The organism is Pseudomonas reactans (assembly GCF_013385825.1).
GTDB lineage: Bacteria > Pseudomonadota > Gammaproteobacteria > Pseudomonadales > Pseudomonadaceae > Aquipseudomonas > Aquipseudomonas reactans.
Genome location: NZ_JACAPG010000003.1, coordinates 79,481 through 135,988, shown reverse-complemented (window position 1 = coordinate 135,988; position 56,508 = coordinate 79,481). Strand labels below are relative to the sequence as shown.

Sequence of the window (56,508 nt, the reverse complement as noted above, 5' to 3'; positions counted from 1 at the left end):
AGATCTTGTCCTGACCTTCCTTGGCGCGTGCCAGGTATTCGGCCAGGGACACCACTTGCTCGCCGCCTTCTTCGTGAGTCGAAGCAAAACGCAGCAGGCCGGCGATTTTTTCCTTGTTGGCGAAATCTTCCGCCGGGCCTTCTTTCATGACCTGGCCGAAGTTTTTCCAGAAGCCTTTGTATTGCTCAGGCTCGTTCTTCGCCAGTTTTTCCAGCATGTCGAGCACGCGCTTGGTCAGCGCCGACTTCATGGAGTCGATGATCGGGTCTTTCTGCAGGATTTCCCGCGACACGTTCAGCGACAAATCGTTGGAGTCGACCACACCTTTGATAAAGCGCAGGTACAACGGCAGGAAGGACTCCGCCTGGTCCATCACGAACACGCGCTGCACGTAGAGCTTCAGGCCTTTCGGCGCTTCACGCTGGTACAGGTCGAACGGAGCACGGGCCGGTACGTAGAGCAGCGAGCTGTATTCCAGCTTGCCTTCGACCTTGTTGTGGCTCCAGCTCAGCGGGTTTTCGTAATCGTGACCGATGTGCTTGTAGAACTCCTGGTATTCCTCGTCCTTGATCTCGGTACGCGGACGGGTCCACAGCGCGCTGGCGCGGTTGACCACTTCCCATTCCTGGGCGGGAGCCTCTTCGCCTTCGGCAGCCGCTTGTTCTTTCGGCAACTCGATTGGCAGGGCGATGTGATCGGAGTACTTCTTGACGATGTTGCGCAGACGCCAGCCATCGGCAAATTCATCTTCACCGTCTTTGAGGTGCAGGACGATTCGGGTACCACGATCTGCCTTGTCGACAGTGGCGATTTCAAATTCGCCTTCGCCTTTGGACGACCAGTGCACACCTTCGCTGGCGTCGAGGCCGGCACGACGGCTGAACACTTCCACTTGGTCAGCCACGATGAAGGCAGAATAGAAGCCCACGCCGAACTGGCCGATCAGGTGCGAATCTTTCTTCTGGTCGCCCGACAGGTTTTTCATGAAATCAGCGGTGCCGGATTTGGCGATGGTGCCCAGATGGGTAATCGCGTCTTCACGACTCATGCCGATGCCGTTGTCTTCGAGGGTGACGGTCTTGGCGTCTTTGTCGAAGCTCACACGGATTTTCAGTTCGGCGCCACCTTCCAGCAACTCAGGCTTGGACAGGGCTTCGAAACGTAATTTGTCGACAGCGTCAGAGGCGTTCGAGATCAATTCGCGAAGGAAAATTTCCTTGTTGGAATAAAGCGAATGGATCATGAGGTGCAGCAGTTGCTTCACCTCGGTCTGGAAGCCCAGGGTTTCCTTTTGAGTTTCCACACTCATGGTCATCAAACTCCAATTGGATGGCAGTGGCCGCGCCCTTGAGGGTTGGCGGCGGGTTGTCATCAAAGTTGGGGGCTAAGACGGGGATTTCAAGGGCGGCGTGGTTCCTCGATCTTGAAATGCGCGCGAGCGGTGGCGATGGGCTCGGCCGCCGTGCTTTGCCAGGCGGTGATCGCCACGTTTGCCACCCGTCGGCCCTGGCGCCACACCTGGCATTTGGCGTAGGTGTCGCGGAACTGCCCGGCGCGCAGGTAATCCAGGGAAAAATCGATGATTTTCGGGATGCCCGGCGCGCCCGTGAACACCAGCAGATGCAGCGCCGCCGACAGCTCCATAAAGCCCGCAATCACCCCGCCGTGCAGCGCCGGCAATATGGGGTTACCAATATTGTCCTTGTTGGCCGGCAGGCGGAACAACAGCTCATCCCCCAGCCGCGTGCATTCAATGCCGATGAGCTTGGCGTAGGGAATCAGATTGAGCAGCGCCTCGTAATCGCCACGCTCATGGGCCTGCTCCAAGCGGGTCTTGAATCGATGCGTCATGCCTGCTCTCCCTTGATCGTACTGCCCAATCCTTGGGTGCCCTTGAGGCGTTTGCCCATGCGCATGAACGTGCCCACCACATGGGCAATGGGTTGCTGGGGGTCGTCCTGATAGGCAAAGCCACGGGTGAAGATCACGTCGGTGGTCACCCGATAGCATTGGGCGAAGCCATACACGGGTTTGTGGGGCGCCGCGGGATGCATGTAGTCAACGCGCAGGTCGAGGGTCGGGCACACTTCGAATTCCGGCAGCACACACAGGGTGGCCATGCCGCAGGCGGTGTCCATCAGGGAGGTCAGCGCGCCGCCGTGGATCACGCCTGACTGGGGATCACCCACTAAATGCGGGGCGTAGGGCATGATCAAGGTGATGCCCTCCTCGCTGGCCTGATGAGCGGTAATGCCCAGCACCTGGCAATGGCGCAAGGCCGAAACAAAGCGCGTCGCGCGCTCTAACAGGGGATTTTCGGTCATTCGTTCCAGACTCTTATTAGTGTTGATCCGCGGAAGGGGTGGGCGGGCAAAAGTTCCGGTTAGTCAGCGATTTATATATCTATGGAATAAAAGGAACTAATGCCGAACCGCCATGCTCGAAAGGCCAGTAGATATCTTCAATAAGGAGAAACACCCATGCGCAAGACTTTAGCTATTTCCATGATGCTCGCCGCTGCCCTCGGTCTCGCTGCTTGCGACAAGAAATCCGAAGACAAAGCCCAAGACGCCGCCGCGCACTCTGAGCAAGCTCAGAAAGATATGGCGAAGGCTCAGGATAAAGTGAACGACGCTGCGAAAGAAAACGCCGATGCTGCCAAAGCTCAGGCTGAATCGAACGCAGCCGCCGCAAAAGAAGCAGCACCTGCTACCCCAGCCACCGGTTCTTGAGACCGCGGCTTGAAATAGCCTGGCTGCAAAAAGAAAGCCCGCTTAGATAGCGGGCTTTACTTTGTCTGGGTTTTCTATTTGGAGGCCTTAGTTAGCCCCCTTCTTTAGCCGGTTCCGGCGGCGGCGTGTCCGTTTGCGTATACACCATCACTTGCAGCACGTCGGAGTGAAACTCCCGACGGTACAGCACCAGTACCACCCCGCTGCTCATCAACATGAACAACCAGGGGCTGACAAACCACGCCAGCATCGTCATGCCGAAGTAATAAGCGCGCAGACCGAAGTTGAACTGGTTAGCGGCCATGGAGATCACCCGCGCCGCGCGCAGGGCAAACGCTTTGCGCTCCTGTTCCGACACATGCCGCTCACCAATCATCGGCGCCGAACCCACCAGCACCGCCGCGAAGTTGTACTGGCGCATGCACCAGCTGAATGTGAAGAACGCGTAGACGAACACCAGCGCCAGGCACAGCAGCTTGATCTCCGACATACCCTGGGACGCCTGCTGCACCATGGGGATATCCGCCAGCAACGACACCGCGCGCTCGGAGGCGCCGAGCACGGTGAGAATGCCAGCGAGGATGATCAAGGTGCTGGAGGCGAAGAACGAGGCATTGCGTTCCAGGTTGCCGATCACACTGGCGTCGGCGATGCGGTTGTCGCGCAGCAGCATGCGCCGCATCCAGTCTTCGCGATACAGATGCAGGACACTGGCCAGGCAGGCCGTGTCGCGGGCTTTCCAGGTGGCATAACGCGTGTAGCCGCCCCAGCACAGGACGAACCAGAGGGCGGCAAGCAGGTGGATCTGATTGGTCTCGACGAACGACATGCGGGTCCTATTCAACGGTGGTTGGGTGAACACAATCTATTGTAGGAGCTGGCTTGCCAGCGATGGCGGTGTGTCAGCCAATCCAGTTCGTGACTGATGGATCCCCATCGCCGGCAAGCCGGCTCCTACGGGATCGTGTTCTATAAGCATAAAAAATGCCCCGTATCGATTGATACGAGGCATTTCCTTGTAACGTAAACCCGGTTGTTTAAGCGATCGCTTCGCTGCGCTTGCCGAGCAGAAGATCAACTCCAAACGCCACCACCAGGGTCAATACCGACGGCACCAGCCACGCCAGGCCCTGCTCGCTCAGCGGCAGGTGTGCCAATTGCGACGGCATCCAGTCGGCCAGACCAGCGCCCTTGAGTGCGTCGATGCAGCCAAAGATGAACGACACCAGCATCACCGGGCCAACAATGCGGCCCTGTTCATGCCAGAAGTCTTTGCAGAAGCTCAAGGCCACCAGCACTATGCACGGTGGGTAGATCGCAGTGAGTACCGGGATCGAGAAGGCAATCAGCTTGGTCAGGCCCAAGTTGGACACGAACAGCGAGAACAGCGCCAGGATCACCACCAGGGCCTTGTAGGACAGCGGCAGGATACGGCTGAAGTACTCGGCGCAGGCGCAGGTCAGACCCACAGCAGTGACCAGGCACGCCAGGGAGATCAGCACGGCCAGGAAGCCGCTACCCAGGGAGCCGAAGGTGTGTTGCACGTAAGCATGCAGCACCGCTGCGCCGTTGCTCGCGCCCGCGGCAACGGCATGGCTGCCCGAACCCAGGCGGAAAAGGCTGAAGTACACCAGGGCCAGGCCCACGCCAGCAATCAAGCCCGCAATGATGGCGTAACGGGTGATGAGCTTCGGCGATTCGACGCCACGGGAGCGGATGGCATTGACGATCACGATACCAAACACCAGGGCGCCCAGGGTATCCATGGTCAGGTAGCCCTGGATAAAGCCTTGGGAAAACGGTGCGGCCACATATTCCGGAGTAGCGACGCCCACTTCACCGGCCGGCAAGGCAAAGGCGGCGATTCCGAGGATTGCCAGCGCGATGATCTTCAGCGGTGCGAGGAAGCGCCCCACGGTGTCCAGCAGTCGCCCTGGGTACAGGGAGACAAAGAACACCACCAGGAAATACACCGAACTGTAGAGGAACAGCGCCAGTGGGCTTTCGCCCGTCAGCGGCGCCAGGCCCACTTCAAAGGATACGGTGGCCGTACGCGGGGTGGCGAACAGCGGCCCTACCGCCAGATACGCCGCCGCCGCCAGCAGCCCACCGGCGATCTTGCCGATTGGGCTGCTCAGCGCGTCCATACCGCCACCGACCTTGGCCAGGGCGATCACGGTGACCACCGGCAGGCCGACGGCCGTGATCAGAAAGCCCAGCGCTGCCATCCAGACGTGAGGTCCGGACTGCAAACCAACGATAGGCGGGAAGATGATGTTGCCGGCGCCCACGAACAGGGCAAACGTCATAAAGCCCAACGCCAGGACATCCTGGCTTTTCAACACTTTCATTTCGGGAAATACCACACTACTGAATCGGAATTTAGAGAGGGATTCCCTATGGATGAGGGAAATACTGCCGGCCCTTATGGGAGCCGACCGGTCTAGCGCGGGGCTTCCTTTTGGGATGCGCACGCATAAAGAGGCGGCTAGGTTACAGAATTGGGCTGACAAACGCACTGTTGCGGGGCGGACTGTCCGATAAGCGACATCTTAATGTCGCGTTTTCATACTTAATTTGGCAAGGAAGACAGTTTACTTAATGTGGCAATACACAAAACTGTAGGAGCCGGCTTGCCGGCGATGGCGGTGCATCAGTGGACTATTCTGCCGCTGAACCACCGCGATCGCCGGCAAGCCGGCTCCTACAAGGGGTTCACGCGCCACGCAGGGATAAACCCAGAAAGCACAAAGGCCACCCGAAGGTGGCCTTTGTGTGGGTGAAGCGTCAGCTAAGCGCGAGGCTTACTTGACAGCCCAACCGGTCAGCTCGGACAAAGCCTTGCCGATGTCTGCCAGCGAACGCACGGTTTTAACGCCTGCGTCTTCCAGGGCAGCAAACTTCTCGTCTGCAGTGCCCTTGCCGCCAGAGATGATTGCGCCAGCATGGCCCATGCGCTTGCCCGCAGGGGCGGTCACACCAGCGATGTAGGAAACAACCGGCTTGGTCACGTGTGCCTTGATGTAGGCAGCCGCTTCTTCTTCAGCCGAACCGCCGATCTCACCGATCATTACGATCGCTTCGGTCTTCGGGTCTTCCTGGAACAGTTTCAGGATGTCGATGAAGTTCGAGCCTGGGATCGGGTCACCGCCGATGCCTACGCAAGTCGACTGACCGAAACCGGCGTCAGTGGTCTGCTTCACAGCTTCGTAGGTCAGGGTGCCGGAACGGGAAACGATACCGACTTTGCCTGGCAAGTGAATGTGACCTGGCATGATGCCGATCTTGCATTCGCCTGGAGTGATCACGCCTGGGCAGTTAGGGCCGATCAGGGTAACACCCAGCTCGTCGCACTTAACTTTAGCGTCCAGCATGTCCAGGGTAGGAATGCCTTCGGTGATGCAAACGATCAGCTTGATGCCGCCGAAGGCTGCTTCCAGGATCGAGTCCTTGCAGAAAGGAGCTGGAACGTAGATCACGCTGGCGGTAGCGCCAGTTTGAGCAACAGCATCTTTCACGGTGTTGAACACTGGCAGGCCCAGGTGCTCGGTGCCGCCTTTGCCTGGCGTTACGCCGCCAACCATCTTGGTGCCGTATTCGATGGCTTGCTGGGTGTGGAAACTACCTTGCGAACCGGTAATACCCTGGCAGATAACTTTGGTGTCTTTATTGATCAGGACGCTCATTATTTGCCCTCCGCAGCTTTGACAACTTGTTGAGCAGCGTCGGTCAGGCTGGTAGCCGCGATGATGTTCAAACCGCTTTCTGCCAGTACTTTAGCGCCCAGTTCAGCGTTGTTACCTTCGAGGCGAACAACAACCGGGATTTTAACGCCAACTTCTTTCACTGCACCGATGATGCCTTCGGCAATCATGTCGCAACGAACGATGCCGCCGAAGATGTTGACCAGTACTGCAGCGACGTTGGAGTCGGACAGGATGATCTTGAAAGCTTCGGTAACGCGTTCTTTGGTAGCACCACCGCCCACGTCGAGGAAGTTGGCTGGTTTGCCGCCATGCAGGTTGACGATGTCCATGGTACCCATGGCCAGGCCAGCACCGTTGACCATGCAACCGATGTTGCCTTCCAGGGCTACGTAGTTCAGCTCGAACTTGGCAGCGTGCGCTTCGCGCGGATCGTCTTGCGACGGATCGTGGAAAGTCTTCAGCTTAGGCTGACGGTACATGGCGTTGGCGTCGATGTTGATCTTGGCGTCCAGGCAGTGCAGATCGCCGTCAGCCTTGATCACCAGCGGGTTCACTTCCAGCAGGGCCAGATCGTGATCCTGGAACAGTTTGGCCAGACCGACGAAGATCTTGGCGAACTGGGCAACTTGCTTGCCCTCCAGGCCCAGCTGGAAAGCCAGCTCGCGACCCTGGAATGGCTGAGCGCCAACCAGTGGATCGATAGTGGCTTTCAGAATTTTTTCTGGGGTTTCTTCGGCGATCTTCTCAATGTCCACGCCACCTTCGGTGGAAGCCATGAACACGATGCGACGGCTCGAACGGTCAACGACAGCGCCCAGGTACAGCTCTTTAGCGATATCAGTGCACGATTCAACCAGGATCTTGGTGACTGGCTGGCCATTGGCATCAGTCTGGTAAGTCACCAGACGCTTGCCCAGCCACTGCTGTGCGAAGGCCTTGGCGTCTTCTTTGCTGCGAACCAGCTTAACGCCGCCCGCTTTACCGCGACCACCAGCGTGGACCTGGGCTTTGACAACCCACTCGCTGCCGCCGATTTTGTCGCAAGCTTCTGCTGCTGCTTCCGGGGTGTCTACTGCGTAGCCCTTGGAAACTGGCAGGCCGTATTCAGCGAACAGCTGCTTACCCTGATACTCGTGAAGATTCATGCTTTTTACCGTCTTCGTTAGGTACTGCGCATTCGGCGCTGCGCTCATTATGAGTGCCGCGCCACCTGTGACTGCTGCTTGCGCAACTTGCGGGGCTCAAGGCCCGTAAAGCTGCGCAAGACTGCGTCCAGCGGATATTCCGCGGTGAGTCTTGCGCGCAAGGCTCACGACGGGCAACTCCGCCGTGGTTTCTTATTATCTCGCTTAGCGCTTCTTGCGGTTGGCGATGTGGATGGCGCCGCCATTCACAGCCAACGCTGCTTCATGCAACGCTTCGGACAGGGTCGGATGGGAGAAGACCATCATGCCCAGGTCTTCGGCACTGGTGCCGAATTCCATACCGATCGCGCCTTGCTGAACCAGTTCTGCAGCGCTCGGGCCAATCACGTGGACGCCCAATACGCGGTCAGTCTTGGCATCAGCGATGACTTTGACAAAACCACCGGTGTCGTTGGCTGCCATGGCACGGCCAGAAGCGGCAAACGGGAAGGTGCCGACGTTAACTTCAACGCCTTCAGCTTTCAACTGCTGTTCGTTCTTGCCGACCCATGCAATTTCCGGGTGGGTGTAGATAACCGATGGGATCAGGTCGTAGTTCATCTGGGTTTTGTGGCCCTTGATGCGCTCGACAACCATGATGCCTTCTTCGGAAGCCTTGTGCGCCAGCATCATGCCACGCACCACGTCGCCGATGGCGTAGACGCCAGGCACGGTGGTCGCGCAGTGATCGTCAACGTGCACGTAGCCGCGCTCATCGAGGGTCACGCCGCTGTCGGCTGCCAGCAGGTCGGTGGTCACTGGACGGCGACCCACGGCTACGATCAGCTTGTCGAAAGTGATGGTTTTTTCGCCATCCTTGTCGGTGTAGTTGACGACAACTTCTTCACCGTTGACTTTCGAACCGGTCACGCGAGCGCCCAGCTTGATGTCCAGACCTTGTTTGGTCAGGGTTTTCAGCGCTTCTTTGGATACTGCGGTGTCGGCAGCCAGCAGGAACGTGTCCAGGGCTTCCAGCACGGTGACTTCGGAACCCAGGCGGGACCATACCGAACCCAGTTCCAGGCCGATCACGCCAGCGCCGATCACGCCCAGGCGCTTAGGCACTGCCTGAAATTCCAGGGCGCCAGTCGAATCAACAATCACGTTCTGGTCAACGGGAGCAGGCGGGATGTCGATTGGACGCGAACCTGGGGCCAGGATCACGTTCTCGGCTTCGATGATTTCGGTCGAGCCGTCTGGCTTGGTGATTTCAACTTTCTTGCCAGCCAGCAGCTTGCCGTGGCCTTGCAGGGAAGTCACGCCGTTGGCCTTGAACAAGGTGGCAACGCCGGAAGTCAGGCCTTTAACGATGTTGGCTTTACGGCCGACCATTGCTGGCACGTCCATAGTCACGCCAGCATGGTTGATGCCGTGGATCGCGAAACCGTCTTGGGCTTCGTGGAATTTCCAGGAGCTGTCCAGCAGCGCCTTGGAAGGAATGCAACCGACGTTCAGGCAAGTACCGCCCAGCGCCAGTTTGCCTTCCTTGTCGGTGTATTTTTCGATGCAAGCAGTCGAGAGGCCCAGTTGTGCGGCCTTGATGGCGGCAACATAGCCGCCAGGACCTGCACCAATCACTACGACGTCAAATTTCTGTGTCATGAAAATAGATCCTCTATTTGCGACAAGCTTTTAGCCGCAAGCTGCAAGCCAAGCTGCTTTTTCTTACAGCTTGTAGCTCGCAACTTGCAGCTGCTTCAATCAGATATCCAGCAACAGACGAGCCGGGTCTTCCAGCAGGTTCTTGATGGTCACCAGGAAAGTCACGGCTTCTTTACCATCGATCAGGCGGTGATCGTACGACAGCGCCAGATACATCATTGGGCGGATCACGACTTGGCCGTTGATGGCCATCGGACGCTGGATGATGTTGTGCATGCCCAGGATTGCCGCTTGTGGTGGGTTGACGATCGGCGTCGACATCATCGAACCGAAGGTACCACCGTTGGTGATGGTGAAGGTACCGCCGGTCATCTCGTCGATGGTCAGCTTGCCGTCACGGGCTTTCTTGCCGAAGCCGGCGATGCCGCCCTCGATTTCAGCCAGGCTCATCAGTTCGGCGTTACGCAGTACCGGCACCACCAGGCCACGGTCGCTGGACACGGCAACGCCGACGTCTGCGTAGCCATGGTAAACGATGTCGCCACCGTCGATGGAAGCGTTGACAGCCGGGAAGCGTTTCAGCGCTTCGGTGGCCGCTTTCACGAAGAAGGACATGAAGCCCAGGCGCACGCCGTTGTGGGACTTCTCGAACAGATCCTTGTACTTCGAACGCAGGGCCATGACTTCGGTCATGTCGACTTCGTTGAAGGTGGTCAGCATCGCCATGTTCGACTGTGCTTCAACCAGACGCTTGGCCACGGTGGCACGTACGCGAGTCATCGGAACGCGCTTCTCGGTGCGGTCGCCAGCGGCGAACACAGGAGCAGCGGCAGCCGGGGCAGCAGCCTTGGCAGGTGCGGCAGCTGGAGCGTTTTTCTTGGCTTCAACAGCAGCAACCACATCTTCCTTGGTGATGCGACCGTCTTTGCCAGTGCCTTTGACGGACGCCAGGTTGATGCCGTTCTCTTCAGCCAACTGACGGGCAGCCGGTGCAGCGATCGGGTCTTCAGCGCCAGCAGCCGGAGCGGCGGCAGGGGCAGCGGCGGCTGCCGGTGCAGCAGCAGGAGCAGGAGCAGCGGCAGCAGCGCTGCCCTCTTCGATCGAGCCCAGTACCTGGTTCGACAGAACGGTAGCGCCTTCTTCAGCAACGATTGCGCCCAGCACGCCGTCAGCTTCGGCCAACACTTCCAGAACGACTTTGTCGGTCTCGATGTCAACGATCAGGTCATCACGCTTTACAGCGTCGCCTGGTTTCTTGTGCCAAGTGGCAACGGTGCCATCGGCAACCGATTCCGGGAATGACGGGGCTTTGATTTCGATAGCCATTATCTGTGTGTCCTTAAAATTCGGTTTCAGTCAGCGCGAAGGCGTTAAACAGTGAAAGCATCTTGCAGCAGTTTTTCCTGCTGCTCGGCGTGCATCGACGCATAACCACATGCAGGTGCAGCAGAAGCATCGCGACCGGCGTACTCCAGGTTCAGCGCCTTGTTGTGGTTACCCATGCTGCGACGCAGGTGATGCTGGCTGCTGTACCACGCGCCCTGGTTCATCGGTTCTTCCTGGCACCACACCACGTTGGTGAGGTTGGTGTAAGGCGCGATGGCCTCCATCAGGTCGTCTTCCGGGAACGGGTAAAGCTGCTCGATACGCACGATGGCGATGTCTTCGCGGCCTTCGGCACGACGTTTTTCCAGCAGGTCGTAGTAGACCTTGCCGCTGCACAGGACCAGGCGAGTAACCTTGGCCGCATCCAGTGTGTCGATTTCCGGGATCACGGTCTGGAACGAACCATCCGCCAGATCTTCCAGGGTCGAGATGGCCAATTTATGACGCAACAGCGACTTCGGTGTCAGCACTACCAGCGGCTTGCGCAACGGGCGGATCACCTGGCGACGCAGCAAGTGGTAGATCTGGGCCGGAGTAGTCGGCACGCACACCTGGATGTTGTGCTCGGCGCACAGCTGCAGGTAACGCTCCAGACGGGCCGAGGAGTGCTCAGGACCCTGACCTTCATAACCGTGTGGCAGCAGCATGGTCAGACCGCACAGGCGGCCCCACTTGTGCTCGCCGCTGGTGATGAACTGGTCGATGACCACTTGGGCGCCGTTGGCGAAGTCGCCGAACTGGGCTTCCCAGATCACCAGCGCGTTTGGCGTGGTGGTCGAGTAACCGTATTCGAACGCCAGAACCGCTTCCTCGGACAGGAACGAATCGTACAGGTCGAAACGTGGCTGGCCTTCGTACAGGTTCTGCAACGGGATGTAGGTGCCCGCGTCTTTCTGGTTGTGCAATACCGCGTGACGGTGCGAGAACGTACCACGGCCGATGTCCTGGCCGGTCATGCGGATCGGGTGACCTTCGAACGCCAGGGTCGCGTACGCCATGGTTTCGGCGTAACCCCAGTTGATCGGCAGGCCGCCGGCTTGCATCTTCTGACGGTCTTCGTAAATCTTCGCAACCTGGCGCTGAACCACGAAGCCTTCCGGGATTTCCAGCAGCTTGGCGGACAATTCCTGCAGGGTTTTCAGATCGAACGAAGTGTCGTGACGCGCAGTCCAGGCATGGCCCAGGTAAGGACGCCAGTCCACGAACAGCTCTTTGTTCGGCTCTTTAACCAGGCTTTTTACAACGTGCAGACCATTGTCCAGCGCGTTGCGGTATTCATCGACCTTGGCCTGAACACGCGCATCGTCAACCACACCGGCCTTGGTCAGGCTTTCGGCGTACAACTCACGGGTGGTGCGCTGCTTGGTGATTTGCTGGTACATCAACGGCTGGGTGCCGCTAGGCTCATCCGCTTCGTTGTGACCGCGACGACGGTAGCAGACCAGGTCGATCACCACGTCACGCTTGAACTGCATGCGGTAGTCAATGGCCAACTGGGTCACGAACAACACAGCTTCCGGATCATCGCCATTCACATGGAGGATCGGCGCCTGGATCATCTTGGCAACGTCGGTCGCGTACTCAGTGGAGCGCGCATCCAGCGGGTTGCTAATGGTGAAGCCAACCTGGTTGTTGATGACGATGTGAACGGTACCGCCCGTCTTGAAGCCGCGGGTCTGCGACATCTGGAACGTTTCCAGGACCACGCCCTGACCGGCGAATGCCGCGTCACCGTGGATGGAAATTGGCAGGACTTTTTCACCGGTGGTGTCGTTACGACGATCCTGGCGAGCACGGACCGAACCCTCGACCACTGGAGAAACGATTTCCAGGTGGGATGGGTTGAAGGCCATGGCCAGGTGAACTTCACCGCCGGTGGTCATCACGTTGGACGAGAAGCCCTGGTGGTATTTAACGTCACCGGAACCCAGCTCGACCTTCTTCTTGCCTTCGAACTCGTCGAACAGCTCACGCGGGTTCTTGCCGAAGGTGTTGACCAACACGTTCAGGCGACCACGGTGGGCCATGCCGATCACGATTTCCTTGGTGCCGTAGGAACCGGAACGCTGGATCAGCTCGTCGAGCATCGGGATCAGGCTTTCGCCGCCTTCCAGGCCGAAACGCTTGGTGCCCGGGTATTTGGTACCCAGGTATTTTTCCAGGCCTTCGGCAGCGGTTACGCGCTCAAGCAGGTGGCTGCGTACGTCAGCGGACAATACCGGACGACCACGCACACCTTCCAGGCGATGCTGGAACCAGTGGCGTTGCTCGGAATCGGTGATGTGCGTGAACTCAGCGCCGATGGTGCGGCAATATGTCTGCTGCAACGCTTCGTGAATTTCGCGTAGGCTCGCTTCCTCTTTGCCGATGAACAGGTCGCCGGCACGGAAGGTCGTATCAAGATCGGCATTGGTCAAGCCGTAATGATTGATCGACAGGTCAGCAGGTGCAGGACGCTGCCAGAGCCCCAGCGGGTCAAGCTGGGCCGCCTGGTGGCCGCGCATCCGGTAGGCCTGGATCAGTCGCAATACTTCAACTTGCTTCTTCTCGTGCTCACTGCTCACGCTGCCGGCGGAAACCGGTTGGGCGCGGCGCTGGTTCTTTGCCAGCAGCACAAACTGATCGCGAATTGTGGCGTGCGATACATCGGTGGCAGCGTTGCCGTCTGAAGACAACGTCTGAAATTTGGTGCGCCATTCTTCTGGCACAGCGTTAGGGTCGTGCAGGTAGAGCTCATAAAGCTCTTCCACATAGGCAGCGTTACCACCTGAAAGATAGCCGCTGTTCCACATGCGCTGCATCACGCTTTCTTGCATGCTTGGTCACCCTCGATTTGGGGACACCACCGGCGAAAACACCGAGTTTGCTTGCAAAAGGCCAAGTGCAGCGACCAAAACAAGCCACTTAGGATCACGCTGATAGTTCGGGTACCAACCCGAATGCCCCTGCTTGTCTCATTTCTTCAAAATAAGAGCCGCGGCTTTGTAAGTCGCTGCTCAAGTTAAAACTACGGCGCCGGTTGAAGCCTGCGCCGTAGCATTTACGGGCACAACGGTCCTGCCTTTACTACAACGTCGGTTACACGCCGCTCTGCAGCAGCATGTTACGGATGTGACCAATGGCCTTAGTCGGGTTCAGGCCTTTGGGACATACGTTGACGCAGTTCATGATCCCGCGGCAGCGGAATACGCTGAACGGGTCATCCAGCGAAGCCAGACGCTCGGACGTCTTGGTGTCACGGCTGTCTGCCAGGAAGCGGTACGCTTGCAGCAGGGCAGCTGGACCCAGGAACTTGTCCGGGTTCCACCAGAAGGACGGGCAAGAGGTCGAGCAGCAAGCGCACAGGATGCACTCGTACAGACCGTCGAGCTTCTCGCGCTCTTCCGGGGACTGCAGACGCTCGATGGCCGGAGCCGGCGTGTCGTTCTGCAGGAACGGCTTAACTTTCTCGTATTGCTTGTAGAAGATGCTCATATCGACGACCAGGTCACGGATAACCGGCAAACCTGGCAGAGGACGAACGATCAGCTTGTTGCCTTTGACCACGGCGGACAGCGGCGTGATGCACGCTAGGCCGTTTTTGCCGTTGATGTTCATGCCGTCGGAACCGCACACACCTTCACGGCAAGAGCGACGATAGGAGAAACCTTCGTCCTGCTCTTTGATCAGTGCCAATACATCCAGCACCATCAGGTCTTTACCACCGGTATCGACCTGGAATTCCTGCATGAACGGCGCAGCGTCCTGATCAGGGTTGTAACGATAAACACTGACTTTCAACATGGCAGCCACCCTTAGTAAGTCCGAATCTTCGGTTCAAACGTCGGAACCGTCTTCGGCGAGAAGTTCACGGCACGCTTGGTTACGCGCTTGTCACCCGGGAAGTACAGGGTGTGGCACAACCAGTTTTCGTCGTCGCGGTCTTCAAAGTCTTCACGGGCGTGGGCACCACGGGATTCTTTACGAACCTCGGCAGCGATTGCAGTCGCTTCAGCCACTTCCAGCAGGTTTTGCAGTTCAAGGGCTTCGATACGAGCGGTGTTGAACGCCTGGCTCTTATCGTTGATCTTGACGTTGGCGATGCGCTTGCGCAGGTCAGCCAGCTGGGCGATGCCCTTCTGCATGTATTCGCCGGTACGGAATACACCGAAGTAGTTCTGCATGCAGCTTTGCAGCTCGCGACGCAGGGTCGCCACGTCTTCGCCATCAGTGCGCTCGTTCAGAGCGTTCAGGCGAGCCAGGGCAGCTTCGATGTTGGCGTCGGTGGCGTCATCGTATTCGATGCCGTCGGTCAGCGCTTTTTCCAGGTGCAGGCCAGCAGCACGACCGAATACCACCAGGTCGAGCAGCGAGTTGCCACCCAGACGGTTGGCACCGTGTACCGATACGCAAGCCACTTCGCCTACGGCGAACAGACCATGGATGATTTCGTCCTGGCCTTCGGCGTTCTGGGTGATCGCCTGACCATGGATGTTGGTCGGCACGCCGCCCATCATGTAGTGGCAAGTCGGAACAACCGGCACCGGAGCAACCACCGGGTCAACGTGAGCAAAGGTCTTGGACAGCTCACAGATACCTGGCAGACGGCTGTGCAGTACTTCTTCGCCGAGGTGATCGAGCTTGAGCAGCACGTGGTCGCCATTCGGGCCACAGCCGTTGCCGGCAATGATCTCTTTAACCATCGAACGAGCCACAACGTCACGACCCGCCAGGTCTTTCGCGTTCGGAGCGTAACGCTCCATGAAACGCTCGCCGTGCTTGTTGATCAGGTAACCACCTTCACCACGGCAACCTTCTGTAACCAGTACACCAGCGCCGGCGATACCGGTCGGGTGGAACTGCCACATTTCGATGTCTTGCACCGGTACGCCAGCACGCAGTGCCATGCCGACACCGTCACCGGTGTTGATCAGGGCATTGGTGGTCGACGCGTAGATACGGCCTGCACCGCCCGTCGCCAGCACGGTAGCCTTGGCGCGGATATAGGTGGTTTCACCGGTTTCGATGCAGATAGCGATCACACCGACGAATTCGCCCTGGGCGTTTTTCACCAGGTCGACCGCATAGTACTCGTTCAGGAACGTGGTACCGGCTTTCAGGTTGCCCTGATAAAGGGTGTGCAGCAGCGCGTGACCGGTACGGTCGGAAGCGGCGCAGGTACGGGCAGCCTGCCCGCCTTTACCGTAATCCTTCGACTGACCGCCGAACGGGCGCTGGTAGATGCGACCTTGCTCGGTACGCGAGAACGGCAGACCCATGTGGTCCAGCTCGAACACCGCGGCAGGGCCTTCCTGACACATGTATTCGATAGCGTCCTGGTCACCGATGTAGTCGGAACCCTTGACGGTATCGTACATGTGCCAGCGCCAGTCATCGTTCGGGTCGGCGGAGGCGATGGCGCAGGTGATGCCACCCTGGGCCGATACGGTGTGGGAACGGGTCGGGAATACCTTGGTGATCACGGCAGTCTTGTGACCGCCCTGGGCCAGCTGCAGCGCAGCGCGCATGCCAGCGCCGCCGCCACCAATGATGATGGCGTCGAATGAAATAGTTGGAATGTTAGCCATGAATCAGATACCCCAAAGAATCTGCACACCCCAGACGAAGTAAGCGAACATCGCGACGCCGCAGACTGCCTGGAAGAGGAAACGTACTGCTGTCGCGGACTTGCCCAGCGCCATCGGCGTCAGGTAGTCGGTCGCGATGGTCCACATGCCAACCCAGGCGTGTGCGCCCAGGGCTACAAGGGCCAGCAGACTGAAGATTCGCATCGCATTGTGGGAAAACAGGCCATGCCATTGCTCATAGCTGATGCCTGGATTTGCGACGAGGTATCCGATCAGGAAAATGAAATAAGCCGCGAGAACGACCGCCGACACACGCTGTGCCATCCAGTCATAGAGGCCCGAACGCGAAAGGTTCGTAACGCTGGTTACCATATCCAAACTCCTGCCAGAACGATCAGCACCACGGAAATGGCGATGATGATTTTCGAGCCTAGGCGGCCGCCTTCCAGCGTCTCACCGATACCCGCATCCATGATCAAGTGGCGCACACCGGCAACCAGGTGATACAGCAGAGCGGACAGGAGGCCCCATGCTACGAACTTGGCCAGCGGGCTGGTCAAGCATGCCTTCACCTCGGCGTATCCTTCCTCGGAACCCAGGGATTTGCTCAATGCATAAAGCATGATGCCCAAGCCCAGGAACAGGATGATGCCGGAAACACGGTGCAGGAACGACGTAACGCCGGTGATGGGGAGTTTGATGGTCCTTAGGTCTAGGTTTACAGGTCGTTGGCTATTCACGGCTTTTTTTCACACTGAAGAGCCCCTAACAATCAGGGCAAAGTTGTTGGGGAGTGCACTGGTCAGGTAAGCACCACCCAGGGAGTGCGACCCCCAATGAAAGCAAGCCCAAAAGCCCTTGGCGGTCGGTGGCCGAGTATAGACAGTTAGGTTACTAATGACAACGCGCACTCCTCACCCTAATAGCGGATTGCGCTGGGGGAATAAAAGGCGTAAATGGCAGGCAATTTCGAGGAAAAAGTACGGTTAAAGCCTTCTGCTGCAAGACTTTAGGCAAATTGACATCTGGATTTATATCAATATAGTGGTGCGGGCCCTGCGTGGGGGGTCTGTCTGATGATTTGAAGCATAAATAGGAGGCCACATGGCTGACAAAAAAGCGCAGTTGATCATCGAGGGCGCAGCCCCCGTCGAGCTGCCCATTTTAACCGGCACCGTTGGTCCCGATGTTATCGACGTACGGGGCCTGACGGCCACGGGCCGTTTCACATTCGACCCAGGCTTCATGTCGACCGCCTCTTGCGAGTCGAAGATCACCTACATCGACGGTGATAATGGCATTTTGCTGCATCGCGGCTACCCGATCGAGCAACTGGCTGAGAAATCGGACTACCTGGAAACCTGCTACCTGCTGCTAAATGGCGAATTGCCAACAGCCGAGCAGAAAGCCCAGTTCGTCAGCACCGTGAAGAACCACACCATGGTTCACGAGCAGTTGAAGACCTTCTTCAACGGCTTCCGTCGCGACGCCCACCCGATGGCCGTCATGTGCGGTGTGGTTGGCGCCCTGTCGGCCTTCTATCACGACTCCCTCGACATCAATAACCCGCAGCATCGCGAAATCTCCGCGATCCGTCTGGTTGCCAAGATGCCGACCCTGGCCGCAATGGTTTATAAGTACTCCATGGGTCAACCCATGATGTACCCGCGCAACGACCTGACGTACGCGGAAAACTTCCTGCACATGATGTTCAACACGCCGTGCGAGATCAAACCGATCAGCCCGACGCTTGCCAAGGCGATGGACCGGATCTTCATCCTCCACGCTGACCACGAACAGAACGCCTCGACCTCTACCGTGCGCCTGGCCGGCTCGTCGGGTGCCAACCCGTTCGCCTGCATCGCAGCCGGTATCGCCGCACTGTGGGGCCCTGCCCACGGCGGTGCGAACGAAGCCGTATTGACCATGCTCGATGAAATCGGCGATGTCTCGAACATCGACAAGTTCATCGCCAAGGCCAAGGACAAGAACGATCCGTTCAAGTTGATGGGCTTCGGTCACCGGGTCTACAAGAACCGCGACCCGCGCGCCACCGTGATGAAGCAGACCTGCGACGAAGTGTTGAAGGAACTGGGCATCAAGAACGATCCGCAACTCGAACTGGCCATGCGCCTGGAAGAGATCGCCCTGACCGACCCGTACTTCATCGAACGCTCGCTGTACCCGAACGTCGACTTCTACTCGGGGATCATCCTCAAGGCGATCGGCATTCCAACCAGCATGTTCACCGTGATCTTCGCCCTGGCGCGGACCGTGGGCTGGATCTCCCACTGGAAAGAAATGCTCTCCAGCCCGTACAAGATTGGCCGCCCACGCCAGCTGTACACCGGCTACGAGTCGCGTGACATCACCCAGCTGGAAGATCGCAAGTAAGCCTCGCTTAGTTGCACTGAAAACGGCCTCCCTTAGTGGAGGCCGTTTTTATTTGTGCAGGATTTGAGAAACAGTTTTGTCAGATCAACTCCTAATTTATAGACAAAAAAAATACCCCGGCCTTTCGACCGGGGTATTTTCCTATCCAGCTACAACCTTAGTGAGAAACCGCCCCACTCGAACCCAGGCCAGTCTGCGAACGCACAAACTGCGGGAAGTACAGCGCACGCTCTTTCTCTGCCGCCGCCGACTTGTCGGTGATGGAGAAGAACCAGATGCCGACGAACGCAATGATCATCGAGAACAGCGCCGGGTACTCATAAGGGAAGATGGCTTTTTCATGGTGCAGGATGGAGACCCAGATGGTCGGGCCGAGCACCATCAGGCCAACGGCACTGATCAAGCCCAACCAGCCACCAATCATCGCGCCACGGGTGGTGAGGTTTTTCCAGTACATGGAAAGCAGCAGCACCGGGAAGTTACAGCTGGCGGCAATGGAGAACGCCAGGCCAACCATGAACGCGATGTTCTGGCTTTCGAACAGGATACCCAGGCCAATCGCCAACACGCCCAACGCAACAGTGGTGATCTTCGAAACGCGAATTTCATCCTTGTCGTTGGCCTTGCCTTTCTTGATCACGCTGGCGTACAGGTCATGGGACACCGCCGAAGCGCCGGCCAGGGTCAAGCCGGCAACCACCGCGAGGATGGTGGCGAAGGCCACGGCCGAGATGAAGCCCAGGAAGATACTGCCACCCACCGCGTTCGCCAGGTGCACCGCAGCCATGTTGTTGCCGCCCAGCAGGGCGCCTGCTGCGTCCTTGAACGCCGGGTTGGTGCTGACTAGCAGGATCGCGCCAAAGCCGATGATAAAGGTCAGGATGTAGAAGTAACCGATGAAACCGGTGGCGTAGAACACGCTCTTGCGGGCTTCCTTCGCGTCGCTGACGGTGAAGAAGCGCATCAGGATGTGTGGCAGGCCAGCGGTACCGAACATCAGCGCAAGCCCGAGGGAGAAGGCTGAAATCGGGTCTTTCACCAAGCCGCCGGGGCTCATGATCGCCTCACCTTTAGGGTGAACCTTGATCGCCTCGGAGAACAGGGCATTGAAGTCGAAGTTGACGTGCTTCATCACCATCAGTGCCATGAACGAGGCACCGGACAGCAGCAATACAGCCTTGATGATCTGTACCCAAGTGGTCGCCAGCATGCCGCCGAACAGTACATACATCACCATCAAGATACCGACCAGGATCACCGCAACGTGGTAGTCCAGGCCAAACAGAAGCTGAATCAGCTTGCCCGCACCGACCATCTGCGCGATCAGGTAGAACGCCACCACCACCAGCGAGCCACAGGCCGACAGGCTGCGAATCTGGGTCTGGCCCAGGCGATAGGACGCCACGTCGGCAAAGGTGTACTTGCCCAGGTTACGCAGGCGCTCGGCGATCAGGAACAGAATGATCGGCCAGCCCACCAGGAAGCCGATCGAGTAGATCAGGCCGTCATAACCAGAGGTGTAGACCAGCGCGGAAATCCCCAGGAAGGACGCCGCCGACATGTAGTCACCGGCAATCGCCAGGCCGTTCTGGAAACCGGTGATCTTGCCGCCGGCCGCATAGTAGTCGGCAGCCGATTTGTTGCGCTTGGAGGCCCAGTAGGTGATGCACAGGGTGGCGCCGACGAACGCGACGAACATCACGATGGCCGAAACGTTCAGGGGTTGCTTGTGCACTTCACCGGTCAATGCATCAGCCGCCCAAACGGCCGGAGCAAAGAGCGAAGCGCCGAATATTGCCAGTAGACGCCGGATCATTGCGCAGCCTCCTTGAGAATCGCATTGTTCAGGTCGTCAAACTCGCCGTTGGCCCGGCGCACATAGATGCCGGTCAGGATGAAGGCGGACACAATCAGCCCGACGCCCAGGGGAATGCCCCAGGTAATCGACGAACCGGGGCTGAGCTTGGCCCCCAGTACTTGTGGCCCGTAGGCGATCAACAGGATGAAAGCGGAGTAAAGCCCTAGCATGATCGCCGAGAGAATCCAGGCGAACCTTTCCCTTTTTCTCACCAGCTCCTTGAAACGCGGGCTGTTTTGAATCGAGAGGTAAATGCTGTCGTTCATTGTTTTTATCCTCGCAGCACAGCTTTTTTATTATTGGAACGTATCCACTGTATGCGGCTGCACAAAGGGTTCCAGACGACCTTAGTATTAGAACGACATAGGCGTTGTCGCCAGTTTTGAACTGATCGAATTGACAGCCTTTGGCACAAAAACGACAAAGCCCGCCTGGCGAAATCGCCAGGCGGGCTTGCAAGGTGCTAACTAGACGCTTCGGGTCTTATTTACCGGTCCACTCGGCGACGCGCTCAGGGTGCTTGGCGACCCAATCCTTGGCGGCGGCATCAGGCTTGGCGCCTTCTTGAATCGCCAGCATGACTTCGCCGATTTCATCCTTGGAGGCCCACTGGAATTTCTTCAGGAAGGCTGCGACTTCCGGCGCTTTCTTCTCCAGGCCCTTGCTGCCGATGCTGTTGACGGTTTCAGCAGCACCATAAATCCCTTTTGGGTCGTCCAGGAAACGCAGTTTCCACTTGGCGAACATCCAATGTGGCACCCAACCGGTGACCGCAATGGATTCCTGTTTGTCTTCGGCACGGGTCAACTCGGCGATCATCGCCGCACCCGAACTGGCTTGCAGTTTGTAATCGAGGCCGTACTGCTTGATGGCTTCGTCGGTCTTGAGCATCACGCCAGAACCGGCGTCGATGCCGACGATCTTGTTCTTGAAGGTGGTGTCGGTCTTGAGGTCTTCGATGGACTTGGCTTTGACATATTCCGGCACGATCAGGCCGATCTTTGCATCCTTGAAGTTGGGGCCGTAGTCGACCACCTTGTCCTTGTTCTTGGCCCAGTACTCACCGTGGGTGACCGGCAGCCAGGCGGAGAGCATCGCGTCGAGCTTGCCGGTGGCAACGCCTTGCCACATGATCCCGGTGGCGACGGCTTGCAGTTTCACGTCATAACCGAGCTTGGCCTTGATCACTTCTGCCGCCACGTGGGTGGTGGCCACGCTGTCGGACCAGCCGTCCACATAGCCGATGCTCAGGGTCTTGCTGTCGGCGCTGGCCAGTGTGGAGCTCATCGCAACTACCAGAGTGGCAGCTGCGCCCAAGAGTCGTCGCATCTTCATAGTACTTCCCCGAAAGTGCTGCGCCCGGCGGATGCCGAGCGACGTCAACCTGTTGTTATGTGGTGCACCGCGCCCCCTTCACGCGCATCGATCCGGTTGCAGTGGCATCAGTGGAGTGCTGACACTTCGATCATCAACCTGCCGGCCCCTTCGACCTGCTCTGTCAGCGACCTTATACAAGCAGGAAACGACATCACATAGCCAGTAGGGCGCTTTGTAGGACTTGACGTCAAAATCCCGCCCGAACTTTGCATGTCAAAATTATGCAGCCCCACTGGGACGGGGCAAATCCGGGTAAGATGCGCGCCTTTGCTCCTACAGTTAAGCCGACCATGCCCGCGACTGCCCGCTTCCCCGCCCTGCCCTATTTTTTCGCCTTGATCCTCGGCCTGCTGGCCCTGATCGGTTACTGGTATGGCCTTGGCCGGCCGGTGGTATTGCCCGACGTCGCCAGTGCCACGCACAAGATGCAGTGCGCGTCCTATACCCCTTTCGATAAAGACCAATCGCCGTTCGACCAGCCATTCACGCTGCGTCCGGAGCGCATGGACGCTGACCTCGCCCTGCTGGCGACCCGCTTCGAGTGCATCCGCACCTATTCCATGACCGGCCTGGAAGCCTTGCCGGACATGGCGCGCAAGCACGGGCTGAAGGTGATGGCCGGCGCCTGGGTAAGCAGTGACCCGGTGGCGACCGAAAAGGAGATCAACGAATTGATCGCCTCGGCCAACGCCCACCCGGATGTGGTGACGTCGGTGATCGTCGGCAACGAAGCGCTGCTGCGCAAGGAAGTCACCGCCACACAGCTGGTGAAGCTGATCCAGACCGTCAAAAGCCAGATCAAGCAGCCGGCAACCTACGCGGACGTATGGGAGTTCTGGCTGCAACACCCGGAAATCGCCCCGGCAGTGGACTTCCTTACCATCCACTTGCTGCCGTACTGGGAAGATGACCCGTCCGGCATCGACCAGGCCCTCAAGCACGTGGGCGATGTGCGCCAGACCTTCGGCAACAAGTTTGCCCCCAAGGACATCCTGATCGGTGAAACCGGCTGGCCAAGCGAAGGCCGCCAGCGCGAAACCGCCGTGCCGAGCCGGATCAATGAGGCCAAGTTCATGCGTGGTTTTGTGGCCATGGCCGAGGCCAATGGCTGGCACTACAACCTGATCGAAGCTTTTGACCAGCCGTGGAAGCGCGCGAGTGAAGGCGCCGTAGGGGGTTACTGGGGCCTGTTCGATGCGGATCGCCAGGACAAGGGCATCCTCGCCGGGCCGGTGACCAATGTGCCGTACTGGCCGCTGTGGTTGGGCGTCGGCGGGATTATCCTGCTGGGCACCCTGGCATTGGGTGGTCGCGTACGCAGCACGCGTGCCGCGCTTGCCCTGCCGTTGTTGGGCGCCGTTGCAGCCTGCTCCATTGGCACCTGGGCCGAGCTGACCCGCGTGACGGCGCGCTTCAATGATGAATGGGTGTGGGCTGGGTTGCTGCTGGTGTTGAACCTGCTGGTGCTGGCCCATGCGGCCTTGGCCTTGAGTGCACAGGAAGGTTGGCGTGAGCGGGCGTTCAACTGGCTGGAGCAACGCGCAGGTTGGCTGGTGGCGATCGCCGGATTTGCGGGGGCGGTGATGATGCTGGCATTGGTGTTTGATCCGCGCTATCGCAGCTTTCCGAGCGCGGCGCTGGTGTTGCCGGCGCTGGTGTACCTGGTGCGTCCGGTGACGGGACCGCGTCGGGAGATTGCGCTGCTGGCTTTTATCATCGGTGCGGGTATTGCACCGCAGTTGTATCGGGAAGGCCTGTTGAATCAGCAGGCGTGGGGTTGGGCGGTAGTTAGCCTGCTGATGGTTGTGGCTTTGTGGCGCTGCCTGCGCCAGCGCAAAATCTAACTGTAGGAGCCGGCTTGCCGGCGATGAGGCCTTTGAAATCACCTGTGATCCCAGGGACGCCATCGCCGGCAAGCCGGCTCCTACAGGGATTGGTCATATGTCCCTGGGCTTGCGCACCAACCGCAACCCCGCAATCACCACCGCAAACACCGCAAACGTGGTGTTGTACAACGCCAGTGCCGGCAACCCGAACACCATCCCCAGCACCGCCAGCCCCCACCCCGCCCGTCCCGGCACGAAAAACGCCAGCACCGACGTAATCAGCGCCGCCCAGCCCAGCACCTTGAAGTGAATCATCAACCCCAGGTTCGAACGCAACTGGCATTCCCAGCGGCTGGCCTCATCCGCGCAGATGCCCACCCACTGGCCATCTTCCATAAAGCCATAGCGCGCGCCATAACTGGCGGCCAGCCACAGCGGCAGGGCGATAAGCAGCAGTATCAACGGCAAACGACGGGACATTGGGGCACTCCGATAGGCAAAAACGGCGCTCAGCTTAATGCGCCAGTGGGCGTTAGCAAGGTGCATACACACAATTAATGTTTACCCACACGTGTCAAAGTGTATCGTCTGGCTACTATTACCCCGATTCCGACGTTATTTTCCGACTTTTCGTGCCGCGTGATGGCACTTCGGCGATAGGGCGGCGGTCATAGCCTGCGAACTTCATTAAGCACGTTTCCTCTTAGGGATTAAGTCATGCTCCGTTCCTTGCGCTGTGCTGCCCTGCTGGGCAGCCTTTTTCTGAGTGCGTCAGCACTGGCCGTCGACATTGACCAAGCCAGCTATGGCTACCCTTTGACCAACCCGTTTGAAGCGACCATCGCCACCACCCCGCCTGATCTTCGGCCAAAATTGCCGAGCGATGATGAGATCAATCAGTCCGATTACACCCTGAACATGCGCCCCGAGCGCGAATTCAGCCTGCCGGACAACTTTTGGGCGGTGAAGAAACTCACCTATCGCATCGCCAAACAGGATCGCGCCGCGCCGCTGATCTTCCTGATCGCGGGCACCGGTGCGCGCTTCGACAGCAGCATCAACGAATACCTGAAAAAGCTGTATTACCAGGCCGGCTACCACGTGGTGCAACTGTCGTCGCCGACCAGCTTCGACTTCATCAGTGCCGCCTCGCGCTTCGCCACGCCGGGGATCACCCAGGAAGACGCCGAAGACATGTACCGCGTGATGCAAGCCGTGCGCGCGCAGAACGCCTCGCTGCCGGTGACCGACTTCTACCTCACCGGCTACAGCCTTGGCGCCTTGGATGCGGCGTTCGTCAGTAAGCTGGACGAGACCCGCCGCAGTTTCAACTTCAAGAAAGTCTTGCTGCTCAATCCGCCGGTCAACCTCTACACCTCGATCACCAACCTCGACAAGCTGGTGCAGACCGAGGTCAAGGGCATCAACAACACCACTACCTTTTATGAGCTGGTGCTGAACAAGCTGACCCGCTACTTCCAGCAAAAGGGCTACATCGACCTCAACGACGCCCTGCTCTACGACTTCCAGCAATCCAAGCAGCACCTGAGCAACGAACAGATGGCCATGCTGATCGGCACCTCGTTCCGTTTTTCGGCAGCTGACATTGCCTTTACCTCGGACCTGATCAACCGTCGCGGCCTGATCATCCCACCCAAATACCCGATCACCGAAGGCACCAGCCTCACGCCGTTCCTCAAGCGTGCGCTGCAGTGCGACTTCGATTGCTACCTCACCGAACAGGTGATCCCGATGTGGCGCGCCCGCTCCGACGGCGGCAGCCTGTTGCAACTGATCGACCAGGTCAGCCTGTACGCCCTCAAGGACTACCTGCACACCAGCCCGAAAATCGCCGTGATGCACAACGCCGACGATGTGATCCTCGGCCCGGGCGACCTCGGTTTCCTGCGTAAAACCTTCGGCGATCGCTTGACCGTCTACCCGCTGGGCGGCCATTGCGGCAACCTCAATTACCGCGTCAACGCCGACGCCATGCTGGAGTTCTTCCGTGGCTAAATATCTTCTGCTGCTTGCCGCCTTGATGTGCGCAGGCGTGGCCAATGCCGACAACAGCAAGGCCCACGAGCCAGTCAAGGTCGATTCCGATGGTTTCAAGGAACCGCTGACCAAACTCAAGTTCAACCCCGGCCTGGACCAGCGCGAGTTCGAGCGTTCGTCGCTCACCGCACTCAACGTGTACGACCCGCTGGAGTCGTGGAACCGTCGCGTGTACCACTTCAACTACCGCTTCGACCAGTGGGTGTTCCTGCCGGTGGTCGACGGCTACCGCTACGTCACCCCGAGCTTCCTGCGTACCGGCGTGAGCAACTTCTTCAACAACCTGGGCGACGTGCCCAACCTGTTGAACAGCCTGCTGCAACTCAAGGGGCACCGCTCGCTGGAAACCACCGGCCGCCTACTGGTCAACACCACTATTGGCATCGCTGGCCTATGGGACCCAGCGACCGCCATGGGCCTGCCGCGCCAGAGCGAAGACTTTGGCCAGACCTTGGGCTTCTACGGCGTACCCGGCGGCGCGTATCTGGTGCTGCCGATCTTCGGCCCATCGAACCTGCGCGACACCACCGGCCTGATCGTCGACTACGGCGCAGAAACCCAGATCAATTTCCTCAATGTGTCCGAAGTCAGCTCCAACCACCCGGAAATCTGGGCGTTGCGTGCGGTGGACAAACGTTATCAGACCAGCTTCCGTTATGGTCAGATGAACTCGCCGTTCGAATATGAAAAGGTTCGATATATATATACCGAATCACGCAAACTACAGATCGCTGAATAGGGTCAAGTAGGCAAGATCAAAAAAGGCTGTCCGATAACTTCGAACAGCCTTTTTTATAAGGCATTATAAAGTTACACATATCTGGTCACTTAGCTACATGGAACTTCCCCGTACATAAACTCACTTACTAGGGGCGATCCATGTTCGAATCACTCAACGTCGAGAGCATGGAATGATTCAGTAACTTTCAATGAGAAACAGATTTTTATGATAAAGCTTCCAGATTCAAATGCAGTACCTCGCGGCCCTATGCTACCCCACTGGGTAGTCCCTACCCCGCCGCGATACCCTTCGGACGCACCCACCGCAAATACGGGCCGTACACCGAATGACCAACGTTCAGCGGAAAAGATCGCCAGCCATCCGTTGTTCGCCTCGTTAAAACACTACCCAAAAATAATAGAGGACTTTAAGATCCAAGTGGGTGGCGACTGGAACGATAGCAAACTTGATCCGGACACTCGAGCTAACATCGCGGCAAATGCCGAGCGCGTACTTATATATATGGACAGCCTCGGAGGCGCGTACTCCAAGGTCAACAATAATAAAATCGACGGTAAAAACATCGGCATCACGCTTCCTCTCCCCGAGAAATTTCGTGGTCCGGAATCTGAAGTCGCCTTATTCTCCGAAGCGTGGCGGCTGCTGGACTTTTCCAAAGACGGTTACTCAGCGCTGATGCGCCCTCCTTTACCGCCGCTGTAACTCGGTGAATTGATACGATCGCACCGGGCGCAAGCTGTCTGAACAGCGCCCGCCCGGTGCACTTCATGCCTTTATCGTACGCCAGCCTCTGCTCACGGCTATCACCCCCAACAGCACCATCGCCCCGGCAACGATCCCCGCCATGCCATTCAGCAGCGTCGGCACCAACCACTCCACACCGCCCGCGCCTTGGCTGACGGTCTCGATCCAGTGATGCACCGCAGGAACCCCATGGGTAAGAATCCCGCCGCCGACCAAAAACATCGCCGCCGTACCAATCACCGACAGGCTCTTCATCATGTAAGGCGCCGCACGCAGGATGGCGCCGCCGATGCTGCGCGCGACCTGGCCGGGTTTCTGCGTGAGCCACAAGCCCAGGTCATCCAGCTTGACGATGCCCGCTACCAGCCCGTAGACGCCCACCGTCATGACGATGGCAATGCCGGAGAGCACGATGACCTGCTGCATCAACGGTGCATCCGCCACGGTGCCCAGGGTGATCGCGATGATTTCGGCAGAAAGGATGAAGTCCGTGCGGATCGCGCCCTTGATCTTGTCCTTCTCGAAGGCCACCAGGTCGGTGGCCGGATTCGCCACCGCCTCGACCCGCTGTGAGTGCTCAGCCTGGTCTTCGTCCTTGCTGTGCAGGAATTTATGCGCCAGCTTCTCGAAGCCTTCGAAGCACAGGTAGGCACCGCCGAGCATCAGCAATGGCGTAACCGCCCACGGCGCGAACGCGCTGATCAAGAGCGCCGTCGGCACCAGGATCAACTTGTTGACGAACGACCCCTTGGCCACCGCCCACACCACAGGAATTTCCCGCTCGGCACGCACGCCGGAAACCTGTTGGGCATTAAGGGCGAGGTCATCACCCAAGACGCCAGCGGTCTTCTTTGCCGCCATTTTTGTCATCAGGGCAACGTCATCGAGTACCGCGGCGATATCGTCGATCAACACCAACAAGCTGCTTCCTGCCATGAATCGGGCTTCCGTATGAGTGGGATGGGCCGAGCATAGCGCGGCGCAAGGCCCTGCGGGCAGATTGTTGAGGCTCGCGGATGGCCGGTGCTACCATGCGCAACCGCCAGTCTTGGCAAGGAAACTCCAGGTTTATGAGCACCATTCGCGAGCGCAACAAAGAAAAAATCCTGCGGGCGGCCAGCGAGGAGTTTGCCGACAAGGGCTTCGCCGCGACCAAAACCAGCGACATCGCCGCCAAGGCCGGGCTGCCCAAGCCGAACGTCTATTACTACTTCAAGTCCAAGGACAACCTCTACCGCGAGGTGCTCGAAAGCATTATCGAGCCGATCCTGGCCGCCTCCACACCGTTCAACCCGGAGGGCGAGCCCAAAGAAGTGCTGAGCAACTACATCCGCTCAAAAATCCGCATCTCCCGCGACCTGCCGTTTGCCTCCAAGGTCTTCGCCAGCGAAATCATGCACGGCGCCCCGCACCTCAGCGCCGACCAGGTCGAACAGCTGAACGCCCAGGCCAAGCACAACATCACGTGCATCCAGAACTGGGTAGATCGCGGCCTGATCGCGCCGATTGACCCCAACCACTTGATGTTCAGTATCTGGGCAGCCACGCAGACGTATGCGGATTTCGACTGGCAGATCTCGGCGGTGACCGGGAAGGCCAAGCTGGATGAGGCGGATTATGAGGCGGCGGCGCAGACCATCATCCGGCTGGTGCTCAAGGGCTGCGAGCCGGACTGACGTTGTAGGAGCCGGCTTGCCGGCGATGAGACTTTCATATTCTGCGGCGCTCTTTCGAGCGCCATCGCCGGCAAGCCGGCTCCTACAAAGGGTGGTTTCAGGCTGATACGCCGGCGTCTGCCAATAGCCCGATCTCCTCGATCGCCGTAATCGCACACTGCTCATCAATGTCCGACGTATCCCCGCTGATCCCGATCGCTCCCAGCACCACGCCCTCCTGACTCCGAATCAACACGCCACCTGGCGCCGGAACAACGCTGCCCTGCCCCAAACTGTTCAACGCCGCGATAAACGCCGGGCGCTGCTGCGCGTCCAGCGCCAGCAGGCGTGAGCCTTTGCCCAGAGCGATCGCGCCCCAAGCCTTGCCGATGGCGATTTGCGGGCGCAGCAGGCTGGCACCGTCTTCTCGTTGCAAGGTGACCAAATGCCCGCCGCTGTCGAGCACAGCGATAGTCAGCGGTGCAGCCGAGATAGTGCGCCCTGCACTGAGGGCCTGGCTGGCCAGTTGGGTGGCGAGTTTCAAGGTTAAAGCGCTCATGGTGCCGTCCTTCTTTTGTTATTGGGAAACCGGTGGAGGTCTGAATGATCAGATGCTCGATCAAACAAATAGAACACAATGACTTTAGTTTTTGTATACAATATTTTCGCACAAAGGCTCCATACGTCGAAAAAAGCCGTTCCGACCAACGCATAGGCCAGTTTATAAAATGCATTGACCTACGCCGCTCGCCGTGAATACACTTTGTCCAGACACCACTTGTATACAATTACAAAACGCAAGAGGCACCAAAATCATGAGCAAAATGAGAGCAATCGAAGCCGCCGTCCTGGTGATGCGTCGCGAAGGTGTGGACACCGCCTTCGGTATCCCAGGCGCCGCGATCAACCCGCTGTATTCGGCCTTGCAGAAAGTGGGTGGCATCGATCACGTCCTTGCTCGCCACGTTGAAGGCGCCTCCCACATGGCCGAGGGTTACACCCGCACCAAGGCCGGCAATATCGGCGTGTGCATCGGCACCTCGGGCCCGGCAGGTACCGACATGGTCACCGGCCTGTACAGCGCCTCGGCCGACTCGATCCCGATCCTGTGCATCACCGGTCAAGCGCCCCGCGCCCGCATGCACAAGGAAGACTTCCAGGCCGTGGACATCACCAGCATCGTCAAGCCGGTGACCAAGTGGGCGACCACCGTGCTGGAGCCAGGCCAAGTGCCGTACGCCTTCCAGAAAGCCTTCTATGAAATGCGCTCCGGCCGCCCAGGCCCGGTGTTGATCGACCTGCCGTTCGACGTGCAGATGGCCGAGATTGAATTCGACATCGACGCCTACCAACCCCTGCCCCTGGCCAAGCCACTGGCCACCCGCGTGCAGGTGGAAAAAGCCCTGGCGCTGCTGGACCAGGCCGAGCGCCCACTGTTGGTCAGCGGTGGCGGCGTAATCAACGCCGACGCCAGCGAATTGCTGGTTGAATTCGCTGAACTGACCGGCATCCCGGTGATCCCGACCCTGATGGGCTGGGGCACCATTCCGGACGATCACCCACAGATGGTCGGCATGGTCGGTCTGCAGACGTCCCACCGTTATGGCAACGCGACGATGCTCAAGTCGGACGTGGTGCTGGGCATCGGTAACCGTTGGGCCAACCGCCACACCGGTTCGGTCGAGGTGTACACCGAGGGCCGCAAGTTCATCCACGTCGACATCGAGCCGACCCAGATTGGCCGCGTCTTCACCCCGGACCTGGGCATCGTTTCCGACGCCGGTTCCGCGCTGACTATGTTTATTGAAGTGGCCCGTGAGTGGAAAGCCGCCGGCAAGCTCAAGGACCGCAGCGCCTGGCTCAATGACTGCCAGCAGCGCAAAGCCACCCTGCACCGCAAGACTCACTTCGACAACGTGCCGGTCAAGCCACAGCGCGTGTATGAAGAAATGAACCAGGTGTTCGGCAAAGACACCTGCTACGTCAGCACCATCGGCCTGTCGCAGATTGCCGGCGCGCAGTTCCTGCACGTGTACAAGCCACGCCACTGGATCAACTGCGGCCAGGCCGGCCCGTTGGGTTGGACCATCCCCGCCGCGCTCGGCGTGGTCAAGGCTGACCCGAGCCGCAAAGTGGTGGCGCTGTCCGGCGACTACGACTTCCAGTTCATGATCGAAGAACTGGCCGTGGGCGCACAGTTCAAGCTGCCGTACATCCACGTGGTGGTGAACAACTCCTACCTCGGCCTGATCCGCCAGGCTCAGCGCGGGTTTGAAATGGACTACTGCGTGCAGCTGTCCTTCGACAACCTCAATGCCCCGGAACTCAACGGCTATGGCGTAGACCACGTGGCCGTCGCCGAAGGCCTGGGTTGCAAGGCCTTGCGTGTGTTCGAGCCGAGCCAGATCGCGCCGGCCCTGCGCCGCGCCGAGGAAATGATCGAAGAATTCAAGGTGCCGGTGATCGTTGAGATTATTCTGGAGCGCGTGACCAATATTTCCATGGGCACCGAGATCAACGCCGTCAACGAATTCGAAGATCTGGCACTGGTCGGCAACGATGCGCCGACTGCCATTTCCCTGCTCGATTAAGGAGAACCTTATGCCGCGTTTCGCCGCCAACCTGTCCATGCTGTTTACCGAACAGGACTTTCTTGCCCGTTTCAAAGCGGCCGCCGACGCTGGCTTCCAAGGCGTCGAGTACCTGTTCCCCTATGAATTCAGCTCTGCCGAAATCAAGGCGCAACTCGACGCCAACGGCTTGACCCAGGTGCTGTTCAACCTGCCGGCCGGTGACTGGGCCAAGGGCGAACGCGGCCTGGCCTGCCACCCGGACCGGGTCGAGGAGTTCCGTGCCGGGGTCAAGCTGGCCATCGCCTACGCCCAGGTGCTGGGCAACACCCAGATCAACTGCCTGGCGGGCATCCGGCCACAAGGCGTGGATGACGAAACCCTGGAAAAAACCTTCGTCGCCAACCTCAAGTACGCCGCCGAAAAGCTGCAAGCGGTGGGCATCAAGCTGGTGATGGAAGCGATCAACACGCGCGACATCCCAGGCTTCTACCTGAACAACACGGCGCAAGCCCTGTCGATTCGCGAACAGGTGGGCAGCGCCAACCTGTTCCTGCAGTACGACATCTATCACATGCAAATCATGGAAGGCGACCTGGCCCGCACCATGGCCGCGCACCTGGGTGAGATCAACCACATCCAGCTGGCGGACAACCCAGGGCGCAACGAGCCGGGCACCGGTGAGATCAACTACCGCTTCCTGTTCGAACATTTGGACCGCATCGGTTACGCGGGTTGGGTCGGCTGTGAGTACAAGCCGTTGACCACCACCGAAGCGGGTTTGGGTTGGTTGAAGACCCACAACGCCATCTAATAAAAGAGGATTCTTTCATGGCTAAAATCGGATTCATCGGCACTGGCATCATGGGCCAACCCATGGCCGCGAACCTGCAGAAAGCAGGTCACCAACTGTTCCTCTCCGAGCACCACGGCAAGGCGCCGCAAGCGCTGATCGACGCAGGCGCCGTGGCCCTGGCCAACCCGCAGCAAGTGGCGCAGGAAGCCGAGTTCATCATTGTGATGGTCCCGGACACCCCGCAGGTCGACGACGTACTGTTCCGCAAAGACGGTGTCGCAGCCGGCCTGTCGCCAAACAAAGTGGTGATCGACATGAGTTCGATCTCCCCCACCGCCACCAAGGCCTTCGCCGCGAAGATCAACGAGACCGGCGCGCAGTACCTGGATGCACCTGTGTCCGGTGGTGAAGTCGGCGCCAAGGCTGGCACCCTGAGCATCATGATCGGTGGCGAGCCGCAGACCTTCGAACGCGCGCTGCCGCTGTTCCAGGCCATGGGCAAGAACATCACGTTGGTGGGCGGCAATGGCGATGGCCAGACCGCCAAGGTCGCCAACCAGATCATCGTCGCGCTGAACATCCAGGCGGTGGCGGAAGCACTGCTGTTCGCCTCCAAGAACGGCGCCGACCCAGCCAAGGTGCGTGAAGCGCTGATGGGGGGGTTTGCTTCGTCGAAAATCCTCGAAGTGCATGGCGAGCGCATGATCAAGGGCACCTTTGATCCGGGCTTTCGCATCAACCTGCACCAGAAGGACCTCAACCTGGCGCTGGCCGGTGCCAAGGAACTGGGGATCAACCTGCCGAACACCGCCGGTACGCAGCAGGTGTTCAGTACGTGCACCGCGATTGGCGGCGGCAACTGGGACCACTCGGCGCTGATCAAAGGCCTGGAACATATGGCGAATTTCTCGATTCGCGATAAATAACCCTGCGACACACCACCTGTAGGAGCCGGCTTGCCGGCGATGGGGCCAGCTGCATTTTGCACCAGGCTGAGACCGCCATCGCCGGCAAGCCGGGCTCCTACAGGGTTTCATCGTACTTCCAATAATAAGAATTCCCCGGGAGCCCGCTTATGTCGGTCGATCCGCAACATCTGCTTCGCGAGCTGTTTGCCACAGCCATCGACGCCGCCCACCCCCGGCAAGTCCTTGAACCCTACCTGCCCGCCGACCGCAGCGGCCGTGTGATCGTGATCGGTGCCGGCAAAGCCGCCGCTGCCATGGCGCTGGTCGTGGAGAACTGCTGGCACGGCGAAGTCACTGGTCTGGTCGTCACCCGTTACGGCCACGGCGCGCCGTGCAAGACAATCGAAGTGGTCGAAGCCGCTCACCCAGTGCCCGACGCTGCCGGCCTGGCCGTGGCCCAACGTGTGCTGGCACTGATCAGCAACCTGACGGAAGACGACCGCGTGATCTTCCTGTTGTCCGGCGGTGGCTCTGCGCTGTTGGCGCTGCCCGCCGAAGGCATCACCCTGGCCGACAAACAGGCCATCAACAAAGCCCTGCTCAAATCCGGCGCGACCATCGGCGAGATGAATTGCGTGCGCAAACACCTCTCGGCCATCAAGGGCGGCCGACTGGCGAAAGCCGCATGGCCAGCCACGGTCTACACCTACGCGATTTCCGATGTGCCCGGCGACCAAGCCACGGTGATCGCGTCCGGCCCCACGGTCGGCGACCCGAGCACGTCGCAACAGGCGCTGGCGATCCTAAAGCGTTACAACATCGACGCCCCCGCCTCGGTGCGCAACTGGTTGCAGAACCCGGCCTCGGAAACCGTCAAGCCCGGCGACCCGGTACTCGCCCGCAGCCACTTCCAATTGATCGCCCGACCCCAGCAATCCCTGGAAGCGGTGGCGGTAAAAGTCCGTCAGGCCGGGTTCAGCCCGTTGATCCTCGGCGACCTGGAAGGCGAAGCACGGGACGTGGCCAAGGTGCACGCCGGCATCGCCCGGCAGATCGTCCAGCACGGCCAGCCGCTGGCGGCGCCGTGCGTGATCCTCTCCGGCGGCGAAACCACCGTGACCGTGCGCGGCAATGGCCGTGGCGGGCGCAATGCGGAATTCCTGTTGAGCCTCACCGACAGCCTCAAGGGCCTGCCCGGCGTGTACGCGCTAGCCGGTGACACCGACGGCATCGACGGTTCGGAAGACAACGCCGGCGCGATTATGACGCCGTGCAGTTATTCGCGCGCCGAAGCCCTCGGGCTGTCGGCCAGCGATGAGTTGGATAACAACAACGGCTACGGCTATTTCGCCGCCCTCGACGGCTTGATCATCACCGAGCCCACGCGCACCAACGTCAACGACTTCCGCGCCATCCTGATCCTTGAGACTGCCAAACATGACGCCTGACAAGAAGGTCAAAATCCTCGCCACCCTGGGCCCGGCCACCGACGGTATCGACGACATCCGCGAGCTGGTGGAAGCCGGGGTAAACATCTTCCGGCTCAATTTCAGCCACGGCGACCACGCCGACCATGCCCAACGCTACCAATGGATTCGCCAGGTCGAGCGCCAGCTGAATTATCCGCTGGGCATCCTCATGGACCTGCAAGGGCCGAAGCTGCGGGTCGGGCGTTTTGCCGAGGGCAAAGTGCAACTGGTACGCGGCCAGGCGTTGCGCCTGGACCTGGACGAAACACCGGGCGACCAGCGCCGGGTCAACCTGCCCCACCCGGAAATCATCGCGGCGCTGGAACCCGGCATGGACCTGCTGCTGGACGATGGCAAGCTGCGCCTGCGGGTGATCACCAAACATGCCGACGCCATCGACACCACCGTGCTCAATGGCGGTGAATTGTCTGATCGCAAAGGCGTGAATGTCCCACAAGCCCTGTTGGAACTCAGCCCACTGACCGCCAAGGACCGGCGCGATTTGAGCTTCGGCCTGGAGCTGGGCGTGGACTGGGTGGCGCTGTCGTTCGTGCAGCGTCCGGAAGACATTCGCGAAGCCCGCGAGCTGATCGGCGACAAGGCGTTCCTGATGGCCAAGATCGAGAAGCCCTCGGCCGTGCAGCGCCTGCAGGAAATTGCCGAACTGAGCGATGCGATCATGGTGGCCAGAGGCGACCTGGGCGTTGAAGTGCCCGCCGAGAGCGTGCCGCAGATCCAGAAGGACATCATCAGCACCTGCCGCCAACTGGGTAAACCGGTGGTGGTGGCGACGCAGATGCTGGAGTCGATGCGCTTCTCGCCGGCACCGACCCGTGCCGAAGTCACCGATGTCGCCAATGCCGTGGCCGAAGGCGCGGACGCGGTGATGCTGTCGGCCGAAACCGCCTCCGGCGAATACCCGCTGGAAGCCGTGCAGATGATGAGCAAGATCATCCGCCAGGTGGAAAACGGTCCGGATTACCAGGCGCAACTGGATGTCAGCCGACCGAAGGCGGATGCCACGGTATCGGACGCCATCAGCTGCGCGATCCGCCGTATCAGCAGCATTCTGCCGGTGGCGGTGCTGGTGAACTACAGCGAGTCGGGCAGCTCCAGCCTGCGCGCGGCACGGGAACGGCCGGTCGCGCCGATCCTCAACCTCACACCCAACCTGTCCACGGCGCGGCGGTTGAGCGTGGCGTGGGGCGTGCATTCGGTGGTCAATGACCGGCTGCGCCAGGTGGATGAGGTGTGCTCCACGGCGCTGGAGATTGCCCAGGCGCAGGGTATGGCGGAGCGTGGGGATACGTTGGTGATTACGGCGGGGGTGCCGTTTGGGCAGCCGGGGTCGACCAACTCGCTGCGCATCGAAACCTTGATCTAACACACCCCCTTGTAGGAGCCGGCTTGCCGGCGATAGCGGTCTCAAGATCGCCATCGCCGGCAAGCCGGCTCCTACAGGTAAGTGTTCACACATGAACCCGTGTTGCCTGCATGCACAACCATTCCTGCCCCGACTGGGCCGAAGCCCTGCTCAACGGCTTCAGCCAAATATTCCTGCAGCGCCAGCCGCTGTGTGGCCTGCTGTGCCTGCTGGCCATCCTGATCGGCGCACCCAGCCTGCTCGGCGGCGCGCTGCTCGGTGGCGTGGCGGGGTTGCTCACGGCCCAGCGTCGCGGCTACCCAAAGACCGAACGCCAGGCCGGGCTATACAGCTATAACGGCGTGTTGCTGGGCCTGTTGATCAGCCAACACTTCGCTTGGTCGGCCTTGCTGCCGCCGCTGATCCTGGCGTGCGGCGGTTTGAGCGCGATCCTGACGCGGCAATGGTTGAAACGCGCCAGCCAGCCCAATGACCTGCCGGCCTATACCGCACCTTTTGTCGGCCTGGGTTGGCTGCTGCTGGGCATGGTGCCGCAGAGTACCGTTGCCCTGAGCGAACCCGACACTATGGCCATCCTCACCGCACCTTTTACCGGCCTCGCGCAAATCATGCTGTTGGATCAGCCGGTGTCGGGCGCGCTGATTGCGCTCGGCCTGTGGCTAGCCAACCGCCGCGCCGCCACCTGGGCCTTGATCGGCGCCAGTGTCGGCGTGCTGATTGCGCTGTGGCTCGACGAACCCGCCAGCGCCCTCCTCGGCCTGCACAGCTACAACCCTGCGCTGGCTGCCGTGGCGTTGAGCCAAGTACGTCGCCAGCCCTGGCTACCCCTGCTCGGCATCCTGCTGGCAGTCATCCTCACACCCGGCTTTGCCGCCCTGCACCTGCCCGCGCTGACCGCGCCGTTCATCCTCGCCTGCTGGCTGGTGCGTGCAGGCGCTCGGGTGCTTCAAAAACCCCGCATGGACAGCCCCTTCGAATCCCCCTAGGCTTGCTCGATATTCGATTCAGGCGGGATTTATGGACAGCAACAACGACTGGCGCCAGCGGCTCTACGTCATGATTTTCCAGAGCGACACCACGGCCGGGCGACGGTTTGATGGCATCCTGTTGCTGATCATCCTGGCCAGCCTGGTGATCGTGATGCTCGACAGCATCGACCAGATCCACCAGAACTACGCTGATGTGCTGGCTTACATCGAGTGGGGCTTCACCCTCGTCTTCCTGATCGAATACGGGCTGCGGCTGTACTGTTCGCCCAAGCCGCTGCGCTACGCCTTCAGCTTTTATGGGCTGGTGGACTTGCTGGCCATCGTGCCCGGCATCCTCGCGTTGTATTACAGCGACGCGCAGTACCTGTTGATCATCCGCATCATCCGTATGCTGCGGATCTTCCGCGTGCTCAAGCTCAGCCCGTACCTCAAGCAGGCCAACTACCTGATGGCGGCGCTGCGGGGCAGCAAGCAGAAGATCGTGGTGTTCCTGGTCAGCGTGTGCACGCTGGTCACGGTGTTCGGCACCTTGATGTACGTGATCGAAGGCCCGGAGCACGGCTTTACCAGCATTCCGAAAGGTATCTACTGGGCCATTGTGACCCTGACCACCGTGGGCTTTGGCGATATCGTGCCGAAGACGCCGCTGGGCCAGGTGATTTCGTCTTTAGTGATGATCACCGGTTATTCGATCATTGCCGTGCCCACCGGGATTTTCACCGCCGAATTGGCCAGCGCCATGCGGGGTGAGCAACTGCAACATGATTGCCCGGTGTGCAAGAAGAACAGCCATGAACCGAATGCTGCCTTCTGCTCGCGTTGCGGGAGTAACCTTTTCCGTAAATTGGAATAAGCAAAGTACGTTTTAATCTTTAAACGTCTATGCAGCGCCAGCTATAGTCGCTGGCAAATTGCCCTCACTTATCAAGCAACCTTTTCGAACAACAAGGAATGAGCAGTGAAAAAACTCGTTAGCGCCTCTCTCCTGGCCGCCGGCCTTGCCCTGGCGGGCGCCGTCCAGGCTGCCCCCGTCACACTGCTCAACGTCTCCTACGACGTGATGCGCGATTTCTACAAGGACTACAACGCCGCGTTCCAGAAGCATTGGGAAGCCGAGCACCCGAACGACAAGCTGACCCTGCAGATGTCCTTCGGTGGTTCCAGCAAACAAGCGCGCTCGGTGATCGATGGCCTGCCGGCTGACGTGATCACCATGAACATGGCCACCGACATCAACGCCCTGGTCGACAACGGCAAGCTGGTGCCGGACAACTGGGTTACCCGCCTGCCGAACAACAGCGCGCCGTTCACCTCCGCCACCGTTTTCATCGTGCGTAAAGGCAACCCGAAAGCGCTTAAAGACTGGCCGGATCTGTTGAAAGACGGCGTGCAGGTGATTGTGCCCAACCCGAAAACTTCGGGTAACGGCCGCTACACCTACCTATCGGCCTGGGGCTATGTGCTGAAAAACGGCGGCGACGAAAACAAGGCCAAGGCCTTTGTCGGCAAGCTGTTCAAACAGGCCCCGGTGTTGGATACCGGCGGCCGCGCTGCTACCACTACGTTCATGACCAACCAGATCGGCGACGTGCTGGTGACCTTCGAGAACGAAGCGGAAATGATCGCCCGTGAATTCGGCCGCGATCAGTTCGAAGTGATCTACCCAAGTGTTTCCGCCGAAGCCGAGCCGCCCGTGTCGGTGGTCGACAAAGTCGTCGAGAAGAAAGGCACCCGTGTCGCTGCCGAAGACTACCTGAAATACCTGTGGTCGCCGGAAGGCCAGGAAATCGCGGCCAACAACTACCTGCGTCCACGTGATCCGAAAGTGTTGGCCAAGTACACCGACCGCTTCCCGAAAGTCGACTTCCTGTCGGTAGAGAAGACCTTTGGTGACTGGCGCACGGTGCAGAAGACCCACTTCAATGATGGTGGGGTGTTTGACCAGATCTACTCCGGCCAATAACTGAACCACCCCTTGTAGGAGCCGACTTGCCGGCGATTCAATCGTGAGGCTGGCGGTGCTGCCGCTGGCCTCATCGCCGGCAAGCCGGCTCCTACAATTTTTGCGTTACATCGGCGGGGTCACGCCATCCTTACCCGCCGAAATCGCTTGGGCAGTGACGGTCCCATCCGCCCCCTGCGCCGCAAATAACACCACCTTCACCCCCGCCTTGAGCAAACTGCGATCCCCCGGTTCCAGGTTGACGATCGGCACATCCTCCGGCACCACGATTTTCTGTTCGCCGCCTTTGTACTTCACGGTCAAGGTGCGCCCGTTACTCACCACCAGGTCGCCAACGGTGCCATTGGTCATGCTGCTGCCTTCTTTCAGATCGAACGCGCGATGCCCGTCGCCCGTGCCAGCCATGGCCGGAGGGAAGACGTGCACTTCCAGCGCGGTCAGGGTGCCATCGGCGTTGGGCATGGCGGCGGAGCCGATGTAGCTGCCCGGCTTGATCTCATCGATCTTGGCCAGGGTGACCGCGCGCACTTGAGTGCTTGGGGTCAGGTGCACGATGACGTCTTCGCCGCTGTTGACCTTGACGTGCATCGCATCGCCTTCCATCGCGGTAATGGCGCCGCGTACGCCCACGCGGGGAGCCTCGGCCGCCTGGGCCAGGCCTACGGCCATCGCAGCGGCCAGGGTGGAAGCCAGGAGCATCTTGTTCAACGTGATCTTCATGGGATTTCCTGTTTCGGCAGTTGTTTCTGAATGTATCATTACCCTTCGCGCAGAAAGTTAACGATTCACTCATCATTACCGGGCATGAGTGTTATCACTGCCAGCGGCCTACCCGGGCTACGGTGTTGTCTTTAGGCTCGCCCCACTTTCCTTCGCATTTATGAGAACACCATGAACGCTACGTCCCACGCTACAACCACCATGACCCGGAGCATGGTGATGCTGTTTGCGTTTTGCTGCGGCGCCATCGTTGCCAATATCTACTATGCACAACCAATCATCGAGCTGATCGCGCCGGACATCGGCCTCACGCCTGCGATGGCCAGCCTGATCGTCTCCTTGACGCAGATCGGCTACGCCCTGGGCCTGTTTTTCCTGGTGCCACTGGGTGACCTGCTGGAAAACCGCAAGCTGATGATCGCCACCACCGTACTGGCCATCGCAAGCTTGTTGGGTGCGGCGTTTACCGAGCAGCCGAATCTGTTCCTGTTGGTATCGCTGCTGATCGGTTTCAGTTCGGTGTCGGTGCAGATCCTGATCCCGCTGGCCGCGCACCTGGCACCCGCCGAGTCCCGTGGCCGCGTGGTCGGCAGCATCATGGGCGGCCTGTTGCTCGGCATCCTGTTGGCACGGCCCGTGTCGAGCGTGGTGGCGGACCACTTCGGCTGGCGCGCAATGTTCATGGCGGCGGCGGCGTTGATGGCATTCATCAGCGTGGTGTTGCTGATCACCATTCCCAAGCGCCAGCCCGACCACAGTGCCACCTATGGCCAGTTGCTGCGCTCCCTCGGTACCTTGCTGCGTGAGCAACCAGTGTTGCGTCAACGGGCGTTCTATCAGGGTTGCATGTTCGCCACCTTTAGCCTGTTCTGGACCGCTGCCCCACTGGAACTGGCGCGCAACCACGGCCTGAGCCAAAGCGAGATCGCGCTGTTTGCCCTGGTTGGCGCCCTGGGTGCCATCGCCGCACCCATCGCCGGGCGCCTGGCCGATGCCGGCCATACCCACCGCGCATCGTTGTTGGCCATGCTGTTTGCGGCGTTGAGCTTCCTGCCGGCCTTCGTGCACCCGTTGTACAGCGTGATTGGCCTGGCCGTGACCGGCGTGGTCCTGGACTTCTGCGTGCAGATGAATATGGTGCTGGGCCAACGCGCCATCTACGCGCTCGACGCCAACAGCCGCAGCCGCCTGAACGCGCTGTACATGACCAGCATTTTCATCGGCGGCGCCTTCGGCTCGGCGATTGCCAGCAGCGTGTATGAACACGGCGGCTGGCTGGGCGTGATGCTGGTGGGCAGCGCGTTCCCGTTGATCGCGCTGCTGCGGTTCCTGGGTGCTTCACGTCAGGCCACGGTTGCCACTGCTTGAGGGATGGGTTGAAGGCTGGTTTTTTTTCGCGGACGCCTGGTCGGATGGCGATGTCAGCAGGCAAGGTCAATACCAGCCGAAACACCCAAACGCCCTGAAACACGAGGCGATACAACCGGAATTCCTTTGTAATTGAAACACTCGACAACACAAAGGCCCGGGCGGCATCGCGTTGTTTTGACGAAAGAAAAACAAAATCTAAAACAGCACCTCTCGCTCAACTACGCGGTTTTCCCAACGGTCAGAACACATCCTTTTACGCTTCCTCAGGACCGCACCAGCTTCTCCAGCGCAGCATCCGCCAGGAAGGAGGAGCGGCTCTTGACCTTGTGCTCACGCACATACCGGTCGATGCGCTGAATGACATAACCGGGCAAGGTCACATTGACCTTCTCGGTCTTGCCCAGATAGGGCGAGATGTCCAGCTCCAACATCCCCCAGCCCATGCCGGCGTAGTCTTCATGCGCGTGATGGTTGGCCACCGACGTCGGCATCGGAATCGGCCCGCCTTCTGCGGCAATCTCTTGCAGCATGATGTGCGCGACTTCCACAGCGGCGTTGTAGGCTTCTTCAAAACTGTCCCCGGCGGTGACTGCGCCTGGGATATCGGGGATCTGGATACCGGTGGCGGTGAAGTCATCGCCCCATTCGATACAGATTGGGTATTGCATGAATGTTCTCCTTAAAACTGAAACAAGCCGGCGCGTTTCCTGATGCTTCTGACGGTGCCCAGCGGCAGGTCCTTCTTGGGATGCGGCACAGGGATGGTGTACGGGCTATAGCGGTGGGTAAAAATATGATGACTGCCCGTGACCCGATCCAGCACCCAACCCGCCTCTTGCAGTTCCTTGATCAATAACCTGCTTTGCACCCGAGCCTCCTTGGCTTGGCCTGAATAAAAGTAACCCTAGAGTTATCTTTACTCAAGCACAAAATACGCGAGCCTGACTGACGGCTGTTTTACTGGATATTGAAAACCCACCCGTTCGACACTGGAAACGCATGACACATCCGGGTCACCGTCTTAGGCTTGAACCCCGCCAAGCCAGACAGGAACACCCGATGGACCGCCTCAGTGCCATGGAAACCTTCGTCCACGTCGTCGAAACCGGCTCGTTCTCCGCAGCCGCCAAACGCCTGGGCATCGGCCAGCCCGCCGTGTCCAAGAGCATTGCGCAACTGGAGGCGCGTCTTGCCGTGCGACTGGTGATGCGCTCCACACGGGGCCTGACCCCCACCGAGGCGGGCCTGGTGTACTTCGAACGGGCCAAGCGGGCTATCGATGAAGCCAACGCAGCCGACGAGGCCGCCCGCGGTGCCGGTGCCGGATTGACGGGCAACCTGCGGGTCAGCGCCGGCGTGACGTTCTCCCGCATGCGGATCATTCCTAACCTGGGCCCCTTCCTGGACCAACATCCAGGCCTGAACATCGACGTGTTGCTCGACGACCGACTCCTGAACCTGGTTGAAGACGGCATCGACGTCGCCCTGCGTATCGGCAACCTGAGTGATTCTGGCCTCACTGCTCGCCGGCTTGGCCAAAGTCCGTGCCGGGTGTTCGGTACACCGACCTACTTCGAACGTTTCGGCGAGCCACAAAGCCCGGCGGATATCCTCAACCACCAGGCGGTGATCTACAGCCTCGGGGAAAGCCCGCTCTGGCCCTTCAAACAAGGCCTCCACGAACACACCATCGCCGCTCAAGGACGCTTGCGTGTCACCTCTTCCGAAGGCTTGCGCGCAGGTGTGCTCGCCCACCACGGCCTGGCGATGACGTCCGAATGGATGTTCTCGCCGGAATTGGCCAGGGGTGAGGTGAAGCCCGTATTGACCGATTGGGAGCTCCCGCCAAAGGACCTGTGGGCGGTATTGCCGACGGGGCGAATGCCGAGTGCCAAGGCCAAGGCATTTATCGAATACGTTGAGGGGTTATTGAGGACGTAGCGTTCTGTGCAACCGTAGGCGTTCAGATAATCCGGCCATCCCAGCCGACCGTGACATGCCGTGGCAATTCGCGCCGATGCTCCAGCAACCACGCATCCAGCGTATGCCCCACATGGGTCAACACCCCCAGTTGCGCACCGGTATCCTCAATGCTCTGCAGCGCCAGCGTCAGGTCATTGTGATTACGCGGCGCTTGCGGCTGCGGCGGCATGGAGCAATCCAGCACCAACACGTCCAGCGGTTCGCGTTGCAGCCATGCCAGGGTCGCAGGCGGCAGGCCGACCGTGTCGGTGAGGTAGGCGATGCGCCGTCCTTCGCCTTCCAGCAGGTAACCCAGGGTCAGTTTGGAATGCTGCAACGGCAACGCCGTGACGCTCAATTCGGCAAATTGGCGTGTTTCAAACTCGGCAAAAGGCTGGCTGAAATCGAGGATGCCCGGATGCTTGTACAAGTCGGACAAACCCTCCGGATCCGCCGGGCCATGCACCGGAATCACCAGCCCCTGCCCCCAGCGCAAGTGCAGCAGACCCTGGGCATGATCAGCGTGATAGTGGGTCTGGAAAATCCCGTTGAAGCTGCGCGGCGGGAAGCGTTCGGTGAGGTCGGGCAAGCCGCTGTCGATCAACCAGCGCTGGTCGCCGCATTCGATCAACGCACTGCACGGGCGACGGCGCAGGCTTTCGTCGCTGCGCGCCAGACCGCACGCGGGGCATTCGCAGCCGTACACCGGGACTTGCCGCGCGTCACCAGTGCCAAGCAGCGTCAGGCGCATGCCGAGTGTCCGTGGTCGAGGCAGCACAGCAGGCGCTCGACCGTGTGCTCCAACGGTCCGGAATTATCCAGCACGAACAATCCCGCGCCATTGCCAGCGATCAATTCGGCAGTGAACCGTGCATTGCGTGCCAGGCGCTCCTCGATGTCAGCCAGGGCCTCACGTCCACGTGCGATCAAACGCTGGCGCAATACCGCCTGATCTACCGTCAACAGCAACACCAGCGACGTCGGATAACGCTCGCGGGTCTGTGCCAAATGCGCGCGGGAGCCGTTGACCAGCACGTCGTCCCCCGCCGCCAGCCACTCGTCGATCGCCTTGGGAATGCCGTAGGACAAGCCATTCGCCTGCCAGCTGAGGGCAAAGGCGCCCTCGGCCTGCAGCGCGGCGAACTGTTCCGGGCTGACCCCTTGCGCGGCCTCGCCCACCGCTTCCGCCGAGCGGGTGATAACGCGGCGCACGATGCGGCAACCGCGCTCGGCCAACCGTGGGCGTGCGGCATCCAGCAGGCTGTCCTTGCCCGAGCCGGAGGGCCCGATGAGATAGATCAACCTGCCTGCCATCAAAACACCCTCTTCGCTTGTCGCCATACTTGTTGCACCACCGGCAGCCCTTCGCGGCTGCGGGCCTGGACCAGGTCCGCGCGCAGGCCAATGGCGATTTCGCCGCGATCGCTCAGGCCCGCGGCTTTTGCCGGTGCCAAGCTGATCATCTTGACCGCCCGCGACAGGTCGCCGCCGTCCTGCTGGTCGGCCAGCACAAAGGCCGCCTGCAACAGACTGGCCGGGTAATAGTCGCTGGAAAGTATATCCAGCAATCCCTCGGCCGCCAGGCCAGCGGCGGCCACATTACCCGAGTGCGACCCACCGCGCACCACGTTCGGCGCGCCCATCAACACTTTCATGTCCAGCGCCTGGCAGCCCTTCGCCGCTTCCAGGGTGGTGGGGAATTCGGCGATGGTCATGCCGTAGCGCGCCGACTCTTGCACATGGGCCAGGGTCGCGTCGTCGTGGCTGGCCACCGACAGGCCGCGCGCCAGGCAATGCTCGACGATCGCCGCGCGGTAGCGGTCGCTGTACGCCAGGGAGTTGGCCTTTTGCAGCACGATGAACGCGTCCATGGTTTCGTCGTTCAGGTGGTATTTGCCCATGTAGTACTCACGGTACTTGGATTCGAGCACGAACTGGCGCTGGCCCGGCGAATGGTCCATTACCGACACCAGTTTCACCAGCGGGTTTTCCACCAGGTCGCGGAACACACTGAGGGTGTCCGGGTGGCACAGCTCGCAGCGCAGGTGCAGGTGGTGCTCGGCGCGGGTCAACCCGGCGCCTTCCGCCTGGGCGATGGCATCGAGCATCGCCGGCAGCTTCTTCATGCGGTTGCCCTTGGGATTTACGTCGCCGATGGAGACGGCGTCGAACACCGTGGTGATGCCCGCGGCGATGATCTGCGCGTCGTGGCTGAGCACGGCCGAGGTCGACGGCCAGTCCACGCCGGGGCGCGGGGTCATGTGTTTTTCCAGGTTGTCGGTGTGCAGCTCCACCAGGCCCGGCAACAGGAAATCACCGCCCAGGTCCTGGGCCTGGGGCAACAGGCTGCGCCCTTCAGCGAGGTCGACGATCTTGCCGTCGCGCAGCACCACCGAACCGAGGAACATGCGATCAGCCGTGACAATCTGGGCATTACTGAGGATCTGTTCAGCGGGCATGGGCGTATTCCTCTTGGGCAACAGGCGTGGGGGTCATGTCGAAATGGCGGTCGGCAACCGCTTCACGGGCGGCGCGGTCGTGGAAGATGCCGATCAGCGCCGCGCCGGCGGCCTTGGCTTCGTTCATCAGCTCCAGCACCACCTGGCGGTTGTTGTCGTCCAGGGACGCGGTGGGCTCATCCAGCAGCATCACCGGCCAATCGACCATGAAGCCGCGGGCAATGTTGACGCGCTGCTGCTCGCCGCCGGAGAAGGTGCCGGGCGCCAGTTGCCACAGGCGTTGCGGGATATTCAGGCGGGTCAGCAGGTGTTCGGCACGCGACTGTGCATTGGCCTTGGACCAGCCACGGGCCAACGCCGGCTCCATCACCACGTCCAGGCACGCCACGCGGGGGATTACCCGCAGGAATTGGCTGACGTAGCCGAGGGTTTGCTGACGCACCTGCAAGATGTCACGCGGCTCGGCGCCGACCAACTCCAGCCACTCGCCCGCATGCTGCACACGAATGCTGCCATCCGCCGGCAAATAGTTACCGTACAAGGTGCGCAGCAAGGTGCTTTTACCCGCGCCGGACTGGCCATGCAGCACCAGGCATTCGCCGCCCTGCACGCTGAACTCGACGCCGCGCAGCACGTTAAGCACCACGCCATGTTGCTGATGCAACGTGAAGGTTTTCGAGAGGTCACGGACCTCGATCAAGGCATTTGTCATGGCTGCAATACCGAAGACACCAGCAGTTGAGAGTAAGGGTGCTGTGGATCGTCGAGGATCTGGTCGGTGAGCCCGGTTTCCACCACGCGGGAGCGACGCATCACCATCAGGCGGTCGGCCAACAGGCGTGCGACAGCCAAGTCGTGGGTGACGATCACCACGGCCAAATCCAGCTCGCGAACCAGGCTGCGCAGCAAGTCGAGCAGGCGCGCTTGCACCGACACATCCAGGCCGCCGGTGGGTTCGTCCATGAACACGAGGCGCGGGCTGGAGACGAGGTTGCGGGCGATTTGCAGGCGCTGCTGCATGCCGCCGGAGAAGGTGCGCGGCAAGTCATCGATACGTTGCGGGTCGATTTCCACCTGGCTCAACCAATCGAGACCGGCACCGCGCAGTTGCGCGTAATTGCGCACGCCCTGGGCCATCAGGCGCTCGCCAATGTTGGCGCCGGCTGACACGCCCATGCGCAAACCGTCGCGAGGGTTTTGTTCGACAAAGCCCCATTCGGTACGCAGCAACGTACGGCGCTCGGCTTCGCTGGCGCTGTACAAATCCAGCCATTCGCCGTCCTTGCTGCGGTAGCCGATGCTCCCCGCTTGCGGCGGCAGACGCCCGCTCAACAGCGAGAGCAAGGTGGATTTACCCGAGCCGGACTCGCCGACAATGCCCAGCACTTCGCCGGGGTAAAGATCGAAGCTCACGCCCTGGCAGCCCTTCTCCGGGCCGTACAAAAGGGACAGGTCACGCACTTGCAATAACGGCTGGCTCACTGGTTGTTCTCCTTGACGCGTTGCGCGCAATACCAGGTGTCGGAACACACAAAACGCTGGGTGCCCGCGTCGTCGAGAATCAGCTCATCGAGGAACGATTCATGGCTGCCGCAGATGGCGCAGTTGTGCTCCCACTTCTGCACGTCGAAGGGGTGGTCTTCAAAGTCGAGGCTGGTGACCTGGGTGTAGGGCGGCACCGCGTACAAGCGCTTTTCGCGACCGGCGCCGAACAGCATCAGCGCCGGGCTCATGTCGAGTTTCGGGTTGTCGAATTTGGGGATTGGCGATGGGTCCATCACGTAGCGCTCGTCGACCATCACCGGGTAGGCGTAGCTGGTGGCGATATGGCCGAAGGTGGCAATGTCTTCGTAAAGCTTCACGTGCATCACCCCGTAATCATTCAGGGCGTGCATGGTGCGAGTCTCGGTTTCCGACGGTTCAATAAAGCGCAGCGGTTCGGGGATCGGCACCTGGTAGACCATGATCTGGTCGGCCTGCAACGGCGTTTCCGGGATGCGGTGACGGGTCTGGATCACCGTCGCGTCCGGCGTGGCTTCGGTGGTGGCGACACCAGCGGTGCGCGCAAAAAAGCGGCGGATCGACACGGCGTTGGTGGTGTCATCCGCGCCCTGGTCGATGACTTTGAGCACGTCCTCCGCGCCGAGGATCGCGGCGGTCAATTGCATGCCGCCGGTGCCCCAGCCGTAAGGCAATGGCATCTCGCGGCCGCCGAACGGCACCTGGTAACCCGGGATCGCCACGGCCTTGAGCAAGGCGCGGCGGATCATGCGTTTGGTCTGTTCGTCGAGGTAGGCGAAGTTGTAGGCGACGTCATTCATGGCTCGGGCCCTCGGCCGGTTGGCGCAGCTTGCGGATCAGTTCCAGTTCGGACTGGAAGTCCACGTAGTGCGGTAATTTGAGGTGCGACACAAAACCGGCCGCCTCGACGTTGTCGCAGTGGGCCAGTACGAACTCTTCACGCTGGGCCGGCGAGACGATCTCTTCGTTGTATTCCCCGGCGCGCAGCGAGCGGTCGACCAATGCCATGCCCATGGCCTTGCGCTCGGCATATCCAAAGGCCAGGCCGTAGCCACGGGTGAACTGCGCCAACTCGGTAGCCGAGCCGACGAACTGGTTGACCATCTCGCACTCGGTGACTTCGATGCTGCCCAGGCAGATGGGAAAACCCAGTTCTTCCGGGTCGATCCACACCTCGACGTCGCCGATGCGAATCTCGCCGGCAAACGGGTGGTTGCGGCCGTAGCCACGCTGGGTCGAGTAGCCGAGCGCCAACAGGAAACCTTCATCGCCACGAGCCAGGGCTTGCAGGCGTTCGGCGCGGCTGGCCGGGTATTCCAGCGGGTCGCGGGTGATGTCGGCGACGCTGGCGTTGTCGTCGGTTTCGGTCTTGATCAGGCCTTCTTTGGCGAGCAGGCCGAGCACCCGTGGGCAGGCTTCGATGCGGGCTTCGGGGGTGGTTTGCGGGCCAGGGTATTCACCTTCGGCCAGCAGCGAAAAATCCAGCAGGCGGTGGGTGTAATCGAAGGTCGGGCCAAGCAGTTGACCGCCGGGCACGTCCTTGAACGTGGCGGACAAGCGTCGGCTCAACGACATCTGCGCAGTGTCGATCGGCAGGCTCGGGCTGAAGCGCGGCAGCGTGGTGCGGTAGGCGCGCAATAGGAAGATCGCTTCCACCAGGTCCCCCGCCGCTTGCTTGATCGCCAGCGCGGCGAGTTCTTCGTCGAACAGCGAACCTTCGGTCATCACCCGCGCCACGGCCAGGGGCAGTTGCTCGCGGATTTGCCTCACGCTCAGTTCAGGAATCGCGGTATCGCCCCGGCGCTTTTTCGCCAGCAGGCGGTGGGCATTGTCGATGGCCTGTTCGCCACCTTTGACGGCTACGTACATCAGGCGTGCTCCTCTGCGATGCGGCTGCTGCGTGGCAGGCCGATCAGGTGATGGCCGGCGGCAAACAGCACGTCCAGGCCACGGGGGAAAGCTTCGCGGCGCTGACGTTCCTGCCAGAACGCTTGTGGCACCGGCACATGCACCTGGCGCTGGGCCTTGATGCCCGGGCCGCGCCAGAGCAGGCCGCGACCGGACTCCAGGTCGGTAAGCTGCACGAGCAAGGTGCAGGACTGGTCGGGGTAGCGATCATTGCCATGGTCGAAGCCGCTGAGGTCGAGCAAGTCTTGCTCACCTAGCAAGGCGAACACCGCGTCTTCACGGTTCGCCGTCAACGGGCAACCACAGTGGAACGAAAGGTTGGCGCGAATCAGCGGTGTGTCGAAGCTCGGCGCCAGCCACAGCGGCGTGTCCCCATCCAGCATCGCCAGGCACAGCGCATAGGTGACGGGTGCGAGGCCGTCGAGGCGTGGAGCGGACGGCAGGTGCTGGATCAAACCGGGTTCGGCCAAGGCTTTGAGCGCGGCCCGAAAACCGCGCTGGGCATCCAGCACCGGGTCGACAAACGCCGGTTGCAACAGGTGTGCGTTCATCAATTTTCTCCTCGAACCAACGTGAAGAACTCGACCTTGGTGGCCGCGGTGTCGGCTTCTTTTTGCGCGCGGCGGGCGGCTTGGGCATTGGCCAGCGCAGTGATCAAGTCGCTGAGCCAGATGCTCGGCTGAGTGCCCTGAAGATGAGCATCGGCCAGGGCGGCCAATTCGGCGTGGGCCTTGTCGCGACCGGCCAGGTAGCTGTAGCCGGTGCGGCCATCGGCCAGGCGCACCACGCAGCGGGTCACGCTCATTTCGCCGACGTTGAACGGCGCGCCATTGCCGCCCATGCGGCCGCGCACCAGCGTCATGCCGATTTCAGGGGCGCGGATCAGCTGGTATTCCGCGTCTTTCAACGCGGCTTCGTGAGGTTGCAGTTCACTGAGTTGGGCGCGGGCGAGCACACCAATCCAATGCTGACGCGGGGACAGATTCATCAGGGTCTCCATCAGGTCACCACTTGGTACTGGAAGCGATCCGAACGGCTGGTGGACTGCGCCAGCTCCACCGGGCGGCCATCGCGATCGCGGGAAAGGGTGAATACGGTGAGGGCCGGCAAGTGCCGAGGCATCATCAGCAGCGCGGCTTCATCCCGGTTGGGCAAGCGCGCACCGATCAGGCTTTGGGTGCGCGTCAGCGGCAGGTCGCGTTCGCGCAAGTACTGGCGCAGCGAACCGCCGGTGTAGTCGGCCAGCAACGGCGCGCGGCTGGCGCAGTAGCGATGGCGAATCAGGCTGACGGGTTGGTGGTCGAGTTTGCGCAGGGTCTGCAGCTCGATCATCGGCGCCATCTCGGCAATGCCCAAGTGCTGCGCCTCATCGCGACTGGCGTAGCAGTAACGACGCTTGAGCAGCACCGCCTCGACGCCCACGCCCTGGGCCGACAGTGACTGGCTGTAGGAGGTCTCGGCGCCCATCGGGTAGATCAAGGGGCGATCAAGTACCTGGGTGCCCTTGCCCTGGCGGCGCAACAGGCTGCCTTCGAATACCAGCTCGTCGATGGCACGGCGCAGGGTGTGGCGGTTGACGCCAAAACGCTCGGCCATGTGCACCTCGCCGGGCAGGAAGTCGCCGGCGCTGTAGCTGCTCAATTCACGGCGCAGGATATCCGCGAGTTCGCGGTACACCGGCTCATCTTGTCTAGACAACTGCATGCTTAAAAAAAGCGCCGCGCGGGCACCCCTCCGACGTCAGATGAACTGCTTGCGCAGGCGTTGGGACAACACGTCGATCAAACTCACCACCACGATGATCACCAGCAGCACCGCGCAGGTTTGTACGAACTGAAAGGCGCGGATGTTTTCCCAGAGGATCACGCCGATCCCGCCCGCACCGACCATGCCGACCACCGTGGCCGAGCGCACGTTGGCTTCGAAGCGGTACAGCGCGTAGCTCACCCACAGCGGCATCACCTGGGGGATCACGCCGTAGATCACTTCCTGCAAGGCACTGGCACCGGTGGCACGTACGCCTTCCACCGGGCCTGGGTCGATGGCTTCGACGGCCTCGGCAAACAGCTTGGCGAGTACACCGGTGGTGCTGATCCACAGGGCCAAAACGCCAGCGAAGGGACCGAGGCCGACGGCGACCACGAACAGCATGGCGAACACCATTTCATTGATGGAGCGGAAGGCGTCCATGACCCGGCGCAGGGGTTGGTGGATCCACCAGGGAGTGATGTTGTCGGCACACAGGATGCCCAGCGGCACCGAGCAGACAATCGCCAACACCGTGCCCCAGAGGGCGATTTGCACGGTGACGATCATCTCCTTGAGGTAAGAGCGCCATTCGTGGAAGTCCGGTGGGAAGAAGTCGGCGGCGAAGGTCGCCATGTTTCCGGAGTCGCGGTACAGCGCCAACGGGTTCATCTCAGCGCCGTGCCAGGCCCAGGCCAGCAGGACCAGGAACAGGCCCCAGCCGAGGTATTGCGGCCAGGTGCGTTTGCCGACGGCTTCAGCGTGCAAGGTTGTCATGGGTCACTCTCAATCGCTTTCTGTAGGAGCGAGCTTGCTCGCGAAGATCGCCAACGATGACGCGGGGCGCCTGGAGAACGGTGGCGTCCTCGAGTTTTTCGCGAGCAAGCTCGCTCCTACAGTGATAGGTGGAGGCCGGTTAGCCGTTGGAGGCGGTTTTTTTGTCGAGTTCGGAGATGCGCTGTTGCAACTTCGCCAGGTCAGCATCAATGTCCGCGAGTTTCTTGGCCTTGTCGGCGGCCTCAAGCTTGTCGTCCGCGCTGATGGTGGTGCGCTGCTTGAACAGCTCCAACTGGCGGATCGGCAGCAGTTGGTCGTCGCTGGAGGCGAGGAACTTGCCCAGTTGCATGTTCTTCAGCACCGCCTTCTCTTCATCGGTGTCACCGTAGTGAGCGAAAAAGTCGCGGATCTTGGTTTTCTCGCTGTCGCTCAGGGCCTTGCTCCACACCATCGGGTCGGCCGGGATCAGCGGCGATTTCCAGATCACCTTGAGCATCGCGGCCTTGTCCGGCTGGGTCACTTCAAGACGGTCCCAGCTTTCGGTGTTGAAGGTGGCGACGTCCAACTGCCCCTTGGCCACGCTCAACGCGTTGACTTCATGACTGGAGTTCAGTGTGCGTTTGAAGGCGGTGGCGGCGTCGACATGGTTCTTGGCAAACACGTAGTAGCCCGGCACCAGGTAGCCCGAGGTGGAGTTCGGGTCACCGTTGCCGAAGGTCAGGTTCTTGGCATTCTTGAGCATGTCTTCGACGTTGTTGATCGGGCTGTCCTTGCGCACGATCAGCACGCTCCAGTAACCGGCGGCGCCGTTGGCGGCGGCCGTCTGGGCGAAGATCTCGCCGTTGGAACGGTCCACCGCTTCCATCGCGGCCTTGTTGCCCAGCCAGGCCACGTCGACCTTATTGAAGCGCATGCCTTGGATCAGCCCGGCGTAGTCGGAGGCGAAAGTGGCGTTGATGGTCAGGCCGGTCTTCTTGTGCATGTCATCCAGGAACGGCTGCCAGATGCTCTTGAGGTTCTGCGAAGACTCGGTGGACATGATGCCGAAGTTGATCGCCTTGTCGGCGGCGTGGGCGTTGCCCAAGGCCACGCTGGCCAGCAACACCGCAGACAGAAAAACGTGACCGATACGGTTCAACATGGAAAGGATTCCTGTGGGTCGTGAGTGGGGTTCAAGCGCGCGCCAGGGCCAGCCGAGGGGTGACGGAGGTGTGGCGGGTCTGGTCGGAAAACATCAGGCTGGTGTCGACGTCGGCACCGTACAAATCATTGAGGAAGTGGCTGCTCATCTCGCTGCCCTGGCCGTCGAAATGAATGCGGCCACCTTTAAGGGCCACGGCACGCGGGCAATAACGCATGGCGTAATCGACTTGATGCAGGGTCACCACCACGGTCTTGCCGTCGCGGCGGTTGATGTCAGCGAGGATCTCCATGACCTTGCGTGCCGACTCCGGGTCCAGCGAAGCGATAGGTTCGTCGGCCAGGATCACCTCGGCGCGCTGGGTCAATGCACGGGCAATCGCCACGCGCTGCTGCTGGCCGCCGGACAAGGTCGAGGCCCGTTGCGCGGCCAGGTCGGCCAGGCCAACGCGTGCCAGGGACTCCATGGCGAAGGCTTTCTCTTCAGCATTGAACAAGCCGAGGTTGCCGCGCCAGCGCGGCATGCGGCCCAGGCAACCGAGCAGCACGTTGTCGAGCACGCTCAGGCGATTGACCAGGTTGAACTGCTGGAAGATGTAGCCGATGTCCGCGCGCAGCCGCCGCACCCTGCCATTCAAGCGCCCGCTGGCCTGTACTTCCCGGCCCAGCACCTTGACGCTGCCGCCATTGCTCTTGTCGCAACAGGCCAGGCCCGCCAGGTGACGCAACAACGTGGACTTGCCGGAACCGGAAGCGCCAATCAGCGCGACCATCTCACCCGGGGCAATGGTGAGTTCGAGGTCGACCAATGCGGATTTCTTCGCAAAGGTCTTGTTCAAGTGATCGACATGGATAGCGTGATTCATGGGCTTCTCTGTCTTGTTTGAACAGCCAGGGGATGGCTGCGGTTGAGTTCAAACGACAGTAGGCGCGGGAGGTGTCAGTGCTATTACTTGCACATGACTGGAGGGGGTCGGTTGGATGAAGGTTTTGTGAAAGGTTGGACTTGACCGAAACTCAGATCAACCCTGTGGCGAGCAGGCTTGCCCTGCGTTGGGCTGCGCAGCAGCCCCAGTATGGCCAGCGTGTTCATTCAGGCAGAACGCGTCGCCAGGTCTCAGGGCCGCTCCACAGCCCAACGCAGGACAAGCCTGCTCACCACAAGGGATTGATTTGTCTTGAGGTATTCTGCATTCCAGTAATTGCATGAAGGCCCCTACACTTAGCGAGGCCAAGAATCTGGAATACCAAACGCAATGATCATCACCAAGGCCTGCCCCGTAGTCCTTCGCACAAGACAGTCCTTGGAAATCCTCGCATTCGAGCACCCACTGGCCGGTTTCCAACTGGTCAAGGGCAGTGTTGAGCCAGGCGAAACGACAGCCGATGCGGCTATTCGCGAGTTACAAGAAGAGGCCGGTGTAACCGGCCGTGTCATTCGGGACTTGGGAACCTGGCATTCAGAGATCACCGGCCAGACCTGGGCATTTCACCAATGCCACGTACCGGCAGACCTTCCGGATATCTGGACCCATTTTGCAGAAGATGATGGAGGGCACTATTTTCGCTTCTTCTGGCACCCTTTGAGCAGCGAGCCTACCCAGGCGTGGCACCCGATGTTTCAAAGTGCGCTGGCATTTCTCAAGAGCAATGGGTCAATCATCCTTGAAGGGTGAGACTGTCGGCAGCGCGGCAACAGTGAGGTTTTTCAGAACCAGCATTTCCCCATTTGAAAGCTGCCAGGTGTAAAAGTCCGAGAAGTCCCCTTTGGCCAAGGCGCGAATCACCTTTGCTAAAAAACCATGTGCCACCAGCAAAACCGCCTGGCTTGGATAAAGCGCTGCCAGCTCGGCCAGGCCTTGGTGTACTCGCGTAACCACTTCGGCAATCGATTCACCGCCCGTTGGCCCAATCGCCCATTGCCGCGTGATGTTCTGCGTCCAAAGCACTGGGTGCAGGGCCTTGGCTTCCGCCTGGGTCAAGCCCTCGAAAACACCCACATCACGCTCGCGGAAGCAGTCCATCGTCACAAGCTCGAGGTGCAACTCACGGTTAAGAACCTGCGCCGTTTGCTGGGCACGCAGGCGTGGGGAGACGATCAATGCGTCGATATCGCCGGGCAGTTGCATAACGAGCAATGCGGCTTGCGCCCTACCCCACTCGGTCAGTTCCGGATCAAGCGCACCGAGATAGCGGTGCTCGGCGTTGGCCCAGGTTTCGCCGTGGCGTATGACGTAAAGATGCATGAGGGGCCATCTCATTAAAAAGATGCTCAGGATAGTAGCAGTAGCTTCGCAGAGGTCAGGTTTGTTCGCCTGGATTAGGAGCCTGGGCGCGATCAGCATGACCGGCGCATTCTGGACAGAAAAATGTTTGGTTAAGGTTTGATGCAAGGTTTTGATGGCAGTGGAGACAGCCTCTGCTTCAATCTGTTTGAAGCGCTCAATCTATGCGCGACATAGGCTAAAGCCTGAGATACGTAGGGAGTTTAGCTAGTTTATGAAAATCGCATAACATTGATAACTTCGGTATATCCATGAACCCTATTACGAATCCCTACTCCCCCGGAGCTGGCACACCACCGCCCGAGCTTGCCGGAAGAGGTGAGCTACGAGAACGTGTGCGGATAGGTATAGCCCGCTTGCGAACAGGTCGTCCGGCAAAAAGCGTGTTGATGGTCGGGCTCCGAGGGGTTGGAAAAACCGTATTGCTGGATCAAATGCGCCTGGATGCAGAAGGTGAAGGTGTACATACCATATGAATTGAAGCCCCTGAAAATCGATCTCTTCCGGCTTTACTCGCTCCACAGTTACGTACCCGGGCCGCACCGATCCGGTGATATTGCTGATCGACTAGGTCGCCGGGTTCAGGCACTGGGCCCCATCCGCAATAGCCTGATTGCGAAAGGCATGATCTGGAACCCGAATCATGGGGACACGGCATTTACAGTCCCTCTTTTCGATGAGTTTATGAAACGAATCATGCCGGGAGATGAGTGGGATATGGCTAACTGACTAACACTGAGCAACGCTCCCACAGGTGATCTTTGGAATTGGAGAACGTGTTTTACAGGCATGAAAAAGGTGACCCGAAGGTCGCCTTTTGTCATTGTGCATACTGTTTTGTTTGAACAACCAGGGGATGGCTGCGGTTGAGTTCAAACGACAGTAGGCGCGTGATGTTTTGCGCCCAAAGCGCTGGGTGTTGGGCCTTGGCCTACGCCTGGGTCAGCCCTTCGAAAACACCCACATCACGAATCGGCACTACAACCGCCTTAACCCCCTATCAGTCCATTGCAAAACGCTACGTTTTGCGCAGGTGTCGTCAGCCCCACTACATCTTCCGGGCTGATCAAACGCGTACTTTTGACGAGAAAGTCGATATTTCCATCTCCAGTCAAATCGATCGCCAGCAAGTATCGAGCGGTGGTCGAATTAAACTTGATCATCGTTTCACCAGCCTTGCCGGTAAATTTATCGACGTAGTTCAATGCGACGCCTGCACTCTTGCTCATGGCCGAAAGGTCGATTATGTCCTTGCCGGTCGTGAAATCCAGCAGCAAGTCAGCACTGTCGCGGGTCGAGTCGGAAGCAGCGTTGTACTTGAAGGTATTCCAGCCACCAGCGCCCTCAAGGTGATCGGCTCCGGCGCCACCTACTAAGATGTTATCGGCCTTATTGCCGATAATCCGATCGTTGCCACTACCGCCAATGGCATTTTCAATGACCGTTTTGCGGGTAATGAAAATGTTGTCCTTTAATCCACCCACACTGGAGTGGGTGCCACCGCGCAAGCTAATGGTTTGGTCCTGGCTGAACCCGGAAAAATCGATCGTGTCGTTGCCCGATTTGTCGTGCACAACGAAATCAGGCTCGTCGTCGGCAGACGTAAGCGTCATGTGCGGCTTGCCTGTGTTGGAGTTGAAACCGTAGATAGTATCGTCAGTCTTTTTCGTTTTGGAATCCGGCTTTGGATCTGGCTTCGGATCCGGCT

Annotated in this window: 56 protein-coding genes (1 of these 56 running past the window's edge); 18 read left to right on the top strand and 38 right to left on the bottom strand. The window is 59.9% G+C overall.

All coding sequences use genetic code 11. The features are described from left to right. The 3 genes from htpG to HX868_RS03790 form a co-directional block, all read right to left on the bottom strand. Positions 1–1,309: the 5' portion of a molecular chaperone HtpG gene (gene htpG, locus HX868_RS03800; protein WP_177001962.1), read on the bottom strand. 596 nt of this gene lie to the left of the window's left edge; the window shows 1,309 of its 1,905 coding nt (coding positions 1–1,309); it begins with the start codon at positions 1,307–1,309; its stop codon lies beyond the left edge, outside the window. An 89-nt stretch (positions 1,310–1,398) separates the two neighbouring features. Next, positions 1,399–1,851, bottom strand: a complete 453-nt coding sequence (locus HX868_RS03795) for a PaaI family thioesterase (protein ID WP_177001961.1) — start codon at positions 1,849–1,851, stop codon at positions 1,399–1,401. Beyond that, a complete protein-coding gene (locus HX868_RS03790; RefSeq protein ID WP_177001960.1) occupies positions 1,848–2,324 on the bottom strand; it encodes a PaaI family thioesterase in 477 nt (158 codons plus the stop codon). The genes HX868_RS03795 and HX868_RS03790 overlap by 4 nt, the downstream gene beginning before the upstream one ends. Before the next feature lie 156 nt (positions 2,325–2,480). Between HX868_RS03790 and HX868_RS03785 the strand changes: the two genes are divergently transcribed. After that, entirely contained in the window at positions 2,481–2,732 is a 252-nt protein-coding gene (locus HX868_RS03785; protein ID WP_012723095.1) for a hypothetical protein, read from the top strand. 91 nt (positions 2,733–2,823) lie between these two features. On the opposite strand, the gene HX868_RS03780 is transcribed toward HX868_RS03785, so the two are convergent. From HX868_RS03780 to sdhC, 11 genes are all read right to left on the bottom strand, one after another. Then, positions 2,824–3,561, bottom strand: coding sequence for a DUF599 domain-containing protein (locus tag HX868_RS03780; protein ID WP_177001959.1), 738 nt, complete (start codon positions 3,559–3,561; stop codon positions 2,824–2,826). A 208-nt stretch (positions 3,562–3,769) separates the two neighbouring features. Further along, positions 3,770–5,083, bottom strand: a complete 1,314-nt coding sequence (gene brnQ / locus HX868_RS03775) for a branched-chain amino acid transport system II carrier protein (protein WP_177001958.1) — start codon at positions 5,081–5,083, stop codon at positions 3,770–3,772. Positions 5,084–5,536: 453 nt separating this feature from the next. Next, positions 5,537–6,418 (bottom strand): succinate--CoA ligase subunit alpha, encoded by an 882-nt coding sequence (gene sucD / locus HX868_RS03770; protein WP_032859181.1) that lies wholly within the window; start codon positions 6,416–6,418, stop codon positions 5,537–5,539. Further along, a complete protein-coding gene (gene sucC / locus HX868_RS03765; protein WP_016979559.1) occupies positions 6,418–7,584 on the bottom strand; it encodes an ADP-forming succinate--CoA ligase subunit beta in 1,167 nt (388 codons plus the stop codon). Before sucC ends, sucD begins: the two co-directional genes overlap by 1 nt. Before the next feature lie 204 nt (positions 7,585–7,788). Continuing rightward, positions 7,789–9,225 (bottom strand): dihydrolipoyl dehydrogenase, encoded by a 1,437-nt coding sequence (lpdA, locus tag HX868_RS03760; RefSeq protein ID WP_016979560.1) that lies wholly within the window; start codon positions 9,223–9,225, stop codon positions 7,789–7,791. Between the two features lie 99 nt (positions 9,226–9,324). Next, positions 9,325–10,551: a 2-oxoglutarate dehydrogenase complex dihydrolipoyllysine-residue succinyltransferase gene (odhB, locus tag HX868_RS03755; RefSeq protein ID WP_177001957.1), complete on the bottom strand. Its 1,227-nt coding sequence runs from the start codon at positions 10,549–10,551 to the stop codon at positions 9,325–9,327. Between the two features lie 44 nt (positions 10,552–10,595). After that, positions 10,596–13,427, bottom strand: coding sequence for a 2-oxoglutarate dehydrogenase E1 component (locus HX868_RS03750; RefSeq protein ID WP_068935263.1), 2,832 nt, complete (start codon positions 13,425–13,427; stop codon positions 10,596–10,598). A gap of 262 nt (positions 13,428–13,689) precedes the next feature. Continuing rightward, positions 13,690–14,394, bottom strand: coding sequence for a succinate dehydrogenase iron-sulfur subunit (locus HX868_RS03745; RefSeq protein ID WP_003172807.1), 705 nt, complete (start codon positions 14,392–14,394; stop codon positions 13,690–13,692). An 11-nt stretch (positions 14,395–14,405) separates the two neighbouring features. Then, the gene (sdhA, locus tag HX868_RS03740) at positions 14,406–16,178 is read right to left on the bottom strand and encodes a succinate dehydrogenase flavoprotein subunit (RefSeq protein WP_016979563.1); all 1,773 of its coding nucleotides are present in this window, start codon (positions 16,176–16,178) and stop codon (positions 14,406–14,408) included. A gap of 3 nt (positions 16,179–16,181) precedes the next feature. Next, positions 16,182–16,550, bottom strand: a complete 369-nt coding sequence (gene sdhD / locus HX868_RS03735; RefSeq protein ID WP_016974690.1) for a succinate dehydrogenase, hydrophobic membrane anchor protein — start codon at positions 16,548–16,550, stop codon at positions 16,182–16,184. Continuing rightward, complete coding sequence (gene sdhC, locus HX868_RS03730) at positions 16,544–16,918, bottom strand: succinate dehydrogenase, cytochrome b556 subunit (protein WP_016979564.1); 375 nt, start codon at positions 16,916–16,918, stop codon at positions 16,544–16,546. Before sdhC ends, sdhD begins: the two co-directional genes overlap by 7 nt. A gap of 364 nt (positions 16,919–17,282) precedes the next feature. On the opposite strand from sdhC, the gene gltA reads away from it, so the two are divergent. Continuing rightward, complete coding sequence (gltA, locus tag HX868_RS03725; RefSeq protein ID WP_028615712.1) at positions 17,283–18,572, top strand: citrate synthase; 1,290 nt, start codon at positions 17,283–17,285, stop codon at positions 18,570–18,572. Positions 18,573–18,729: 157 nt separating this feature from the next. Here the strand turns inward: gltA and HX868_RS03720 are convergent, their stop codons facing one another. The 3 genes from HX868_RS03720 to HX868_RS03710 form a co-directional block, all read right to left on the bottom strand. After that, positions 18,730–20,388, bottom strand: a complete 1,659-nt coding sequence (locus HX868_RS03720; protein WP_028615711.1) for a cation acetate symporter — start codon at positions 20,386–20,388, stop codon at positions 18,730–18,732. Continuing rightward, entirely contained in the window at positions 20,385–20,696 is a 312-nt protein-coding gene (locus HX868_RS03715; RefSeq protein WP_016972153.1) for a DUF485 domain-containing protein, read from the bottom strand. The genes HX868_RS03720 and HX868_RS03715 overlap by 4 nt, the downstream gene beginning before the upstream one ends. 217 nt (positions 20,697–20,913) lie before the next feature. Continuing rightward, positions 20,914–21,765 carry a glycine betaine ABC transporter substrate-binding protein gene (locus tag HX868_RS03710; protein ID WP_025857941.1) on the bottom strand — a complete coding sequence of 284 codons (852 nt, stop codon included), beginning with the start codon at positions 21,763–21,765 and terminating at the stop codon, positions 20,914–20,916. Between the two features lie 332 nt (positions 21,766–22,097). Between HX868_RS03710 and HX868_RS03705 the strand changes: the two genes are divergently transcribed. Then, on the top strand, positions 22,098–23,651 hold the full coding sequence (locus HX868_RS03705) for a glycoside hydrolase family 17 protein (RefSeq protein ID WP_177001956.1): 1,554 nt from the start codon (positions 22,098–22,100) through the stop codon (positions 23,649–23,651). A 93-nt stretch (positions 23,652–23,744) separates the two neighbouring features. On the opposite strand, the gene HX868_RS03700 is transcribed toward HX868_RS03705, so the two are convergent. Next, positions 23,745–24,113, bottom strand: a complete 369-nt coding sequence (locus HX868_RS03700) for a hypothetical protein (RefSeq protein ID WP_177001955.1) — start codon at positions 24,111–24,113, stop codon at positions 23,745–23,747. Between the two features lie 237 nt (positions 24,114–24,350). On the opposite strand from HX868_RS03700, the gene HX868_RS03695 reads away from it, so the two are divergent. The 3 genes from HX868_RS03695 (at position 24,351) to HX868_RS03685 (ending at position 27,135) form a co-directional block, all read left to right on the top strand. Next, positions 24,351–25,649 (top strand): serine protein kinase PrkA, encoded by a 1,299-nt coding sequence (locus HX868_RS03695; RefSeq protein WP_016979570.1) that lies wholly within the window; start codon positions 24,351–24,353, stop codon positions 25,647–25,649. After that, positions 25,642–26,430 carry an MlaA family lipoprotein gene (locus HX868_RS03690; protein WP_016979571.1) on the top strand — a complete coding sequence of 263 codons (789 nt, stop codon included), beginning with the start codon at positions 25,642–25,644 and terminating at the stop codon, positions 26,428–26,430. Before HX868_RS03695 ends, HX868_RS03690 begins: the two co-directional genes overlap by 8 nt. 420 nt (positions 26,431–26,850) lie before the next feature. Continuing rightward, the gene (locus tag HX868_RS03685; protein WP_177001954.1) at positions 26,851–27,135 is read left to right on the top strand and encodes a hypothetical protein; all 285 of its coding nucleotides are present in this window, start codon (positions 26,851–26,853) and stop codon (positions 27,133–27,135) included. 63 nt (positions 27,136–27,198) lie between these two features. Here the strand turns inward: HX868_RS03685 and HX868_RS03680 are convergent, their stop codons facing one another. Next, the gene (locus tag HX868_RS03680) at positions 27,199–28,113 is read right to left on the bottom strand and encodes a DUF808 domain-containing protein (RefSeq protein WP_177001953.1); all 915 of its coding nucleotides are present in this window, start codon (positions 28,111–28,113) and stop codon (positions 27,199–27,201) included. A gap of 134 nt (positions 28,114–28,247) precedes the next feature. Here HX868_RS03680 and HX868_RS03675 point away from each other — a divergent pair, with 134 nt between their 5' ends. Next, positions 28,248–28,853 (top strand): TetR/AcrR family transcriptional regulator, encoded by a 606-nt coding sequence (locus tag HX868_RS03675; protein WP_177001952.1) that lies wholly within the window; start codon positions 28,248–28,250, stop codon positions 28,851–28,853. Between the two features lie 97 nt (positions 28,854–28,950). Here HX868_RS03675 and HX868_RS03670 read toward each other — a convergent pair whose 3' ends face one another. Beyond that, complete coding sequence (locus HX868_RS03670; protein WP_177001951.1) at positions 28,951–29,391, bottom strand: GlcG/HbpS family heme-binding protein; 441 nt, start codon at positions 29,389–29,391, stop codon at positions 28,951–28,953. A 256-nt stretch (positions 29,392–29,647) separates the two neighbouring features. Here HX868_RS03670 and gcl point away from each other — a divergent pair, with 256 nt between their 5' ends. The 8 genes from gcl (at position 29,648) to HX868_RS03630 (ending at position 38,911) form a co-directional block, all read left to right on the top strand. Further along, positions 29,648–31,423 carry a glyoxylate carboligase gene (gene gcl / locus HX868_RS03665; protein WP_016979576.1) on the top strand — a complete coding sequence of 592 codons (1,776 nt, stop codon included), beginning with the start codon at positions 29,648–29,650 and terminating at the stop codon, positions 31,421–31,423. A gap of 10 nt (positions 31,424–31,433) precedes the next feature. Then, entirely contained in the window at positions 31,434–32,216 is a 783-nt protein-coding gene (gene hyi, locus HX868_RS03660) for a hydroxypyruvate isomerase (RefSeq protein ID WP_016979577.1), read from the top strand. A gap of 17 nt (positions 32,217–32,233) precedes the next feature. Further along, a complete protein-coding gene (locus HX868_RS03655; protein WP_071496242.1) occupies positions 32,234–33,124 on the top strand; it encodes a 2-hydroxy-3-oxopropionate reductase in 891 nt (296 codons plus the stop codon). Between the two features lie 149 nt (positions 33,125–33,273). Then, positions 33,274–34,554: a glycerate kinase type-2 family protein gene (locus HX868_RS03650; protein WP_177001950.1), complete on the top strand. Its 1,281-nt coding sequence runs from the start codon at positions 33,274–33,276 to the stop codon at positions 34,552–34,554. Continuing rightward, a complete protein-coding gene (gene pyk, locus HX868_RS03645) occupies positions 34,544–35,959 on the top strand; it encodes a pyruvate kinase (RefSeq protein WP_016979579.1) in 1,416 nt (471 codons plus the stop codon). Before HX868_RS03650 ends, pyk begins: the two co-directional genes overlap by 11 nt. A gap of 110 nt (positions 35,960–36,069) precedes the next feature. Beyond that, entirely contained in the window at positions 36,070–36,945 is an 876-nt protein-coding gene (locus tag HX868_RS03640; protein WP_177001949.1) for an urea transporter, read from the top strand. 31 nt (positions 36,946–36,976) lie between these two features. Continuing rightward, positions 36,977–37,801, top strand: a complete 825-nt coding sequence (locus tag HX868_RS03635) for an ion transporter (protein ID WP_177001948.1) — start codon at positions 36,977–36,979, stop codon at positions 37,799–37,801. A gap of 105 nt (positions 37,802–37,906) precedes the next feature. Next, entirely contained in the window at positions 37,907–38,911 is a 1,005-nt protein-coding gene (locus tag HX868_RS03630; RefSeq protein ID WP_033897617.1) for a sulfate ABC transporter substrate-binding protein, read from the top strand. A gap of 105 nt (positions 38,912–39,016) precedes the next feature. Here the strand turns inward: HX868_RS03630 and HX868_RS03625 are convergent, their stop codons facing one another. Continuing rightward, positions 39,017–39,631, bottom strand: coding sequence for a DUF5666 domain-containing protein (locus HX868_RS03625; protein ID WP_177001947.1), 615 nt, complete (start codon positions 39,629–39,631; stop codon positions 39,017–39,019). 171 nt (positions 39,632–39,802) lie between these two features. On the opposite strand from HX868_RS03625, the gene HX868_RS03620 reads away from it, so the two are divergent. Continuing rightward, the gene (locus tag HX868_RS03620; RefSeq protein WP_177001946.1) at positions 39,803–40,999 is read left to right on the top strand and encodes an MFS transporter; all 1,197 of its coding nucleotides are present in this window, start codon (positions 39,803–39,805) and stop codon (positions 40,997–40,999) included. 266 nt (positions 41,000–41,265) lie between these two features. On the opposite strand, the gene HX868_RS03615 is transcribed toward HX868_RS03620, so the two are convergent. Continuing rightward, a complete protein-coding gene (locus HX868_RS03615; protein WP_016978509.1) occupies positions 41,266–41,670 on the bottom strand; it encodes a type II toxin-antitoxin system HicB family antitoxin in 405 nt (134 codons plus the stop codon). An 11-nt stretch (positions 41,671–41,681) separates the two neighbouring features. Further along, positions 41,682–41,870 (bottom strand): type II toxin-antitoxin system HicA family toxin, encoded by a 189-nt coding sequence (locus HX868_RS03610; RefSeq protein ID WP_016978508.1) that lies wholly within the window; start codon positions 41,868–41,870, stop codon positions 41,682–41,684. A 191-nt stretch (positions 41,871–42,061) separates the two neighbouring features. On the opposite strand from HX868_RS03610, the gene HX868_RS03605 reads away from it, so the two are divergent. Continuing rightward, positions 42,062–42,943: a LysR family transcriptional regulator gene (locus HX868_RS03605; protein WP_177001945.1), complete on the top strand. Its 882-nt coding sequence runs from the start codon at positions 42,062–42,064 to the stop codon at positions 42,941–42,943. Positions 42,944–42,965: 22 nt separating this feature from the next. Here HX868_RS03605 and phnP read toward each other — a convergent pair whose 3' ends face one another. From phnP to phnC, 13 genes are all read right to left on the bottom strand, one after another. Further along, on the bottom strand, positions 42,966–43,715 hold the full coding sequence (phnP, locus tag HX868_RS03600) for a phosphonate metabolism protein PhnP (protein ID WP_177001944.1): 750 nt from the start codon (positions 43,713–43,715) through the stop codon (positions 42,966–42,968). Next, positions 43,706–44,278 carry a phosphonate metabolism protein/1,5-bisphosphokinase (PRPP-forming) PhnN gene (gene phnN, locus HX868_RS03595; RefSeq protein ID WP_177001943.1) on the bottom strand — a complete coding sequence of 191 codons (573 nt, stop codon included), beginning with the start codon at positions 44,276–44,278 and terminating at the stop codon, positions 43,706–43,708. The genes phnP and phnN overlap by 10 nt, the downstream gene beginning before the upstream one ends. Continuing rightward, positions 44,278–45,423, bottom strand: coding sequence for an alpha-D-ribose 1-methylphosphonate 5-triphosphate diphosphatase (locus HX868_RS03590; protein ID WP_177001942.1), 1,146 nt, complete (start codon positions 45,421–45,423; stop codon positions 44,278–44,280). Before HX868_RS03590 ends, phnN begins: the two co-directional genes overlap by 1 nt. Further along, positions 45,413–46,135 (bottom strand): phosphonate C-P lyase system protein PhnL, encoded by a 723-nt coding sequence (gene phnL / locus HX868_RS03585; protein ID WP_177001941.1) that lies wholly within the window; start codon positions 46,133–46,135, stop codon positions 45,413–45,415. The genes HX868_RS03590 and phnL overlap by 11 nt, the downstream gene beginning before the upstream one ends. Next, positions 46,132–46,941, bottom strand: coding sequence for a phosphonate C-P lyase system protein PhnK (gene phnK, locus HX868_RS03580; protein ID WP_177002039.1), 810 nt, complete (start codon positions 46,939–46,941; stop codon positions 46,132–46,134). Before phnK ends, phnL begins: the two co-directional genes overlap by 4 nt. Further along, positions 46,902–47,744, bottom strand: coding sequence for an alpha-D-ribose 1-methylphosphonate 5-phosphate C-P-lyase PhnJ (locus tag HX868_RS03575; protein WP_177001940.1), 843 nt, complete (start codon positions 47,742–47,744; stop codon positions 46,902–46,904). The genes phnK and HX868_RS03575 overlap by 40 nt, the downstream gene beginning before the upstream one ends. Then, positions 47,737–48,813 (bottom strand): carbon-phosphorus lyase complex subunit, encoded by a 1,077-nt coding sequence (locus HX868_RS03570; RefSeq protein ID WP_177001939.1) that lies wholly within the window; start codon positions 48,811–48,813, stop codon positions 47,737–47,739. Before HX868_RS03570 ends, HX868_RS03575 begins: the two co-directional genes overlap by 8 nt. Next, positions 48,813–49,403, bottom strand: a complete 591-nt coding sequence (gene phnH / locus HX868_RS03565) for a phosphonate C-P lyase system protein PhnH (protein ID WP_177001938.1) — start codon at positions 49,401–49,403, stop codon at positions 48,813–48,815. Before phnH ends, HX868_RS03570 begins: the two co-directional genes overlap by 1 nt. After that, positions 49,403–49,840 (bottom strand): phosphonate C-P lyase system protein PhnG, encoded by a 438-nt coding sequence (gene phnG, locus HX868_RS03560; protein WP_177001937.1) that lies wholly within the window; start codon positions 49,838–49,840, stop codon positions 49,403–49,405. Before phnG ends, phnH begins: the two co-directional genes overlap by 1 nt. An 11-nt stretch (positions 49,841–49,851) precedes the next feature. After that, entirely contained in the window at positions 49,852–50,556 is a 705-nt protein-coding gene (phnF, locus tag HX868_RS03555) for a phosphonate metabolism transcriptional regulator PhnF (RefSeq protein WP_167351257.1), read from the bottom strand. A gap of 36 nt (positions 50,557–50,592) precedes the next feature. Further along, positions 50,593–51,375, bottom strand: coding sequence for a phosphonate ABC transporter, permease protein PhnE (phnE, locus tag HX868_RS03550; RefSeq protein ID WP_016978496.1), 783 nt, complete (start codon positions 51,373–51,375; stop codon positions 50,593–50,595). 139 nt (positions 51,376–51,514) lie between these two features. Next, entirely contained in the window at positions 51,515–52,516 is a 1,002-nt protein-coding gene (gene phnD / locus HX868_RS03545) for a phosphonate ABC transporter substrate-binding protein (RefSeq protein ID WP_177001936.1), read from the bottom strand. Positions 52,517–52,547: 31 nt separating this feature from the next. Next, positions 52,548–53,381 carry a phosphonate ABC transporter ATP-binding protein gene (phnC, locus tag HX868_RS03540; protein WP_038845851.1) on the bottom strand — a complete coding sequence of 278 codons (834 nt, stop codon included), beginning with the start codon at positions 53,379–53,381 and terminating at the stop codon, positions 52,548–52,550. 390 nt (positions 53,382–53,771) lie between these two features. Here phnC and HX868_RS03535 point away from each other — a divergent pair, with 390 nt between their 5' ends. After that, complete coding sequence (locus tag HX868_RS03535; RefSeq protein WP_177001935.1) at positions 53,772–54,191, top strand: NUDIX hydrolase; 420 nt, start codon at positions 53,772–53,774, stop codon at positions 54,189–54,191. Here the strand turns inward: HX868_RS03535 and HX868_RS03530 are convergent. Beyond that, positions 54,171–54,761 carry a histidine phosphatase family protein gene (locus HX868_RS03530; protein WP_177001934.1) on the bottom strand — a complete coding sequence of 197 codons (591 nt, stop codon included), beginning with the start codon at positions 54,759–54,761 and terminating at the stop codon, positions 54,171–54,173. The two genes, HX868_RS03535 and HX868_RS03530, sit on opposite strands and share 21 nt — an antisense overlap. Positions 54,762–55,789: 1,028 nt before the next feature. Next, on the bottom strand, positions 55,790–56,508 hold a 719-nt coding region (locus HX868_RS03525; RefSeq protein ID WP_177001933.1), incomplete at its 5' end, for a M10 family metallopeptidase C-terminal domain-containing protein.

Bases quoted from the DNA above. Each gene is read 5' to 3' on its own strand.
- phnF (WP_167351257.1), bottom strand. From the start codon at position 50,556: ATGCAGTTGTCTAGACAAGATGAGCCGGTGTACCGCGAACTCGCGGAT.
- phnN (WP_177001943.1), bottom strand. From the start codon at position 44,278: ATGGCAGGCAGGTTGATCTATCTCATCGGGCCCTCCGGCTCGGGCAAG.
- HX868_RS03705 (WP_177001956.1), top strand. From the start codon at position 22,098: ATGCCCGCGACTGCCCGCTTCCCCGCCCTGCCCTATTTTTTCGCCTTG.
- phnP (WP_177001944.1), bottom strand. From the start codon at position 43,715: ATGCGCCTGACGCTGCTTGGCACTGGTGACGCGCGGCAAGTCCCGGTG.
- HX868_RS03635 (WP_177001948.1), top strand. From the start codon at position 36,977: ATGGACAGCAACAACGACTGGCGCCAGCGGCTCTACGTCATGATTTTC.
- odhB (WP_177001957.1), bottom strand. From the start codon at position 10,551: ATGGCTATCGAAATCAAAGCCCCGTCATTCCCGGAATCGGTTGCCGAT.
- gltA (WP_028615712.1), top strand. From the start codon at position 17,283: ATGGCTGACAAAAAAGCGCAGTTGATCATCGAGGGCGCAGCCCCCGTC.
- HX868_RS03675 (WP_177001952.1), top strand. From the start codon at position 28,248: ATGAGCACCATTCGCGAGCGCAACAAAGAAAAAATCCTGCGGGCGGCC.
- sucC (WP_016979559.1), bottom strand. From the start codon at position 7,584: ATGAATCTTCACGAGTATCAGGGTAAGCAGCTGTTCGCTGAATACGGC.
- HX868_RS03680 (WP_177001953.1), bottom strand. From the start codon at position 28,113: ATGGCAGGAAGCAGCTTGTTGGTGTTGATCGACGATATCGCCGCGGTA.
- phnG (WP_177001937.1), bottom strand. From the start codon at position 49,840: ATGAATCTGTCCCCGCGTCAGCATTGGATTGGTGTGCTCGCCCGCGCC.
- HX868_RS03575 (WP_177001940.1), bottom strand. From the start codon at position 47,744: ATGAATGACGTCGCCTACAACTTCGCCTACCTCGACGAACAGACCAAA.
- lpdA (WP_016979560.1), bottom strand. From the start codon at position 9,225: ATGACACAGAAATTTGACGTCGTAGTGATTGGTGCAGGTCCTGGCGGC.
- HX868_RS03655 (WP_071496242.1), top strand. From the start codon at position 32,234: ATGGCTAAAATCGGATTCATCGGCACTGGCATCATGGGCCAACCCATG.
- HX868_RS03615 (WP_016978509.1), bottom strand. From the start codon at position 41,670: ATGCAATACCCAATCTGTATCGAATGGGGCGATGACTTCACCGCCACC.
- pyk (WP_016979579.1), top strand. From the start codon at position 34,544: ATGACGCCTGACAAGAAGGTCAAAATCCTCGCCACCCTGGGCCCGGCC.
- HX868_RS03715 (WP_016972153.1), bottom strand. From the start codon at position 20,696: ATGAACGACAGCATTTACCTCTCGATTCAAAACAGCCCGCGTTTCAAG.
- phnD (WP_177001936.1), bottom strand. From the start codon at position 52,516: ATGTTGAACCGTATCGGTCACGTTTTTCTGTCTGCGGTGTTGCTGGCC.
- HX868_RS03745 (WP_003172807.1), bottom strand. From the start codon at position 14,394: ATGTTGAAAGTCAGTGTTTATCGTTACAACCCTGATCAGGACGCTGCG.
- HX868_RS03650 (WP_177001950.1), top strand. From the start codon at position 33,274: ATGTCGGTCGATCCGCAACATCTGCTTCGCGAGCTGTTTGCCACAGCC.
- HX868_RS03535 (WP_177001935.1), top strand. From the start codon at position 53,772: ATGATCATCACCAAGGCCTGCCCCGTAGTCCTTCGCACAAGACAGTCC.
- phnE (WP_016978496.1), bottom strand. From the start codon at position 51,375: ATGACAACCTTGCACGCTGAAGCCGTCGGCAAACGCACCTGGCCGCAA.
- phnH (WP_177001938.1), bottom strand. From the start codon at position 49,403: ATGAACGCACACCTGTTGCAACCGGCGTTTGTCGACCCGGTGCTGGAT.
- HX868_RS03605 (WP_177001945.1), top strand. From the start codon at position 42,062: ATGGACCGCCTCAGTGCCATGGAAACCTTCGTCCACGTCGTCGAAACC.
- sucD (WP_032859181.1), bottom strand. From the start codon at position 6,418: ATGAGCGTCCTGATCAATAAAGACACCAAAGTTATCTGCCAGGGTATT.
- HX868_RS03790 (WP_177001960.1), bottom strand. From the start codon at position 2,324: ATGACCGAAAATCCCCTGTTAGAGCGCGCGACGCGCTTTGTTTCGGCC.
- brnQ (WP_177001958.1), bottom strand. From the start codon at position 5,083: ATGAAAGTGTTGAAAAGCCAGGATGTCCTGGCGTTGGGCTTTATGACG.
- HX868_RS03640 (WP_177001949.1), top strand. From the start codon at position 36,070: ATGCACAACCATTCCTGCCCCGACTGGGCCGAAGCCCTGCTCAACGGC.
- HX868_RS03795 (WP_177001961.1), bottom strand. From the start codon at position 1,851: ATGACGCATCGATTCAAGACCCGCTTGGAGCAGGCCCATGAGCGTGGC.
- HX868_RS03530 (WP_177001934.1), bottom strand. From the start codon at position 54,761: ATGCATCTTTACGTCATACGCCACGGCGAAACCTGGGCCAACGCCGAG.
- HX868_RS03620 (WP_177001946.1), top strand. From the start codon at position 39,803: ATGAACGCTACGTCCCACGCTACAACCACCATGACCCGGAGCATGGTG.
- HX868_RS03720 (WP_028615711.1), bottom strand. From the start codon at position 20,388: ATGATCCGGCGTCTACTGGCAATATTCGGCGCTTCGCTCTTTGCTCCG.
- HX868_RS03700 (WP_177001955.1), bottom strand. From the start codon at position 24,113: ATGTCCCGTCGTTTGCCGTTGATACTGCTGCTTATCGCCCTGCCGCTG.
- HX868_RS03590 (WP_177001942.1), bottom strand. From the start codon at position 45,423: ATGCCCGCTGAACAGATCCTCAGTAATGCCCAGATTGTCACGGCTGAT.
- HX868_RS03695 (WP_016979570.1), top strand. From the start codon at position 24,351: ATGCTCCGTTCCTTGCGCTGTGCTGCCCTGCTGGGCAGCCTTTTTCTG.
- HX868_RS03785 (WP_012723095.1), top strand. From the start codon at position 2,481: ATGCGCAAGACTTTAGCTATTTCCATGATGCTCGCCGCTGCCCTCGGT.
- sdhA (WP_016979563.1), bottom strand. From the start codon at position 16,178: ATGGCTAACATTCCAACTATTTCATTCGACGCCATCATCATTGGTGGC.
- gcl (WP_016979576.1), top strand. From the start codon at position 29,648: ATGAGCAAAATGAGAGCAATCGAAGCCGCCGTCCTGGTGATGCGTCGC.
- phnL (WP_177001941.1), bottom strand. From the start codon at position 46,135: ATGACAAATGCCTTGATCGAGGTCCGTGACCTCTCGAAAACCTTCACG.
- HX868_RS03780 (WP_177001959.1), bottom strand. From the start codon at position 3,561: ATGTCGTTCGTCGAGACCAATCAGATCCACCTGCTTGCCGCCCTCTGG.
- HX868_RS03710 (WP_025857941.1), bottom strand. From the start codon at position 21,765: ATGAAGATGCGACGACTCTTGGGCGCAGCTGCCACTCTGGTAGTTGCG.
- HX868_RS03570 (WP_177001939.1), bottom strand. From the start codon at position 48,813: ATGTACGTAGCCGTCAAAGGTGGCGAACAGGCCATCGACAATGCCCAC.
- HX868_RS03670 (WP_177001951.1), bottom strand. From the start codon at position 29,391: ATGAGCGCTTTAACCTTGAAACTCGCCACCCAACTGGCCAGCCAGGCC.
- HX868_RS03625 (WP_177001947.1), bottom strand. From the start codon at position 39,631: ATGAAGATCACGTTGAACAAGATGCTCCTGGCTTCCACCCTGGCCGCT.
- hyi (WP_016979577.1), top strand. From the start codon at position 31,434: ATGCCGCGTTTCGCCGCCAACCTGTCCATGCTGTTTACCGAACAGGAC.
- sdhD (WP_016974690.1), bottom strand. From the start codon at position 16,550: ATGGTAACCAGCGTTACGAACCTTTCGCGTTCGGGCCTCTATGACTGG.
- HX868_RS03750 (WP_068935263.1), bottom strand. From the start codon at position 13,427: ATGCAAGAAAGCGTGATGCAGCGCATGTGGAACAGCGGCTATCTTTCA.
- phnC (WP_038845851.1), bottom strand. From the start codon at position 53,381: ATGAATCACGCTATCCATGTCGATCACTTGAACAAGACCTTTGCGAAG.